This window comes from Terribacillus halophilus (genome assembly GCF_900162685.1).
Classification (GTDB): domain Bacteria; phylum Bacillota; class Bacilli; order Bacillales; family Amphibacillaceae; genus Terribacillus; species Terribacillus halophilus_A.
The window spans coordinates 1,512,732-1,568,109 of record NZ_LT727828.1 but is presented as its reverse complement, the minus strand read 5'-3'; the positions used below and the strand labels follow the sequence as shown (position 1 = coordinate 1,568,109).

General features: G+C 41.7%; 64 protein-coding genes, 7 tRNA genes and 1 riboswitch (1 of these 72 running past the window's edge). Of the genes, 25 read left to right on the top strand and 46 right to left on the bottom strand.

Annotated elements, in window-relative coordinates; genetic code table 11:
• The 5 genes from spoIIIAA to B1K52_RS12520 form a co-directional block, all read right to left on the bottom strand.
• Positions 1-91 carry the 5' portion of a stage III sporulation protein AA gene (gene spoIIIAA, locus B1K52_RS12540; protein WP_077308735.1) on the bottom strand. It extends 806 nt beyond the left edge of the window, so 91 of the gene's 897 nt are visible here — the first part of the coding sequence; the start codon lies at positions 89-91; its stop codon lies off the left edge, out of view.
• A 116-nt stretch (positions 92-207) separates the two neighbouring features.
• A complete protein-coding gene (gene efp, locus B1K52_RS12535; protein WP_077308733.1) occupies positions 208-765 on the bottom strand; it encodes an elongation factor P in 558 nt (185 codons plus the stop codon).
• A gap of 25 nt (positions 766-790) precedes the next feature.
• On the bottom strand, positions 791-1,852 hold the full coding sequence (locus B1K52_RS12530) for a M24 family metallopeptidase (RefSeq protein WP_077308731.1): 1,062 nt from the start codon (positions 1,850-1,852) through the stop codon (positions 791-793).
• An 18-nt stretch (positions 1,853-1,870) separates the two neighbouring features.
• Positions 1,871-2,299, bottom strand: coding sequence for a type II 3-dehydroquinate dehydratase (aroQ, locus tag B1K52_RS12525; protein ID WP_143588884.1), 429 nt, complete (start codon positions 2,297-2,299; stop codon positions 1,871-1,873).
• 84 nt (positions 2,300-2,383) lie between these two features.
• Positions 2,384-2,863 carry a YqhR family membrane protein gene (locus tag B1K52_RS12520; RefSeq protein ID WP_077308726.1) on the bottom strand — a complete coding sequence of 160 codons (480 nt, stop codon included), beginning with the start codon at positions 2,861-2,863 and terminating at the stop codon, positions 2,384-2,386.
• A gap of 116 nt (positions 2,864-2,979) precedes the next feature.
• On the opposite strand from B1K52_RS12520, the gene B1K52_RS12515 reads away from it, so the two are divergent.
• A complete protein-coding gene (locus B1K52_RS12515; RefSeq protein WP_077308724.1) occupies positions 2,980-3,924 on the top strand; it encodes a DUF1385 domain-containing protein in 945 nt (314 codons plus the stop codon).
• A 43-nt stretch (positions 3,925-3,967) separates the two neighbouring features.
• Entirely contained in the window at positions 3,968-4,381 is a 414-nt protein-coding gene (locus tag B1K52_RS12510; RefSeq protein ID WP_077308722.1) for an SA1362 family protein, read from the top strand.
• A 13-nt stretch (positions 4,382-4,394) separates the two neighbouring features.
• On the opposite strand, the gene B1K52_RS12505 is transcribed toward B1K52_RS12510, so the two are convergent.
• Both B1K52_RS12505 and mntR read right to left on the bottom strand, forming a co-directional pair.
• The gene (locus B1K52_RS12505; RefSeq protein WP_077308720.1) at positions 4,395-5,282 is read right to left on the bottom strand and encodes a patatin-like phospholipase family protein; all 888 of its coding nucleotides are present in this window, start codon (positions 5,280-5,282) and stop codon (positions 4,395-4,397) included.
• Between the two features lie 88 nt (positions 5,283-5,370).
• Positions 5,371-5,790: a transcriptional regulator MntR gene (gene mntR, locus B1K52_RS12500; RefSeq protein WP_077308718.1), complete on the bottom strand. Its 420-nt coding sequence runs from the start codon at positions 5,788-5,790 to the stop codon at positions 5,371-5,373.
• A gap of 193 nt (positions 5,791-5,983) precedes the next feature.
• Between mntR and B1K52_RS12495 the strand changes: the two genes are divergently transcribed.
• On the top strand, positions 5,984-6,370 hold the full coding sequence (locus tag B1K52_RS12495) for a rhodanese-like domain-containing protein (protein ID WP_077308716.1): 387 nt from the start codon (positions 5,984-5,986) through the stop codon (positions 6,368-6,370).
• 36 nt (positions 6,371-6,406) lie between these two features.
• Here the strand turns inward: B1K52_RS12495 and gcvPB are convergent, their stop codons facing one another.
• From gcvPB to gcvT, 3 genes are read right to left on the bottom strand one after another with little or no spacing between them, the layout of a single operon-like run.
• A complete protein-coding gene (gene gcvPB / locus B1K52_RS12490; protein WP_077308714.1) occupies positions 6,407-7,870 on the bottom strand; it encodes an aminomethyl-transferring glycine dehydrogenase subunit GcvPB in 1,464 nt (487 codons plus the stop codon).
• Positions 7,860-9,212 carry an aminomethyl-transferring glycine dehydrogenase subunit GcvPA gene (gene gcvPA, locus B1K52_RS12485; protein WP_077308712.1) on the bottom strand — a complete coding sequence of 451 codons (1,353 nt, stop codon included), beginning with the start codon at positions 9,210-9,212 and terminating at the stop codon, positions 7,860-7,862. Before gcvPA ends, gcvPB begins: the two co-directional genes overlap by 11 nt.
• A gap of 13 nt (positions 9,213-9,225) precedes the next feature.
• Positions 9,226-10,326 (bottom strand): glycine cleavage system aminomethyltransferase GcvT, encoded by a 1,101-nt coding sequence (gene gcvT / locus B1K52_RS12480; RefSeq protein ID WP_077308710.1) that lies wholly within the window; start codon positions 10,324-10,326, stop codon positions 9,226-9,228.
• 156 nt (positions 10,327-10,482) lie between these two features.
• A riboswitch (glycine riboswitch) is annotated at positions 10,483-10,571 on the bottom strand.
• Between the two features lie 198 nt (positions 10,572-10,769).
• Here gcvT and B1K52_RS12475 point away from each other — a divergent pair.
• Both B1K52_RS12475 and B1K52_RS12470 read left to right on the top strand, forming a co-directional pair.
• On the top strand, positions 10,770-12,425 hold the full coding sequence (locus B1K52_RS12475) for a DEAD/DEAH box helicase (protein WP_077308708.1): 1,656 nt from the start codon (positions 10,770-10,772) through the stop codon (positions 12,423-12,425).
• The gene (locus tag B1K52_RS12470; protein WP_077308706.1) at positions 12,418-13,257 is read left to right on the top strand and encodes a YqhG family protein; all 840 of its coding nucleotides are present in this window, start codon (positions 12,418-12,420) and stop codon (positions 13,255-13,257) included. Before B1K52_RS12475 ends, B1K52_RS12470 begins: the two co-directional genes overlap by 8 nt.
• Positions 13,258-13,275: 18 nt before the next feature.
• Here B1K52_RS12470 and B1K52_RS12465 read toward each other — a convergent pair whose 3' ends face one another.
• Positions 13,276-13,443, bottom strand: coding sequence for a YqzE family protein (locus B1K52_RS12465; RefSeq protein WP_077308704.1), 168 nt, complete (start codon positions 13,441-13,443; stop codon positions 13,276-13,278).
• Between the two features lie 192 nt (positions 13,444-13,635).
• Here B1K52_RS12465 and B1K52_RS12460 point away from each other — a divergent pair, with 192 nt between their 5' ends.
• The 4 genes from B1K52_RS12460 (at position 13,636) to B1K52_RS12445 (ending at position 16,843) form a co-directional block, all read left to right on the top strand.
• A complete protein-coding gene (locus B1K52_RS12460) occupies positions 13,636-14,109 on the top strand; it encodes an ATPase, T2SS/T4P/T4SS family (protein WP_179106545.1) in 474 nt (157 codons plus the stop codon).
• Between the two features lie 21 nt (positions 14,110-14,130).
• On the top strand, positions 14,131-15,609 hold the full coding sequence (locus tag B1K52_RS12455) for a recombinase family protein (protein WP_077308700.1): 1,479 nt from the start codon (positions 14,131-14,133) through the stop codon (positions 15,607-15,609).
• 612 nt (positions 15,610-16,221) lie between these two features.
• Positions 16,222-16,584, top strand: coding sequence for a hypothetical protein (locus B1K52_RS12450; protein WP_077308698.1), 363 nt, complete (start codon positions 16,222-16,224; stop codon positions 16,582-16,584).
• 4 nt (positions 16,585-16,588) lie between these two features.
• Entirely contained in the window at positions 16,589-16,843 is a 255-nt protein-coding gene (locus tag B1K52_RS12445) for a hypothetical protein (protein WP_077308696.1), read from the top strand.
• Between the two features lie 392 nt (positions 16,844-17,235).
• Here the strand turns inward: B1K52_RS12445 and B1K52_RS12440 are convergent, their stop codons facing one another.
• Complete coding sequence (locus B1K52_RS12440) at positions 17,236-17,796, bottom strand: recombinase family protein (RefSeq protein WP_077308694.1); 561 nt, start codon at positions 17,794-17,796, stop codon at positions 17,236-17,238.
• Positions 17,797-18,162: 366 nt separating this feature from the next.
• Complete coding sequence (locus B1K52_RS12435) at positions 18,163-18,345, bottom strand: hypothetical protein (RefSeq protein ID WP_077308692.1); 183 nt, start codon at positions 18,343-18,345, stop codon at positions 18,163-18,165.
• Positions 18,346-19,222: 877 nt separating this feature from the next.
• Here B1K52_RS12435 and B1K52_RS12430 point away from each other — a divergent pair.
• Complete coding sequence (locus B1K52_RS12430; protein ID WP_077308690.1) at positions 19,223-19,780, top strand: Ltp family lipoprotein; 558 nt, start codon at positions 19,223-19,225, stop codon at positions 19,778-19,780.
• Between the two features lie 141 nt (positions 19,781-19,921).
• Here the strand turns inward: B1K52_RS12430 and B1K52_RS12425 are convergent, their stop codons facing one another.
• Genes B1K52_RS12425 through B1K52_RS12415 form a run of 3 tightly spaced genes read right to left on the bottom strand, consistent with a single transcriptional unit; the run spans position 19,922 to position 21,115 of the window.
• On the bottom strand, positions 19,922-20,176 hold the full coding sequence (locus B1K52_RS12425; protein WP_256855906.1) for a hypothetical protein: 255 nt from the start codon (positions 20,174-20,176) through the stop codon (positions 19,922-19,924).
• A complete protein-coding gene (locus B1K52_RS12420) occupies positions 20,176-20,829 on the bottom strand; it encodes a hypothetical protein (protein WP_077308688.1) in 654 nt (217 codons plus the stop codon). Before B1K52_RS12420 ends, B1K52_RS12425 begins: the two co-directional genes overlap by 1 nt.
• 13 nt (positions 20,830-20,842) lie before the next feature.
• The gene (locus B1K52_RS12415; RefSeq protein ID WP_077308686.1) at positions 20,843-21,115 is read right to left on the bottom strand and encodes a helix-turn-helix domain-containing protein; all 273 of its coding nucleotides are present in this window, start codon (positions 21,113-21,115) and stop codon (positions 20,843-20,845) included.
• A 408-nt stretch (positions 21,116-21,523) separates the two neighbouring features.
• Here B1K52_RS12415 and B1K52_RS12410 point away from each other — a divergent pair, with 408 nt between their 5' ends.
• The 8 genes from B1K52_RS12410 to B1K52_RS12375 all read left to right on the top strand — a co-directional run bounded on the left by B1K52_RS12410 (position 21,524) and on the right by B1K52_RS12375 (position 24,980).
• Complete coding sequence (locus B1K52_RS12410; RefSeq protein ID WP_077308685.1) at positions 21,524-22,114, top strand: ATPase, T2SS/T4P/T4SS family; 591 nt, start codon at positions 21,524-21,526, stop codon at positions 22,112-22,114.
• Between the two features lie 22 nt (positions 22,115-22,136).
• Positions 22,137-23,078: a type II secretion system F family protein gene (locus B1K52_RS12405; protein ID WP_256855905.1), complete on the top strand. Its 942-nt coding sequence runs from the start codon at positions 22,137-22,139 to the stop codon at positions 23,076-23,078.
• A gap of 15 nt (positions 23,079-23,093) precedes the next feature.
• Complete coding sequence (gene comGC, locus B1K52_RS12400; RefSeq protein WP_256855904.1) at positions 23,094-23,405, top strand: competence type IV pilus major pilin ComGC; 312 nt, start codon at positions 23,094-23,096, stop codon at positions 23,403-23,405.
• Entirely contained in the window at positions 23,389-23,829 is a 441-nt protein-coding gene (locus tag B1K52_RS12395; protein WP_077308679.1) for a type II secretion system protein, read from the top strand. Before comGC ends, B1K52_RS12395 begins: the two co-directional genes overlap by 17 nt.
• 16 nt (positions 23,830-23,845) lie before the next feature.
• Entirely contained in the window at positions 23,846-24,139 is a 294-nt protein-coding gene (locus tag B1K52_RS12390; protein WP_143588882.1) for a hypothetical protein, read from the top strand.
• On the top strand, positions 24,120-24,530 hold the full coding sequence (gene comGF / locus B1K52_RS12385) for a competence type IV pilus minor pilin ComGF (RefSeq protein ID WP_179106544.1): 411 nt from the start codon (positions 24,120-24,122) through the stop codon (positions 24,528-24,530). Before B1K52_RS12390 ends, comGF begins: the two co-directional genes overlap by 20 nt.
• Positions 24,505-24,873: a hypothetical protein gene (locus tag B1K52_RS12380; protein WP_077308674.1), complete on the top strand. Its 369-nt coding sequence runs from the start codon at positions 24,505-24,507 to the stop codon at positions 24,871-24,873. The genes comGF and B1K52_RS12380 overlap by 26 nt, the downstream gene beginning before the upstream one ends.
• Positions 24,874-24,909: 36 nt before the next feature.
• A tRNA-Gln gene (locus tag B1K52_RS12375) sits at positions 24,910-24,980 on the top strand.
• Between the two features lie 38 nt (positions 24,981-25,018).
• Here the strand turns inward: B1K52_RS12375 and B1K52_RS12370 are convergent.
• The 5 genes from B1K52_RS12370 to B1K52_RS12350 form a co-directional block, all read right to left on the bottom strand.
• Positions 25,019-25,639, bottom strand: a complete 621-nt coding sequence (locus tag B1K52_RS12370; RefSeq protein WP_077310592.1) for an MBL fold metallo-hydrolase — start codon at positions 25,637-25,639, stop codon at positions 25,019-25,021.
• 321 nt (positions 25,640-25,960) lie between these two features.
• Positions 25,961-27,892, bottom strand: a complete 1,932-nt coding sequence (locus B1K52_RS12365) for an LTA synthase family protein (RefSeq protein WP_077308672.1) — start codon at positions 27,890-27,892, stop codon at positions 25,961-25,963.
• An 82-nt stretch (positions 27,893-27,974) separates the two neighbouring features.
• Positions 27,975-28,958, bottom strand: coding sequence for an ROK family glucokinase (locus B1K52_RS12360; RefSeq protein WP_077308670.1), 984 nt, complete (start codon positions 28,956-28,958; stop codon positions 27,975-27,977).
• On the bottom strand, positions 28,951-29,172 hold the full coding sequence (locus B1K52_RS12355; RefSeq protein WP_077308668.1) for a YqgQ family protein: 222 nt from the start codon (positions 29,170-29,172) through the stop codon (positions 28,951-28,953). Before B1K52_RS12355 ends, B1K52_RS12360 begins: the two co-directional genes overlap by 8 nt.
• A gap of 142 nt (positions 29,173-29,314) precedes the next feature.
• The gene (locus B1K52_RS12350; protein ID WP_077310591.1) at positions 29,315-30,349 is read right to left on the bottom strand and encodes a M42 family metallopeptidase; all 1,035 of its coding nucleotides are present in this window, start codon (positions 30,347-30,349) and stop codon (positions 29,315-29,317) included.
• Between the two features lie 80 nt (positions 30,350-30,429).
• On the opposite strand from B1K52_RS12350, the gene B1K52_RS12345 reads away from it, so the two are divergent.
• Positions 30,430-31,257 carry a hypothetical protein gene (locus B1K52_RS12345; protein ID WP_077308667.1) on the top strand — a complete coding sequence of 276 codons (828 nt, stop codon included), beginning with the start codon at positions 30,430-30,432 and terminating at the stop codon, positions 31,255-31,257.
• Here the strand turns inward: B1K52_RS12345 and B1K52_RS12340 are convergent.
• The 3 genes from B1K52_RS12340 to rpmG form a co-directional block, all read right to left on the bottom strand.
• A complete protein-coding gene (locus B1K52_RS12340) occupies positions 31,251-32,792 on the bottom strand; it encodes a rhomboid family intramembrane serine protease (protein WP_077308665.1) in 1,542 nt (513 codons plus the stop codon). The genes B1K52_RS12345 and B1K52_RS12340 overlap by 7 nt on opposite strands.
• 299 nt (positions 32,793-33,091) lie before the next feature.
• Positions 33,092-33,658 carry a 5-formyltetrahydrofolate cyclo-ligase gene (locus B1K52_RS12335; protein WP_077308663.1) on the bottom strand — a complete coding sequence of 189 codons (567 nt, stop codon included), beginning with the start codon at positions 33,656-33,658 and terminating at the stop codon, positions 33,092-33,094.
• A gap of 60 nt (positions 33,659-33,718) precedes the next feature.
• Entirely contained in the window at positions 33,719-33,868 is a 150-nt protein-coding gene (rpmG, locus tag B1K52_RS12330; RefSeq protein ID WP_038561326.1) for a 50S ribosomal protein L33, read from the bottom strand.
• Between the two features lie 205 nt (positions 33,869-34,073).
• Here rpmG and B1K52_RS12325 point away from each other — a divergent pair, with 205 nt between their 5' ends.
• Entirely contained in the window at positions 34,074-34,421 is a 348-nt protein-coding gene (locus B1K52_RS12325) for a helix-turn-helix domain-containing protein (RefSeq protein WP_077308661.1), read from the top strand.
• Positions 34,418-34,873: an endolytic transglycosylase MltG gene (locus B1K52_RS12320; protein WP_077308659.1), complete on the top strand. Its 456-nt coding sequence runs from the start codon at positions 34,418-34,420 to the stop codon at positions 34,871-34,873. Before B1K52_RS12325 ends, B1K52_RS12320 begins: the two co-directional genes overlap by 4 nt.
• Positions 34,874-34,902: 29 nt before the next feature.
• Here the strand turns inward: B1K52_RS12320 and phoU are convergent, their stop codons facing one another.
• The 17 genes from phoU to B1K52_RS12235 form a co-directional block, all read right to left on the bottom strand.
• The gene (gene phoU, locus B1K52_RS12315; protein ID WP_077308656.1) at positions 34,903-35,562 is read right to left on the bottom strand and encodes a phosphate signaling complex protein PhoU; all 660 of its coding nucleotides are present in this window, start codon (positions 35,560-35,562) and stop codon (positions 34,903-34,905) included.
• 22 nt (positions 35,563-35,584) lie between these two features.
• Positions 35,585-36,358 carry a phosphate ABC transporter ATP-binding protein PstB gene (gene pstB / locus B1K52_RS12310; RefSeq protein ID WP_077308654.1) on the bottom strand — a complete coding sequence of 258 codons (774 nt, stop codon included), beginning with the start codon at positions 36,356-36,358 and terminating at the stop codon, positions 35,585-35,587.
• A 12-nt stretch (positions 36,359-36,370) separates the two neighbouring features.
• Positions 36,371-37,198, bottom strand: coding sequence for a phosphate ABC transporter ATP-binding protein PstB (gene pstB / locus B1K52_RS12305; RefSeq protein ID WP_077308652.1), 828 nt, complete (start codon positions 37,196-37,198; stop codon positions 36,371-36,373).
• Between the two features lie 20 nt (positions 37,199-37,218).
• Complete coding sequence (pstA, locus tag B1K52_RS12300) at positions 37,219-38,106, bottom strand: phosphate ABC transporter permease PstA (protein ID WP_077308650.1); 888 nt, start codon at positions 38,104-38,106, stop codon at positions 37,219-37,221.
• Positions 38,106-39,035 carry a phosphate ABC transporter permease subunit PstC gene (gene pstC / locus B1K52_RS12295; protein ID WP_077308648.1) on the bottom strand — a complete coding sequence of 310 codons (930 nt, stop codon included), beginning with the start codon at positions 39,033-39,035 and terminating at the stop codon, positions 38,106-38,108. Before pstC ends, pstA begins: the two co-directional genes overlap by 1 nt.
• 132 nt (positions 39,036-39,167) lie before the next feature.
• Positions 39,168-40,091 (bottom strand): phosphate ABC transporter substrate-binding protein PstS family protein, encoded by a 924-nt coding sequence (locus B1K52_RS12290; protein WP_077308646.1) that lies wholly within the window; start codon positions 40,089-40,091, stop codon positions 39,168-39,170.
• 170 nt (positions 40,092-40,261) lie between these two features.
• Positions 40,262-42,337: a peptidoglycan D,D-transpeptidase FtsI family protein gene (locus B1K52_RS12285; protein ID WP_077308644.1), complete on the bottom strand. Its 2,076-nt coding sequence runs from the start codon at positions 42,335-42,337 to the stop codon at positions 40,262-40,264.
• Between the two features lie 69 nt (positions 42,338-42,406).
• The gene (locus B1K52_RS12280; protein ID WP_077308642.1) at positions 42,407-43,669 is read right to left on the bottom strand and encodes an MFS transporter; all 1,263 of its coding nucleotides are present in this window, start codon (positions 43,667-43,669) and stop codon (positions 42,407-42,409) included.
• A gap of 101 nt (positions 43,670-43,770) precedes the next feature.
• Complete coding sequence (locus B1K52_RS12275) at positions 43,771-44,382, bottom strand: superoxide dismutase (protein ID WP_077308640.1); 612 nt, start codon at positions 44,380-44,382, stop codon at positions 43,771-43,773.
• 170 nt (positions 44,383-44,552) lie between these two features.
• Positions 44,553-44,625 (bottom strand) — tRNA-Phe (locus tag B1K52_RS12270).
• Between the two features lie 4 nt (positions 44,626-44,629).
• Positions 44,630-44,722, bottom strand: a tRNA-Ser gene (locus B1K52_RS12265).
• A 28-nt stretch (positions 44,723-44,750) separates the two neighbouring features.
• Positions 44,751-44,827 (bottom strand) — tRNA-Ile (locus B1K52_RS12260).
• A 17-nt stretch (positions 44,828-44,844) separates the two neighbouring features.
• Positions 44,845-44,917, bottom strand: a tRNA-His gene (locus B1K52_RS12255).
• A 22-nt stretch (positions 44,918-44,939) separates the two neighbouring features.
• A tRNA-Met gene (locus tag B1K52_RS12250) sits at positions 44,940-45,016 on the bottom strand.
• 1 nt (position 45,017) lies between these two features.
• A tRNA-Asn gene (locus tag B1K52_RS12245) sits at positions 45,018-45,092 on the bottom strand.
• Positions 45,093-45,278: 186 nt separating this feature from the next.
• Positions 45,279-46,901 carry a Na/Pi cotransporter family protein gene (locus B1K52_RS12240; protein ID WP_077308638.1) on the bottom strand — a complete coding sequence of 541 codons (1,623 nt, stop codon included), beginning with the start codon at positions 46,899-46,901 and terminating at the stop codon, positions 45,279-45,281.
• A gap of 120 nt (positions 46,902-47,021) precedes the next feature.
• Positions 47,022-47,648, bottom strand: a complete 627-nt coding sequence (locus tag B1K52_RS12235) for an NfeD family protein (RefSeq protein WP_077308636.1) — start codon at positions 47,646-47,648, stop codon at positions 47,022-47,024.
• A gap of 127 nt (positions 47,649-47,775) precedes the next feature.
• Here B1K52_RS12235 and B1K52_RS12230 point away from each other — a divergent pair, with 127 nt between their 5' ends.
• Both B1K52_RS12230 and ispG read left to right on the top strand, forming a co-directional pair.
• Positions 47,776-48,123 (top strand): LysM domain-containing protein, encoded by a 348-nt coding sequence (locus B1K52_RS12230; RefSeq protein WP_077308634.1) that lies wholly within the window; start codon positions 47,776-47,778, stop codon positions 48,121-48,123.
• A gap of 117 nt (positions 48,124-48,240) precedes the next feature.
• Positions 48,241-49,350, top strand: coding sequence for a flavodoxin-dependent (E)-4-hydroxy-3-methylbut-2-enyl-diphosphate synthase (ispG, locus tag B1K52_RS12225; protein ID WP_077308632.1), 1,110 nt, complete (start codon positions 48,241-48,243; stop codon positions 49,348-49,350).
• A gap of 35 nt (positions 49,351-49,385) precedes the next feature.
• On the opposite strand, the gene B1K52_RS12220 is transcribed toward ispG, so the two are convergent.
• Positions 49,386-49,709: a hypothetical protein gene (locus B1K52_RS12220; RefSeq protein WP_077308630.1), complete on the bottom strand. Its 324-nt coding sequence runs from the start codon at positions 49,707-49,709 to the stop codon at positions 49,386-49,388.
• Positions 49,710-49,826: 117 nt separating this feature from the next.
• Here B1K52_RS12220 and B1K52_RS12215 point away from each other — a divergent pair, with 117 nt between their 5' ends.
• Entirely contained in the window at positions 49,827-50,102 is a 276-nt protein-coding gene (locus B1K52_RS12215; RefSeq protein WP_077308628.1) for a DUF2624 family protein, read from the top strand.
• A 45-nt stretch (positions 50,103-50,147) separates the two neighbouring features.
• Here the strand turns inward: B1K52_RS12215 and B1K52_RS12210 are convergent, their stop codons facing one another.
• Positions 50,148-51,038 carry a deoxyribonuclease IV gene (locus tag B1K52_RS12210; RefSeq protein WP_077308626.1) on the bottom strand — a complete coding sequence of 297 codons (891 nt, stop codon included), beginning with the start codon at positions 51,036-51,038 and terminating at the stop codon, positions 50,148-50,150.
• A gap of 10 nt (positions 51,039-51,048) precedes the next feature.
• The gene (locus B1K52_RS12205; protein WP_077308624.1) at positions 51,049-52,365 is read right to left on the bottom strand and encodes a DEAD/DEAH box helicase; all 1,317 of its coding nucleotides are present in this window, start codon (positions 52,363-52,365) and stop codon (positions 51,049-51,051) included.
• A 175-nt stretch (positions 52,366-52,540) separates the two neighbouring features.
• Here B1K52_RS12205 and B1K52_RS12200 point away from each other — a divergent pair, with 175 nt between their 5' ends.
• Complete coding sequence (locus B1K52_RS12200) at positions 52,541-53,488, top strand: 4-hydroxy-3-methylbut-2-enyl diphosphate reductase (protein ID WP_077308622.1); 948 nt, start codon at positions 52,541-52,543, stop codon at positions 53,486-53,488.
• A 28-nt stretch (positions 53,489-53,516) separates the two neighbouring features.
• Here B1K52_RS12200 and B1K52_RS12195 read toward each other — a convergent pair whose 3' ends face one another.
• Both B1K52_RS12195 and B1K52_RS12190 read right to left on the bottom strand, forming a co-directional pair.
• Positions 53,517-54,626 carry a Nif3-like dinuclear metal center hexameric protein gene (locus B1K52_RS12195; protein WP_179106543.1) on the bottom strand — a complete coding sequence of 370 codons (1,110 nt, stop codon included), beginning with the start codon at positions 54,624-54,626 and terminating at the stop codon, positions 53,517-53,519.
• Positions 54,619-55,329, bottom strand: a complete 711-nt coding sequence (locus B1K52_RS12190; protein ID WP_077308618.1) for a tRNA (adenine(22)-N(1))-methyltransferase — start codon at positions 55,327-55,329, stop codon at positions 54,619-54,621. Before B1K52_RS12190 ends, B1K52_RS12195 begins: the two co-directional genes overlap by 8 nt.
• Positions 55,330-55,378 lie beyond the last annotated feature (49 nt).

Genomic DNA, 55,378 nt, shown 5'->3' with positions numbered 1-55,378 from the left:
GTATCTCTTGCAGCGTATCCCAGCGACTTCCAATCCTTTCCGACAGTACGGATTGAATAGGCGGCCGAAACAGTTTTTGGATTTCTTTCATTGCTGCTCACCTCAGCTTTGATTGGACAAGTTGCCCATACTGTAATGTATGTGCTGCATATCTGTTTATGCACAAAAAAAGCCCCTTCCCTTAGATGGGAAGAGGCTTTCTCGCTATTATCCGCGAGATACATATTTACCGTCAGATGTGTTAATGATCAGCACATCCCCTTCGTTAACGAAGAATGGTACTTGTACACTTAGACCAGTTTCAACGATGGCTGGTTTCGTACCGCCGCTTGCTGTATCACCTTTGATACCCGGCTCTGTTTCTACTACTTTCAATTCAACGTTATTCGGAAGGTCAACACCAAGTGTTTCTCCGCCAAATGTCATCACGCTGATCTCCATGTTCTCTTTCAAGAACTTTAATTCATACTCGATTTGAGCTGTTTGAAGCTCCAGCTGATCGAATGTTTCTGTATCCATGAAGGTATGTGTATCTCCAGAAGAATAGAGATACTGCATATTCTTATGTTCGATATGAGCTCGAGATACTTTCTCTCCGGCACGGAAAGTTTTTTCTTGAATATTACCATTACGCAAGTTACGCAATTTGGAACGTACGAAAGCTGCACCTTTACCAGGTTTTACGTGCTGGAATTCGAGTACCTGCCAAAGGCCGTTATCTACTTCGATTGTAAGGCCCGTACGAAAATCGTTTACTGAAATCATTGTTTTCCTCCTTCAAAAACGGCAATTACAAAGTGATTAAATCTTTAGTGGAGAACGTCAGACGCTCGCTGCCATCTGCAGTCAGCACGAGATCATCCTCAATCCGGCAGCCGCCGACTTCCGGTATGTATATACCAGGTTCAACTGTAACGACCATACCCGGTTTTAATACAGTGTCAGAACGGAAGGACAATGCCGGCGATTCATGCACATCCATCCCAAGACCATGCCCAGTAGAATGCCCGAAGTATTGGCCATAGCCTTTCTCCGTAATATAATCTCGTGTCAGCGCATCAGCTTCTTTACCAGTAATACCCGGTTTCACGCCTGCTACTCCTCGAAGATTCGCCTCTAGTACTATATCATAAATCTCGCGTAATTTGTCACTTATCTCGCCTACAGCGAAAGTTCGCGTAATATCGGAGCAATAGCCATTATATAAAGCACCATAGTCCAGCGTTACCAATTCACCCTTTTGAATCTCTTTGCCGGACGCCACACCATGGGGCAGCGCAGAGCGGTAGCCAGACGCAACAATCGTATCAAAACTTGACTGTGTTGCACCTTGCTTACGCATAAAGAACTCAAGTTCGTTGGATACGTCAATTTCTTTCATTCCTGGTTTGACGAAAGTAAGAATGTGCGTAAAAGCAGCATCAGCAATTTCTGCTGCTGTCTTCATAATAGCAAGTTCTGGTTCTGACTTGATCAAGCGCAATTCTTCAATCATTCCGGACGCTGGTACAAGTTCAGCTTTTACTGCATTCTGGAACTGCTGATATAAAGCAAATGTAACGTCTTCGTGTTCGAAGCCCACTTGCTGTGCTCCAGCTTTCTGAAGCTGGTCAGCTGCCTCCAGTACAATCGATTGTTTGTGCTCAATAAGCTCAAAATCTGGTGCCTGTTCCGCTGCCTGCTCCATATAACGAAAATCTGTTATGAACAGCTGTTTTGCTTTCGTAATGACAAGCAGACCCGCGCTTCCGGTAAAGCCTGATATGTATCGGCGGTTCTGTCCACTTGTTACGATGAGTGCATCTAAGTTTTTCTTTTCCATTAAAGTGCGAAGTCTTCCCAATTTATCCATCTATTTCTTCCTCTCCCTTTATTTCTCCAGCAATGCCAAAGCTGCATATCGATAGCCTTTAATACCGAGACCGACGATTTGCGCTTTGCATACAGATGCCAGCATTGAATGGTGACGAAACTCCTCACGGGTATGAATATTGGATATATGCACTTCAATTACTGGTACTGGAATGCTTGCAATAGCATCTCGAATAGCAATACTTGTGTGTGTGTAAGCAGCTGCATTTAATATGATACCACTGCACGTACGGCCAGCTTCTTGAAGCTTATCAACCATTGCGCCTTCATGATTGGACTGGAAATCCTCCAGTTCATATCCGAAGTCGTCCGTCACGTGCTTTACTTCTGCTACTACATCCTGAAGTGTGTGACTTCCATAGATGCCAGGCTCCCTTGTACCGAGCAAGTTCAAATTTGGTCCATTAATCAACATTAAGCGGTTCACGTTCTTCATCCTTTGGTTACATTATTTTAACTTTCACATAGTGTAACACAAGAAGATAGCTTTGTGATTGAAAATTCGAAATGCTTAGGTGTTGTCCTGATAGGCTTGGCTTTGCTGGTATTCGTAGCTGATGCTATACCCGATAAACACAGCATAAAGCAAATACAAGCACATTGTCGTGATATTTGCATTTCGGTCTGCTTGAAATGCACTATCCACACCATAAATGATTGGAGCAAGTATGATTTGGACAAGAACCCAAAGTGCAACACCAAAAAGCAAACTAGGAATAATGCCTTGCGATTTTTTCAGGAAAACGTAATAAAGAAAAGCGACTAGTACAGAAAGAATTCCGACAAGCAATATGCTGACTAGTTCTCCTGCCCATGAGTCAGCCCAAGGCATCCACACCCACGAACGCAAAATAAAATCTGCGACCGATAAATCGGTAAAGTGAAAGAAATAAGCCAGCCATGCAACAGTTGCCCATAGCACACCGCCAATAAACCCTGTTATTATGTCACTTAAATTAAAACGTGATGCTGCTTTTCGATTTTGCTGCATAAAATCTCACCTCAATAGGTAGTTTGCCTAAGTCGAGCGTTTTTTATCAGGCCACCTAGTGTTATCTGTATTTTTTTAGTAAAATAGAAGGAAATCGAAACGAGGCTGGTGAAATTATGTCAGATGAACAAACCAATACGTATGGCGGGCAAGCCGTCATCGAAGGTGTCATGTTTGCGGGAAAAAACAGCTTCGTAACAGCCGTTCGCAGAAATGACGATAGTATTGATTATTTAACCGTCGAACGAAAAGAAAATTCGAAATGGATCAAATGGAAAAAGATACCAATTATACGCGGCATTGCAGCAATTATTCATGCCAGCGCTAATGGCACAAAGCACTTGAATTTCTCGTCTGAACGCTATGGTGTTGATCCAGCGGATGATGAAAAAATTGTACCTGAAGAGAAGAAATCCAAGCTCGCAATGGTTATCGGCATTGGAGCGGTAGGTGTGCTCTCCTTTATCTTTGGAAAGCTCATTTTCACGCTCACACCTGCACTTGTAGCAGACTTTTTTGACAAGTGGCTGCCTTCTCGGTTTGAACAGGTAGCATTAGAAGGGTTTTTAAAACTTATCCTGCTGCTTGCTTACGTGTATCTCGTATCGCTTACACCATTGATAAAACGTGTATTTCAATATCATGGTGCAGAGCATAAAGTAATTAACTGTTACGAAAACGGGCTTCCGCTAACAGTGGAGAATGTACAGAAACAGTCGCGTCTGCACTATCGATGCGGATCAAGTTTTATGCTGTTTACAGTAATTGTTGGTGTTATTGTGTACATGTTTGTTGCTACAGACCCATTATGGTGGCGCATGGTAAACCGTATCCTGCTCTTGCCGCTTGTAATCGGGCTCTCATTTGAAGTGCTGCAGCTGACAAACAAAGTACGTGGTATACCGGTATTACGGTTTCTTGGCTACCCAGGTCTTTGGCTCCAGATGGTTACAACAAAAGAACCAAAAGATGATCAAGTAGAAGTTGCATTAGCTTCTTTTAAAAAAGTGCTAGAAAATGATTCTGTACAGGTGAATAGTGGTATAAAGATAGTAAGATAACGAAACCGTGTCAGTAGTCAGACACGGAAAGGAGGAAAATGGGTTGCGTAAATCTGGGTCTTCCATTATTGTTTTTGTACTAGTCGGTTTTGCTGTCATCGGAATCGGCATGCAGCTCGTAACAAATCCAGCTGCATTCTTCCAAAATGTACTCGTTTGGGTTGGAGGTGCAGTACTTTTCGGTGCATTGCTCTATTTCATCCTTACACGCTTACGCGGCCGTTCTACAGGTGGCAGCAGCAGCGATATGCAAAAATATAAGCAAGCAGTGAAGCAATCGAAGCAGAAATACAAGCAGCCGAAAGCCACACCTGCCAAAAAAACAACCAAATCAGCTGCTTCTATTACGAAAGCATCTGCAGCCCGGAAGAAACGTTCCGTCAAAGATCGTTCTCGTGCACCGCAGCTGCGTGTTATTGAAGGCAATAAGCAGAAACGGAAAAAGTCGAGCATCTGATGCCCGACTTTTTTTATGGCCAGCGTTTCAGAAATTGTTCCGCTTTCTGCCGGCCCCCCGCTATCAATTTTTGTTTTTCTACTGAAGATATCGTAAAGTCAGCCATTCCGACACCTTCGACTGGAATGAAAATAATATCTTTTGCCGTGTCCTGATTGATATGACGCATATCATGTGCTACTTTCATCGTCTTGAATAGCGCATAAAACAGATCAAGTGATTGATGAACTTTCTGAATTGGGTACTTTTTAACTGATTCACTCAGTTTCATTCCAAGAATCGGCCGGCTGCGCATTCGTTCCTCTCCTTCTAACGTCCAGAGCGGGAAGTTACTGAGCAGACCTCCATCAAGCAACAGACTGCGCTTCTTATTTTTATACAGCAGCTTACTAGGCATAAAAATGTACGGAATACCAGCACTCATTCGTATCGCCCGCGCTACCGGAAAACTATCCCCATCAATTCCGTATGTTTCTGCCAAGTCATCAGGGAATACAATCAATCTGCCTAGCGTGACATCAGCTGCAATGACTTTTAGCGCTCTCGGCTTTACATCGTGAAACGTATAGACCTGTTTTTTAGCTAATGCTTCATAAAGCCATCGTTCCAAGGCATTCCCCTTGTATAATCCCATCTTGAAATAGAGCGTCAGCCAATTGGCAAAAGGAACGTACTTCGTCAGTTTAATCGGGTCAGTGAACTTACTAATATCGGTTTCTTGCAGCAGCTGCTCCATTTCCTTTCCGCTGTATCCTGCTGCAAGCAAACCGGCAACAATAGCACCAGCAGATGTGCCAGCAATGTTCTCAAATACATATTTCTCTTCTTCTACCGCTTGCACTGCCCCGATAAAAGCAAATGCTTTTACACCGCCGCCTGAGAAAACACCGTCTATTTTCATAAGCACACTCCAAGATGACTTTTTATTATACGTAATCAAGGAGCTGGTTATTTAGAACAAAAAAACCATCCATAATGGATGGCTTTGCTTAAGACTTTGTTTGTTGCTGAATTTTAATGAGTGCTTCTTTTCGATCCTGATCTTCTTGGAAATATTGAACCAAATTACCGATGCGATCGATAGAATTCCAGCTCATATGATGTTCGATACCCTCAACATCTTGATAGATATTTTTCTCTTCCACTCCAATAATACGCAGGAAATCCTCCAGCAGTTTATGACGGTAAACAAGCCGTTTACCTACTCGTTCTCCCTTATCGGTTAAAATCAATCCGCGGTATTTCTCATATTTTAAGTATTCATCCTTGTCCAGCTTCTGGACCATCTTCGTAACAGAAGATGGGTGAACTTGTAAATTCTCCGCTATATCGGAAACACGGGCATATCCCTTTTGTTCCATTAATATGTAAATTTGTTCGATATAATCTTCCATACTTGGGGTAGGCATAAAACTCCTCCATTCGAATCCACTGCCATTCTACATCTTTACATGATACACCTTTTCCATTGGACAAACAAGCCAACAATGTTGACCGCGAACAAAAAAGTTACTTCTCTATCGTCGTGATGAAAAAATCTTTGAAATTATGCGCCTGCTTGCTATAATGGAAGTTGGAGTATCAGCAGATGGGGGAAATGACATGGAAGCAGTACTAGTTATCGGCATTGCACTGGTCGTATTCATCGCGTTTAGTGTAATCCGCTACTTTATTCAAAAAAGACATTTGAAAACTCTTACAGAAGAAGAGTTCAGAGCAGGTTACCGGAAAGCGCAATTGATTGATGTTCGTGAGCCGAAAGAATTTGACGGCGGACACATACTCGGTGCCCGAAATATCCCGCTCACACAGCTTCGTCATCGCTTAGCGGAGATTCGCAAGGACAAGCCTGTTTACATGTATGACCAGAATGGTACCCGTACTGTTCGTACTGCAGCGCTTCTGCGAAAAAAAGGATATCAAGATCTTAATCAGCTAAAAGGCGGATTCAAAGCCTGGAGCGGTAAGATCAAACGAAAAGGCGACTAAAAAGAAGCTTTGCACGCTTGTGCAAAGCTTCTTTTTTCATTCTGGAATATACCGCAGAACAGGCTTTCTTGCCGCTGTTGTTTCATCCATTCTACTCACAATTGTCGTATATGGAGCTTCTTGGACAATTTCTGGATTCTCTTCTGCATCTTTTGCAATTTCCAGCATTGTGTCAATAAAGCTGTCTAGCGTTTCTTTTGCTTCTGTTTCTGTTGGTTCGATCATCAAAGCCTCTTCTACATTCAGCGGGAAGTAAATGGTCGGCGGATGATAGCCGAAATCAAGCAAGCGTTTGGCAATATCGAGTGTTCGCACACCCAGTTTTTTTTGTTTGCGTCCTGACAGCACGAATTCATGCTTACAATGCTGTGTGTAAGGCAATTCGAATACTTCACTAAGACGGCGCATCATATAATTCGCATTCAGAACCGCATATTCACTAACACGCTTCAGCCCCTCTGGCCCCATCGTCCGAATATACGTATATGCCCGTACATTAATACCGAAGTTTCCGTAATACGGCTTCACACGTCCGATAGATTCAGGACGATCTTCATCAAGTATGACGATTCCATCTTGTTTGCGGACAACAGGTTTTGGCAGGAAGGCAGCAAGTTCTTCGGAAACGCCAACTGGTCCGGAACCTGGTCCACCGCCTCCATGTGGACCAGTAAATGTTTTATGCAAATTCAAATGCACTACATCAAAGCCCATATCTCCAGGACGGGTATAACCCATGATGGCGTTCAAATTGGCACCATCATAGTAAAGTTTCCCGCCAGCTTCATGTACAATTTCAGCCATTTCCAAGATATCTTTTTCAAAAAGTCCGAGTGTATTTGGATTTGTCAGCATCAATGCAGCTGTATCTTCTCCAACAAGACGTCTTAAATCATCCAAGTCCACAAGTCCCTGTTCATTTGATTTCACTGTGACAGCTTCAAAACCTGCTACAGTAGCAGAAGCTGGATTCGTACCATGCGCGGTATCTGGCACAATTACCTTTGTCCGCTGGGTCTCCCCGTTCTTCTCATGAAGAGCTCGTATCATCATCAAACCAGCCCATTCGCCATGTGCACCAGCTGCTGGCTGCAAGGATACGTCATACATTCCGGTAATTTCCTTGAGCTGTTCCTGTAAATCAAACATAAGCTCCAACGCACCTTGTGCAGTTTTTGGATCTTGATACGGATGTACATGACTGAAACCGTCCATCCGAATGATATCTTCGTTGATTTTAGGGTTGTACTTCATCGTACAAGAACCAAGCGGGTAGAAACCAGAATCGACGCCGTAATTTCTTCGTGATAATGCTGTATAATGCCGGATGATTTGCAATTCGCTCAATTCAGGCAGTGCAGCAGGCTCTGTGCGTATATATGCCGAATCAAATGCTTCTGTCATATCTGTTTCCGGTACATCAAGCGGCGGCAAGCTATATCCTGTTCTGCCAGGTTGAGAAAGTTCAAACAACAACGGGAAATCAGTATTATTTTGCATGGAAAGCTGCCACCTCTCTTACGAATGTATCAATCTGTTCTTTTGTACGCTGCTCCGTCACAGCAATTAGCATATGATCTTTCATTCGATCATCTGTCCGTCCCAAGTGATACCCCCCGATGAACCCTTGTGCTACTAGATGATCTTGCAATGTGTGTATATCACCATTTACCTTGATGACAATTTCATTGAAAAAGCTATGCTGAAAAACAACTTCCAGCCCGTGTGCTTCGAGCTGTTTTTTCATATATTGTGCTTTCTGTACATTTAAGTAAGCCATATCAGCTAACCCTTGTTTCCCCAGTGCACTCATTGCCACGGAAGAAGCCAGAGCATTCAACGCCTGGTTGGAGCATATGTTCGATGTTGCCTTGTCTCGGCGGATATGCTGTTCTCGTGCTTGCAGCGTCAAGACGAATCCGCGCCTTCCTTCTTCATCCTTTGTTTGTCCGACCAGTCGTCCCGGCAGCTTTCGCATCAATTTGGATGAGCTAGCAAAATAACCGCAATGCGGGCCGCCAAATTGTGCTGGTATACCGAACACCTGTGTATCGCCCACAACGATATCAGCCCCGAAATTACCTGGTGGTGTCAAAAAGCCCAATGCCAGCGGATTGCTGGAAACAACCATCATTGCTTTTGACTGTGTATCAAGAATTGTACGAATGTCCGCTAGTGCTTCTACCTGGCCGAAAAAGTTCGGATACTGCACGATAACACTGGCAGTTTCCTCATCGATAGCTTCTTGCAGTGCTTCTAAATCTGTCACACCGTCTTTATGCGGAATCGTTACTACTTCCAAGTGTTGTCCTCTGCAGTAGGAATCAATGACCTGTCGCGATTCCGGGTGGACGGCTTCCGACACAATAATCTTTTTCTTTTTGGTATGGCCGGCGCTTAATGTTGCAGCTTCTGCAAGCGCTGTTCCGCCATCATACATCGAGCTGTTCGCCACATCCATTCCCGTCAGTTCAGCAATCATCGTTTGGAATTCAAAAATAGCTTGAAGTTCGCCTTGCGATATTTCCGGCTGGTACGGCGTATAAGCTGTATAGAACTCAGATCTGGAAATCACATGATCGACAATGGAAGGAATGTAATGGTCATACACACCTGCGCCTAAGAAGGATGCATGTGTTTTCATCGTCACATTCTGGTTTGCCAGCGCAGCAAGTTCTGCTTTCAATTCACCTTCACTTTTTGGTTCCTTTATCTGAAGTGGCTCCTTAAGCCGTACTGCATCTGGAATATCTGCAAAAAGCGCTTCGGTATCCTTTACACCTATCGTTTGCAGCATGTCTTTCTTGTCTTGCTCTGTCATCGGTAAGTATCTGAAATCCATGGCTAATATCCCCCTATGTCCGCTTATAGAATGGTAGTGTGACAACCTTGGCTTGCAGGCTTTTCTTTCTAATATGCACGTCAACGATGCTGCCTTCCTTAGCTGCATCTGTACGTAATAGCGCCAGTCCAATCGACTTATCCAGCGTTGGTGACTTGGTACCTGTTGTTACGGAACCAATTTGTTCCCCGTCATAAAAAATCGGATAGCCATGGCGCGGTATTCCTTTATCCAGCATCTCAATGCCAATAAGCTTTCTTGCTGTTCCGTTCTCTTTTTGCTCTTTTAAGATTGCTTTGCCAATAAAGTCAGCAGCTATGTTCGTTTTCACAGCAAACCCGATACCAGCTTCAACTGGCGAAATATCTTTAGTCAGTTCGTTTCCATACAAAGGTAAATTTGCTTCAAAGCGAAGTGTATCCCTCGCTCCCAACCCTACTGGACTTAAACCGAACACAGTTCCTGCATCCATCAAAGTTTCCCAGACAGCCTGGCCGCTCGATGCCGGTCCATAAATCTCAAAGCCATCTTCACCTGTGTAACCGGTACGGGAAATTAAAAATTCTCCCCCTACACCAGTTAGCTGGACTGGATAAGCAAATCTAAAAAATGAAATTTCCGATAATTTCTCATTCGTGAGCTGCTGCAGAATTTTCTCCGCATGCGGTCCTTGTAAAGCGACTTGCATATAAGCTTCTGACTGGTTTTCAATTTCTACGCCATCACGTTTATGAGAAAGCAGCCATTCAAAATCCTTTTCTGTGTTAGCAGCGTTCACGACTAACAAATACTTATTTTCTTCCAGCATATAAACAATCAAATCATCCACCGTACCGCCGTTTTCATAGCACATAATACTGTATTGTGCTTTATTTGGAACGAGCAGCTCGATATTATTCGTCAATACATACTGCAAGAAGTCCTTGCTTTTCGGTCCATGAACAAGAATTTCACCCATATGAGATACATCGAATAAGCCAGCTGTATTGCGCACTGCATGATGTTCTTCTTGGATGCCGCTAAACTGAACAGGCAGATCCCAACCGCCAAAATCAATTGTCTTGCTGTTTGCCTGATAGGCAGGATAAATTGGTGTTCTTTTCAACTCACTCATCATCCTTCTCCTCTCTTATGTACCTCGCAACATAAAAACAGAGCCCATCTCAAATACTGCTTGAGGGGCTCTGTCCATTTACCAGAAAGTTTCTTAGTCGTCTAAAGACGATAATTGCTTCTTGGGTGGCTTCCGCGGAAGCACTCTCCAGAGTTGCGTCGTGCTGGAGTTCTTTTGCCTGAGAGATTCACTCAATATTTGCTCCTTCGGCGCCGCATAAACGCGGTCTCTCCTCCAACATTCACTCGCGATTTATGAAATTAGGAAAACGCGGGCATACTAACAGACAATCAACTTATTAAAAAAGCAAAACCCAAACATTCTAATAAAATTATTCAATAATGTTTGGTTTCAGCCTCATTATAACACAATATTTTTGGAAAGTGTCGATCTTTTTATAGCTTTTTCTCTGAAACTCCGAAGAATAAGGAGATGAAATCATTATGCAGGCACATGTAAAAGATGATCATTCGTTCATCGAAAAGATGAATGATATTGTACAGCAAGAAGCAGAAACAGTGTCATGGGAACATTTCCAAATGGCTTACACAGCTGCTAAAGCAACAAATATTGATACGTTTACCGGTTTGGTGGCACCCGGGTATCTTCCGCATATGACCTTTCACCCTCATCAGCTGGAAGCAAGCCGGCGTGTTGTAGAAGACATGAATGGCCGCGCAATCCTGGCGGACGAAGTGGGTCTCGGAAAGACAATTGAAGCTGGACTGGTGTTAAAGGAATTGATGATTCGCGGTTTGGTAAAAAAGGTTCTCTTGCTCGTACCTGCTTCGCTTGTTAACCAGTGGGTAAATGAGCTGAACAGCAAATTCCATATTCCAGCCGCTTCACAGCGCAAGCAATATGTGTGGGAACATTATGATGTTATTGTCTCTTCCATTGATTTAGCAAAACGTACGCCGCACCGGGAAATCATTCTGAAACAAGAGTATGACTTTGTTTTGATTGATGAAGCACATAAATTGAAAAACAGCCGAACAAAGAATTATAGCTTTATTCAATCGCTAAAAAAGAAATACTGCCTGCTCTTGACCGCAACACCTGTGCAAAATAAGCTTAGTGATATTTATAACCTTGTATCTCTTTTGAAGCCTGGTTACTTAGGCAGCTACAAACATTTCAAAGATACATATGGTGACGACCGTAATAATTTAGAGCAGCATCATTATTTAAAAGAGCTGATTCGCAAAGTGATGGTCCGAAACCGCCGCGATGACACGGGTCTGCAATGGACGAAAAGAAAAGTAGAAACCGTTTGGATTGATTTTGAGGATGCAGAACGAGAAGTTTACGACACAATGCAAGACGCTACTAGTGCTGCAGCAACATTCGCTAGAATTACATTGCTCCGTGAACTATGCAGTTCCAGAGAAGCTGCCTATTTGTCGATGAAGAAAATGGTGGAGGAGAATCCGCCGTCCAGCGATGTTTATTTGCCGCTCATGCAAGCCATTGAAAAGCTGCCGCATCACAGCAAAGCATTGAAAGTGATTGAACTCATTAAAGCAGCACCAGCGGGTGAGAAGTTCATTATCTTCACCGAATATCGCGCATCGCAGTTTTATCTGCAGTGGATGCTAAAGCAGCATGACATATCTTCCGTTCCTTTCCGCGGCGGTTTTAAAGCGGGTAAAAAGGATTGGATGCGCGAATTGTTTGAGAAGCACGCACAAGTATTAATTGCTACCGAAGCTGGCGGTGAAGGAATCAACCTGCAATTTTGCAGCAATATGATTAACTATGATTTACCATGGAACCCGATGCGACTAGAACAGCGAATTGGCCGAATCCACCGTTTTGGCCAAGCAAACGACGTCCAAATCTATAATTTTGCCGTGCGAGATACTTTAGAGGCACATATTCTTGAATTACTATATAAAAAGATCAATCTATTTGAGCGGGTTATCGGCAATCTCGACCACATTCTTGCCGAACTGCAAGTGCCGGATATGGAAAAAGAAATCAAACGTATTTTCGCTGATTCCAGATCTGACGGCGAAATCAAAGTGAAGCTCGATAATCTGACTGCCGTAATCAGCGAAACTGGTGCGCAGCTCGAAAGGAGTAAAATGCATGGATAGGCACATACTGCATCAATTCCTGCGCAAATTCTTTCTCTCAAATGGCTGTCAGCTGCTAGAGGAAAACGACGGCTTGCTCCGCATCCAACTTACACCTGCGCTGGATGAAGAATTGATGAATCGCCCCTTTTATTGGCGTTATAAAAAAAAGCTCGGTCAAGAAGGCGAACCAATGGAGCTTAGCCTCCTAACGAATCCAGAACAGGCAGCAGAAAAAGCAGAGCATATTCATTTTGGCAGTCCACGTCTGCATCAAATATTTCGACTTATTCGTTCATCTGCTCAAGTGGCCCGACTTTATGAGAAACTTGATACCACTTCGAGGACAGCTTTATATCCGTGGCTTATCCGCAACATGAGTGTGCACTTCTCTGGTAAGCGTAAGCGAACAGAAACACACTCTGTCGGTCTGCAGCTCTTAAACGGCCAATTCATGACGAATGCAATGGAAAACTTTACGGATGTAGATTTCAAGCAGCAGATTAGTGACCATTGTTACTGCTTATCCCCTATTATCCGTTATCCTAGCGGCTATCAGCGGATCAGCAGCTACATGCAAGCGTATCTGGATACACTTGATACAGACTGGGTGACAGAAACGACTAGCATCCTCGAACAAGAAAAAAGCTTATTAGCTCATTTTTTTGATCCAAGCAGCCAAGAAGAACAGGATGAGGAGCTTCGGCAAGAACGAGCAGCTTTATACGACAACGAGCTAGCTGCCTTGAGCCACCGATTAACGCCTTCCATCCACATTGAAACGATTAATGCCGGCATCTTTTACTTATCAGAAGAAACGACTCGGCAGCTGCTCCAGAAAAAAGAGGCCTGAACATAACGTTCGGGCCTCTTACTTTTTGCGGCGAAATAATAGTTTGAAAGCGAACGGCAAGACACCGAACCACTTTCCGTGCAGCTGATGTTTTTCCTTTTCTTTCAGCTTCTTCTCAGGTTTTGGTGTGTCCATTTTTTTCACCAGCTCCTGGGTAACGAATCGGAAGTAATCATTAGAAGACATAAACAGTACCCCTTCTTACTTTTAGTTGTAGGGTAACCAATTTCGTTCTCTGCTATTCCAGTTTAGTAAAACTAGATGTATTGTTCATAAAATCATCGTTTCCTCACTGCCAGCACCATGAAAAATGTTCATTTCATAAAGTGACAAGCTATTTGTCTTTCGGGTATTGTATGCTCAAAGGAGGTGATGCAAGTGCAGGAGAGTCCTTCCGTTATTGCAGAGGGTCTGATGGAGAAAGCAATCGAGCAGCAAGCATCTGATATCCATTTTACTCCAGATACCAATGAAACAAATGTCTACATGCGGATACACGGAAAAAGAATCCTTGCAAACCGCATCTCTACACTAACATACCGAAAACTAATTGCTTATTACAAGTTTATAAGCGGCATGGATATTGGTGAAATGCAAAAACCCCAGGATGGAGCGATGCCATTTACGTATAAAGGACAACAGCACTATTCACTTCGGTTATCGACATTGCCGCTAAAACAGTCAGAAAGCCTAGCAATTCGCATTCTGCCACAAAGTGATGCACCAATGCTTGAAAAACTTTTCCTCTTTCCATTTCAATTGCAGTTACTGCGGCAGCTGTTAACGGAGCGGACAGGCATTATTTTGTTTACCGGTCCAACTTGTTGTGTACTTGGGGACAACGTAATATAATTACCTTAGGATGGTGATTATATGCCCTACAATAACGACAACATAAAGCACGTAGCTATATACTTAAGACTAAGTCGTGATGAAGAAAATTTAGGGATTCAAGAAGTTTTAGCAAATCACAGAGATACCCTAATTAAACTATGCAACGAAAACAACTGGTCATTTGAAAAATACGAAGAAGTCGCTTCAAGTAGCACAATTGTAGATCGAGAAAAGATGGTTTCGCTGTTGCATAGAGTTGAACAGAATCATTTCGACGCTGTCGTGGTAATGGATGTAGATAGACTTTCAAGAAATGAATTTGATGCCAGTGCCATAAAGAAGATACTGTTTGAAACAGGAACTTACATAGTAACTCCATCTCGTCTTTACGACCTATCAAGAGACGAGGACAGTTTACTATTAGGGATAACAAACTTAATCGCCAGTGGTGAATACAAACAGATCTTAAAACGTATGAGGAGAGGTAAGGAATACGCCCAAAAACAAGGACATTGGACAAACGGAATTGCCCCTCTAGGCTATACAAAGGATAATAAAAGTAATAAGCTTGTTCCAAATGAACGTGCTGATGATGTTAAGTTCATCTATGCGGAAATATTAAAAGGTGTTACTATACCCCACCTTACCAGACAATTAAATAAGCTGGGTTTAAAAACACGAGATGGTAATCCTTTTCACTATAACAGCATTATTAGAATAGTGAATAACGAAGCCTATAAAGGAACTATTATTAGTAATAGAACAACTGGCAGACATACTAATACAATAAGACCTAAAGAAGAATGGATAGTTGTTCATAATGCACACCCCGCTATTGTTGACGAAAGCACTTGGGAAAATGTAAACAAGATAGTCAACACATACTCATTCAAAGCACCACGTAGTAAAAACAGAACCTATCCTACAAGTAACCTTGTTTACTGTGCAAATTGCGGTAAATTGCAAGGATGTAACTATCACTCCCGTTTAGATAAGGTTTACGTGAAGCACTGTAAGTGCGGCAATCGAGGATTCTACTACAATCCTGCACTAACCTCCATTAAGGACGAGGTATTGAAACATAAAGACAGCCTTCTAACTGCCTTGGAATCATTAAAAGAAGATAAGCAAGAAGATGATACTGAGTACAAAATGAATAAGCTACTTTCTAGACTAAATAAATCAAAGAAAGCATTAGAAAACATTAATTTTCTTTTTGAAGAAGGTGAATATGACATTGTAGAATATCGAGAGAGAAAGGCTTCAAGGCAAGAAGAAATAAAACTAATTGAGGAAGATATACTTGCAGTTGAAAAGGAAGATAAAACTGTAAAGATCGATTCAATAAATGAACAGATCAATGCGTTGGATAACCTTATGGGTAAGTGGAACTTTCTTGACGGTGAGGGTCTATCTGACGAACAGGTAAATCGCTTATTACATGGTTTGATTAATGGTATCATCTGGTCGTATAACAAAGGTGCTATATCTCCGACAATAGATATAATTTACAAGTAGGATAATCATAATGGTTATCCTTTTATGTTCCAAAAAAAGAATTTCACTAATATGAAACTAGGGAGGATTAATAGAAATACAGCTGTTATATTATTTGCAACATCCACTTTATATGTTACTCATTTTTTCTTAAAGTTATATTGCTTACGCCTTGTCATGTCTTCGCCATGCCAAGCATCAACTACTTACTATCTTTCTTTATCACAGCTATTATAAGATATATGTTCTTTTATAGTTATTGTGCGAAGCACCCGAACGAAGTTCGGTATATCTTTACATCTCTTCTGTTTACAGTTATTTATCATTACTTCCTTAACTTATAGTGTGCAAACAGCTGTCGATTACAGGTTTTTTTTAGTCACAAATATAGGGACTTTGAGAAACGTTGATATACCGTGTTTTTTTTAAGTCACAAGAATAGGGATTAACCTGTTGAATATTTAACTAAATGCTTCCCCATTTTTATTAATCACACCATCTTGTGACTTTGCTTGTGATTAATACTTTTCACTAAGGTTGATTTTATAGGTTTTTTCTACATTACAAATCACAACGAAAAAGAGGATGATTAAATGTCTATGTCGAAGTATATCAAAAAAAGGAGGCAGAACCTTGACTAAACCAAAAAGTAGTTCAGTTACTTTCGAATCTCTAGGAAACATTTATAATAAGCCTGGCACAGGACTTGCTAATGTGTTAAAGAAACACGAAGAATCGTCAAAAAGAATTTCTAATGATACATTGCACATAAGTAAATTAGTATCTTTGCTAAAGCCGCACGAAAATCAAGATGAGGTATTCAGTTTTCTAGTTTGTAATATGGAGATTCTAAAAAGCAACAATAAAGAAGAGGCAGAACTAAAATACAAAGACATATTAGCAAAAATCAATACATCAAATATTGATAGTGATTCACTGAACTCAATGTCTGAATTGGCAGATAAGTTTTACAATGCTTTTAATAAAGCGAGGTAATCTAATGGAGAAGCGAATTTACGAAGTTCTTAATCACTTTTTAGTGGAAGTGGATGAGACAAAGCCTTTCGGAAGTCATGGTACACAGACACTAACTTACACATGGGAAGTTTTCATTGCAGTTAACGGTGAAGAATACAAAGGAAAAGCTGTAGAACCAAAGAATCAAAAGCGATATATTGACTGGATGACTATTCCTGGAGTTGAAAGACCTTTAGAATACATGATTCAAGCGATTGAAAGGCAGATAAAGAAATAACCAAGCTTCCGCAAGGAGGCTTTTTAAATGGATATAAAGATGGATTCAGCCGTTTAAAAGAGAAAGAATTATCATGAAAAAACTGTGCTACAACTTGTGTGATTTTGTGCGTTCAGAACGCTTCCTCGTCCTCATTACGCAGCCAGACCTGAAACTTTTTTTGCACAATCCTAATGCGAACAAGACTTTTGTCTTATGGTTTCGATTGAGTTTCCCAGCCTCGTTAGACATCTTGCACAATGATCCTGCCCAACCGATTTGAAAAAATGCTTCCCACAAAGGGAACTAAAAAGACTCCACTTCCAATTCTCTCTTCTCAAATTGGTTTAGTCAGATGCACTGCCTTCCTATGGCTGGCTAGATTAGAATGAATAAATATCGCTGGTGGAATGTCATTGTCTATCAGCCACCTTCTTCTTAGCCCTAATAAGCGTACTTTTTGAGATCCCAGTCATGTTCTCAACTTCTTTATACGAATGAGATTCCAGAAGCTGCAAAGCGTGTGCTACTTGTTTTTGACTGTACTTATTCGGTCTGCCTTCTCGGAAGTCCTCACGCTGTTTTGCGATTGCCTTTCCTTCCTGCGTCCTTTCGACGATCATATCACGTTCAAATTCAGCAAAGGAACTCATTATATTAAAGATCAGCCGCCCTGTCGGTGTGTTCTCTACCAGCCCCATATTTAGTACGTGAACCCTCACGCCTTTCTCAAATAGTCCTTTAACAGTTTCAATTGCGTCACCAGCCGAACGTGCAAAGCGGTCTAGCTTGGTAACTACTAATGTATCACCTGATTCGAGAACAGAAAGTAGTTCTTTGAACTGGGGGCGATCTGCCTTTGTTCCAGTGAACTTCTCCGAATAGATTTTCTCGCAACCTTCCTTCTCCAACGATTTAATTTGTCCTGCTAAGTCTTGGTTTACTGTAGATACCCTTGCGTAGCCGTATTTCATTATGTATTGCCTCTTTCTGTTGTTTATTTATGACACTAAGTTATGACGCCTTTTGATACCTTGATATTACAGCACCATCAAAATGGTGTCAATACTTTTAAGTTATGACACCGCACATTTAAAAGTATAGGACTGCCGCACTTAGCGACAGCCCTTCTATATGGAGGAATTATTTGTTGTCAGTTCAGGTTATCTTACACTTAAATCCTAATCTTTAAAAGTTATCTCATTTTTTAATTGATCTTATCCTAAGAAAATTGAAACAATCATTTTTTCTAGAACTGTTGGAGATAACCAAATGCATATATCATACCTCCTTTCCTAATTATTTTAAAATCTGAAAATAAATTATGAGGGTAGCACACCTTATGGTGCACTGCCCTTTTTAATCATGATACTAAATACCACACCACTTACCACGGTAGTGGCACTAAGACCGAAGGTCTTAAAGTTTGCCCAATCAAAATCAAATTCCATGAATCCGGAAAAGTAAGCGATTAGTCCAAACGACACAATAGACACGACAACCCATTTTAAAACATCCAACATAATAATTTCCTCCAGTATAGTTTTTTTACCGACGAATCGGATACTTTCTGGAGTAAGCTGTTAAGCACTTTTATATTTTATTGGTTGGCTGCTTTTACGCCCACATCCTCCAAGGCTTACTATTATAATTATACTAAATTTTAGTAGATAAGGAAGGGGATTTTTGTAATATTTTGTTCTTTTTTAAGCCGACATTAGCTAAGTATTCTACAGCTAGAACAAGGATAAGCCTGGGGTCAAAAGTGTCTATATAAGCAAGGACTGAATTAGAAGTCTCAGCATAACTACAAGACACGTATACAGCCGCACACAGCCACAAGAAATACGAGACTGAACAAGGTATAGGATAAGAAATAAGGCAAGGAAGGAAGGTACACAACGCACGTATGCAAGCATAGAGAAGTCACAGCAAGGCGACACAAGCAGGACAAGCACAGTGAAGGAATAACAGATAAAACAACAGCAGCAAACCAGCAAGGCAAGCTGCCGAATACATAGGTTGATTTAAGTAGATCAGGGTTGAAAAAGATGGAATGACATACCCCACCTACGGGGGACGGGGGTATGGAATAGGGCTGGTCAGGTACTTACTATGGACACACAAAAATTTCAAACCTTTTCTAGCACAATCGTTGTTGATAGAAGCCTCTCAGACGCAATAACTTTTGCTTAGCCTAGGTACGGGTAATTGCGTCACGCAGCATTACAGCGAAGGGTGTCCTTAACGAAAACGCCCACCTTACACTACCTCATTCTGCCTAAAGAATTGCACCATGTCATTTTGAAACTTTTCCTTGCTAAATGGTGAGTTACCCTGTAACCTACTATAGGTAAGGCGACTTACAACAAATTACCTAAGTTAGAGAGGTCTCATAATATGTCAGATAATGTACAGGGTAAGCCAAAGAAGAAATGGTACAAGAAGTGGTGGATATGGTTAATCGTTGTTATTGTACTTGTATCAGTTGCTAATATGGACGAGGAAGATACGGCTGATTCAGATTCTACAGGTACAACAGAAACGGCAAGTGCTACTGAGGAAACACCTGAGGCTACAGAAACAAAAGCTGAACCTAAAGAAGAAGCTAAAGAAGAACCTGAACCGAAACCTGAACCTAAGGAAAAAGAACCAGAAAAGCCCTCTATGACTGTATCACAGAAAAATGCTATTTCAAAGGCTAAAAGTTATATCAGTCTAACTGGATTCTCTGAAAGTGGACTTGTTGAACAGTTAGAATTTGAAGGGTTCAGTAACGAGGACGCAACCTTTGCTGTAGAGAACATTGACATTGACTGGAATGAACAAGCTGCTAAGAAAGCAGAATCGTACAATGACCTTACTGGATTTTCAAGAAGTGGCTTAATCGAACAACTTGAATTTGAAGGATTCACTTCTGAACAAGCTAATCATGGTGCTGACTCTGTTGGACTTTAAGGGACGCTGAAAAGCGTTCTTTTTTTTTGTCTCATTTTTGCAACAGTACGCAAGTACTTCCCTAAGAACAGAAAAATAGCCCCACCAGTATTACTACCAGTGAGGCTGTCGGAGGGAAATCCGATATTAGTTTTGGTTGTTCTAAGCTTCTTCCATCTGTTTAATGATTTGTTCCTTAATTCCAGTGTCTTTAAGACGTTCTAGCATAGCCGCATTCAATTCCTTGTCATTTATCGGTGATGGGTCTTTAAAGTCACCCACTTCATTTTGAATAGCTACGCCTAAACTTAAAGCGATAGCAGGGTCAAGTCCTTTTAAGACCTCAGTATTTCCGTTCTTTAGTTCGGACAGAATCTTACTTTTATTTAGCTGCATTGTAGTAAATAAATTCCCCATTATTCCACGTCCTTTCCAGTTGCTTTTTCAGATTCAATTACGCTTCTTGGTTTATCTGGACGGTAGCCACGACAAGCACCGAACACGTCGCCTTTAGATACCACAGCGTCACTATTCCAACCAAAAGACGGTTTAAATGTGTCCTCATTAAACACGTACTCTAGGCGAGGAAATTCTTCTCTGACTGCCTGATCTTCAAAGACCTCGTAAATGTCAGGTGCTATTTTTCGGTATTGATCATTCATTTGTTGACCAATCTCGCTAATCTCCTGCAGCATTAGGTATTTGTACTTCTCAACTATGTCAGTAGCACCGTAGCCAGTTTTATTACGCATATCAGACCTAATAGCTGTTCGGTAAAGTGGCGTAATTTCCAGCTTTAATGCTGTACGTTCCTCTGTCAGTTCTTCCAGCAGCACACTGATAATTTCTGATTTCTGATTGATTTCCTTAGCTGCGATTTTTAAGTAAACCATTTCTGATACACTTGCAGATTCTTGGTCTAAGATATTTGCTGTCATTTCATCTTGAAGGGCAGCTAGTTCATCATTTAATTCACTTTCCTGCTTATCAATCTTGCTAACTCTTTCCTTGTAATTAGCCAAGACTTTCTCTGTCTCTGTAAATAACTTACGTACCTTTACTTGTGCCATTATTCTTCCCCCTTTATTTATAGCCACGCTGTTCTTTCATATCCAATATCCTTCTAACACTTGCAATCTCCACGTTCGATACTCGCAGACGCTTAATTGCGTCCTTAAATTTAGATTGATACAATGGTGTAAATTCCAGATCGCCTCGTTCAAGCTTGCCGATAGTGCTACGATCTAAATTCATATACTGTTCAAAGTCCAGCTGCGTTTTGTTTCTCAAATGACGAACAGGCTTAATATAACGGTGATCAAATTCCTGATTGTACGGGATTCTGTTGTTTTCCATTCTTCACTCTCCCCCGAAATGGGAACTCTAATTAATAAAAAAAATGAGGCGTTAAGACTCATTTCATGACATTTTAAAAGACATACATTTTCTCAGTATTATGTTCATGGAACTCCCTGTCTTTACAGGTTGAAATAATACAAATTTGAATGTCCTATTTTACTTAAAAATCGCAAGTACTTCTGTGAAGAAACAAATCAAAGAGGTGCTAAAAGTGAAAAGGACAACAAAAGAGAAAAAGCAATACGATAAAAAAATTATAATAAGAATTGTTAATGAACCGTCTAGTGAAGCAATATTAAATACAGCGAAAATCTTAAAGACTCTTGGCAAACACGCTTAGAGTCTTTATTTTTTTAGTAGTTATCCCTAAAAACTGGTCCAACTGGCAGCGGCAAAACAACAACGATGTATGCAATTCTCCAAGATTTGCTTCGTAACAAAGCGTGCCAAGCAATTACGCTAGAAGACCCTATCGAGAAAAGAATGGACAATTTACTGCAAGTGCAAGTAAACGAAAAAGCTGGTCTTACGTACCAAGCAGGTTTGAAAGCAGCACTTCGCCATGATCCTGACGTGTTAATGATTGGAGAAATCAGGGACGAATCCACTGCCAGCTTTGCTTTTGAAACAGCACGTACCGGCCATCTCGTTATTAGCACGCTGCATGCGAGAAATGCAGCAGGTGCTATTCACCGTTTACAAGAAATGGGGATACCGCTGGCAGATCTTCAGCACACATTAATCGGTATTGCATCGCTGGAGTTACTTCCGATTCAGCAGCCATATCCATCTCGCGCCGCTATTATGGAATTAGCAAATGCCAATCAAATACATCGTCTGCTCCAGAATTCAACGTCATCTTTCCTGACTTTTGCTGAACTTAGGAGGAAAGCCTATGCATACGGTTTCGTTAAAGAAGAAATTGATTACAATCAGAAGGACAGCCAAGCTATTATCTACGGAGCAGCAAATACAGTTTCTCAAACAGCTCCATAGGCTGCGAGCGCGAGGATATGATATGGCCCGTTCATTGGAATTCCTTCACTGGCAGCCGCAATGGCAAGCTGTTACCAAAAAGCTTCAAGCTGGACTGCAGCAAGGGATGAGGCTTGATGAAGCTTTTACTTATGCACGCTTCTCCGAAGTTATTGTCATTCATCTCTATGTTGCACATCATGATGGCAATCTGGAAGAGGCCCTTGCCCGCAGCTATGGTACTTTAGAGAAACAAATGCAGCAGCTGACTAAGTTCAAGAAAGTCACCCGTTATCCGCTCTTTCTGCTGTTTAGTATTTTTATGCTGCTGCTATTTGTAAAGCTTTATGTTTACCCTTCTTTCTTAAATCTCTTTACCTATTCCGCTGAGTCAGCAAATCTTCTGCATTTCTTCTCAAGTCTTGTCAATATTTTTCTGATTGGAAGTGTGCTTCTCGCTGTTACGGCCGTTAGTTTCTTCATATTTCAAAGATACATCCGTAAGAACTGGACAGCTGCAAGAAAACGGCCATACTTGGAACGGCTTCCTTTAGTCAGCCGGATTTTTCGTACTCAGACAAGCTTTCAATTTGCTATCCAGCTTGGCAACCTTCTCACAGCAGGTCTTTCCTTTTATGAAAGCTTGCAGCTGCTTAGTAAACAGCATTATCATGACATTCTCCAATTATATTGCAGTTCCTTGCTTCACCAGCTTGCCTCTGGTCATACACTGACTGAATGCTTATCTGCATATCCGCTTCTCGATGCACAGCTTCAGAATATTTTACGTACGGAAGAAGATGTAGATTCCCAAGCAAAAGATTTGCTTATGTATGCTGAGATTATCACTACTAAAATGGAGGAAAAAATGAAAACAGTACTTCATCTCCTCCAACCTGCACTGCTTTGTATTATGGCACTATGTATTATTATTGTTTACTTATCACTGCTGCTACCAATGTTTCAAATGGTTCATACATTATAAAAGCGAGGGATAATATTGAAAAATGAAAAAGGATTTACTTTAATTGAAATGCTAATTGTCCTGCTTGTCATTTCTGTGCTTATGATCCTGATTGTTCCCAATTTAGCGGATAAAAATGAACATGTTCAGTCAGAAGGCTGTGAAGCGCTTGTAAAATTAGCGGAAAGCCAAGTTGAAACATATCGGATAGACCATGGCACAGCACCTACAGATATTTCACAACTAAAAGACGGTTATTTGACTGAAAGTACTTGTCAAGGCGGCAAGCGTCAGCTCACAATCAGCTCTTCCGGTGAGGTTTCTTTAATTGATGCACCAAGTTCATAAAGAACAAGGATTCAGTTTACTAGAGTTAACAATTGTTCTTGGACTTGCTTCTCTCTTGATCGCAATTGGTGCAGGTGTCCAGCAACATCTGCTAGCAGAGGCAGAAGCGAAGCAATTCATAAAACAGTTTGAACAAGATTTATTATTTCTCCAGCAATATAACCAGTTCGATCATTCAGCAAAACTTTACTTGGAAAAAGACAGATACGAAATCTACTCTGCTAGATACGAGAAGAATATTTTGGTACATCCTATACCTGATCATATAAGCATTCGTTCCTTCACCCACTCAGGTAGTTTTTCGTTCAGTAAGTTTGGTTCCATACGCTCAGCGGGCAGTTTTAAAATTTCTACGCCAACAGGAACAGAAATGCTTACTTTTCCGCTCGGGAAAGCACGTGGGTACTATGAAGAAGGAATCTAATCAAGCTGGGTTTCTTATGTTGGAAAGTTTAGTTGCTTTCGGCATGTTCCTCGTTTTATGTACCCTGCTGCTGCCTTTACTGTTAGATTATAAAAAAGAACTGCATATACAGGAAAAGCGTTCCTACTATTACAGCTTGCTCCAAAATGAATTAGCGAAAAAAAGTCCAAAAAATCAAGAAATTAAAGTGGATGACTTCACTATTATCTTCCGCTTTACCAACGAAGAAGGCTTAAAGAAAGGTTGTATGGATTTATCAGCTGAAGGACGTAATGAGAGGCGCTGCTTATATGGGTATCTGGAAAGATAAAGGCTTTACGTTGTTAGAAGCATTGATTGCTTTAGGGATTCTTATGTTAATTGTTTCCACAATTCCACTCTTGCTGACTCCTTTAAAAGAGGAACCCAAAGCAGAAGCTGTATCAATAAGGCAAGGTCTATATTTTATCTCCCTGGAAATTTATAAAGGAAGTAACATACATGCAGCAGAAGGCAAATTATTTATTCAAACCCAGCAAGGCCAAACAGCAGTATTCGAGAAGTATAAAAATATGATTCGCAGGCAGGTGGATGGCAAAGGACATGAAGTTTATCTGCATCGTATACAAGATTGGAAAGTCACACAGCACGGCGACACAATCGTCATAACCATTAAAGCAAATAAGGATGAGGTATATGAAAAACGACTTTCTATTCAATGAAAGAGGGTTTCTGCATCCATTTTTGTTATTTCTTACTGCATTCTTTCTCTTACTGCTCACTTCAGGCAGCTTACTGCTCCAAACAAATGTAAAATCTACCGACCTGCTATTCGAACAATATAGACTGGAGCAGGCCGTTTCTATCGCAGTACAAACAGTTGAAAAGCACTATCTCCCACAATTGGATGCTGATGAAGAAAGATTGACGATTGAAAATCAAGCCATGACGGCCTCTATTACAATTAACAGAAGTGAGGAGCACATAATCGTGATGTATGTCATTCAAGCAGATAAAAGTGCCGAACCTCTGGAATTCACAAAAAAGTATTCATCTGATGTATAAGTTGCCCGGCTTTGTACACAATAATGGATGTACCAATGGGCTATAGCCAAGTGGTAAGGCAGCGGGTTTTGGTCTCGTTATCGTTGGTTCGAATCCAGCTAGCCCAGTAAAAAGATCCTGCACGAGTTATGTGCAGGATCTTTTCTTATGTTAAAAATGGGTTTTTCGCTTTTTCTTCGCCTATTGTTGTTGCCGGACCATGACCTGGATAGACGACAGTATCTTCCGGCAGCGTCAAGAGCTGTTCTGTAATGCTGCTCAGTAGCGTAGGTAAATCACCGCGATACAAATCTGTACGGCCAATTCCGCGTTGGAACAAAGCATCTCCCACAATTGCGTAGCCTTCCTTATGAAAAACCAACGAAACACTTCCAGGTGAATGCCCTGGTGTATGTCGAACTTCAAAGAAGAAATGCTCTAGCTGCATGTCACCAAGCTTCAAAGTTTCATCACAATCTCTTGCCGTAATTTGCTTGACCGGAAACATTTTTGATCCATTTTTTCCGGGATCCCCAAGCCAATCTGCTTCTTCCTCATGCAGGTATACTGGGATATGATAGACATCTCGGACATCATCCACTGCACCAATATGATCAAAATGAGCATGTGTCAGCAAGATTGCCTGCGGGCGCAATTCCTTCTGCTTAATCCACTCGATTAATTTCACGCTGTCTCCGCCAGGATCGATGATGAGACAGTCATTCTTTGCTTCTACTATGTAACAATTCGTTCCCATTGGTCCGAGACTTAATGTATGTATTTGCATTTTCTTCACAAGCTCCTTTCCCAATTAATTCCTTCTGAAAAGGCTCGACAAGCTATGATGTGTGTACACTTGCAGATGGCAGTTGCCAAGCTTTTCCCTCTCAGTATAGCAGGAATCAAACGAGTTTGCCCATAGAGAAGCAAGTAAGTACTATTAACCATCATTTTGTTCTTGGTTGCAGTTTCGTGTGGCTGTATCTTAGTTGAGGAACGCAAAAGAACAAATATTTCTTCTTTGTCTCAACGGCCGCTTTTAATGGTAATTGCACTTTCTTTAGGCTTCCATCATACAAAAAGATCGCTGCACGAAGCAGCGATCTTTTTAGCTAGTTTTCTCTTTTCCTTTTTCAAAGTCATAAAATCGCAGTAGGTCTCCATAGATGATCCGATCAGAGTAATTAAGCTCCTTTGTCACCTGTTCCTGAATTGGTTCACAGACGCTTTCTATTTGTTCGCCTGTTTCTCCAGAAAGCTCAGCTTCCTCACCCTCTAATTCATCTGCTGGTTCACCAGTTTGTCTGTCGTAGCACATATCATTGGTGTACACGTAGTCTTCACTAATAAAGTCGCCATTCCGCAGCGCCGTGTATTCTTTCCGATTTTCTGCAAACAAATCATTTCCGAATTGGATATCATGTTCTGTTTCAATTCCTAACAAACTGAGGATTGTTGGCTTCACATCAATTTGCCCGGATACTTGTTCCATTACCTGGCCATGATTATCACCAGGGATATGGATAAAGAACGGCACCCGCTGATTTTGCACCTGCTGATAAGGCGTAATATCTTTACCCAAGTACTGACTCATTGCTTTATTGTGGTATTCACTAATTCCATAATGATCACCCATCATTACAATAATGGAATCTTCATATTCCCCAGATTCTTTCAGCTGATTGAAAAATTGTTCCACAGCCTCGTCTGTATAGCGGGCAGTTTGGAAATACTTGTTTAATGTCTGAGAATTGGAATCAAATTGATCAATAGTCGCTTCTTCTTCCGGCAAATCAAATGGGTGGTGATTTGTTAAGGTAATAAATTTTGTGTAATAAGGCTTTTCCATTTCATGTAAGTATGGAATGGACTGTTCAAAGAAAGGCTTATCCAAGAGTCCCCAGCCTACTGTATTTTTGTCATCACCTTCTGAAATGACGTCATAGCTGTTTTCATCATAAAATTTATCGTATCCTAAGCTATCGTACATAACATCACGGTTCCAGAAACTGGAATTGTTTGAGTGAAATACAGCGGTTTTATATCCTTCTTGGCCTAGAATCTCAGGTGTGCCGTTATATTCGTTCTGACCGTGGGTGAAAAATACAGCACCCCGAGGCAGCGGATAGATAGAATTCTCCACCAAAAACTCCGAGTCAGACGTTTTCCCTTGTTCTGTCTGGTGATAGAAATTCTCGAAATAATACGTATCTTTATCTTTTGTCAAACTGTTTAGGAAAGGTGTTACTTCTTCGCCGTTGAGTGTGTTATGAATCAAAAAGCTTTGCATGGATTCTAAGGAAATGAATATTACATTTTTCCCTTCTGCTTGCCCGAACTTCGCCGACTTTTCAATTTCGACTTCTTCATTTACATACGAAAGTATTTCTGGAAGTTCATTACCATCGGCAAAAACACGCTGGGCTTCTGTTTTGGATTGCATGACAGCATCATAAGCATGGAAATTGAATACGCCAATGTTTTTAACAAGGTATTCTCTGTCAAAGCCGCGTGTAAACAGCTGCGGCCGTTCTGCTTCGGCAAGTCCTACATTCACGACGATAAGTGCAGCAATTGCTGCCATGGTGGATATTTTCTTTCTGCGAAGGTATTCAACCGTCATATTTTCTTTATAACGGAAGCTTAGGAACCAGATGATGGCAACATCCAGTATCAGCAACATATCTTGTGGATAAATAAGATTTAGTATACTGCCGCCAAGATCTGCGGCATTGCTTCCCTGCATGAGGACCGGCACTGTCAAGAAATCACTAAAGTGACGGTAAAAAATTAAGTTGATGTACAATATGATGGAGCCTGCCAAACTAATGAATCGGATGTAATGCATCTGCCACTTCCGAGAAATCAAGACGCTAAGTCCAAAAGCAAAAAACGCACTGACAAACGGATTTAGGAACAAGATAAATTCCTGCATAGCATTATCTATACTGATGTTAAATAAGAAACGATAAACAATGTACGTTTTTAAACCAAACAAAGCTGTTGCCAAAATATATAATGGTGCAGCAGATCGTTTCAAGAATTAAAAGCCTCCTCATAGTAGAACAGAGCGTAAAGCAAATGGCAGCAGCTTGCGCTGCTGCCATGCACGCATCTCTTTTTTATTGACCTATTTCATCCAAATGTTGTTTAACAAGATAAGCAGCACCGTAAACACCTGCATCGTTACCTAGCTGTGCCGGTACAATTTCACATTCATACGTTGTTCTAGGTAAAGCAGCTTGTTTAAACGCCGCTTTAATAGGATCTAGTAAAGCATCGCCCGCTTTCGAAACGCCACCCCCGATGATGATGCGGGCTGGGTTTGTAAGTATGGCGGCACTTGCTAAAACTTTTGCCAGGACAGTTGTTGCTTTATTCACAACCGCTTTTGCACTTTCATCCTCTGCTGCTGCCAGCTCAAAAACGTCTTTTGCAGATACATTTCCGTTCGATGCCAACCGTTTTCCTAGTTCGCTTTCGGGATGTTCCAGCGCAGCCTCTGAAGCCAAGCGGCTGATTCCAGTTGCAGAAGATACCGTCTCCAAACAGCCATTTCGCCCGCAATTGCATGGTGCTCCATCTTCTTCTACTGTAAAATGCCCTATTTCACCAGCCGTGCCATTTATGCCATTCACAATATGTCCATTAGAGATAATACCAGCTCCTACTCCCGTACCGAGCGTAATAGCGATAATATCTTCTTTCATGTTACCAGCACCTTTCCACACTTCACCAAGTGCAGCAAGGTTTGCATCATTATCAATGTAAACTGGCAACCCGGACAAAACACCCAGCTCCGCAGAAAGAGGAAAATCTCGCCAGCCAACATTGACTGCTTCCGCAATGACGCCATTACGAGGGACAATAAATCCTGGAGCTCCTACTCCAATCCCCCGTACGCTTTCCTTTTCGATTCCAAGTTCAGCAAGCTTAGTCTGGATTGTCGCCCAAATCTGCTTCGGAATGTGCAAGCCTTGTTCATGCTTATCTGTTTTAATTTCCCACTTTTCTACGATATCGCTTGCTTCATTAATGAGAGCAAGTTTAATTGTTGTTCCGCCGATATCTACACCGACTAAAATACGCTCTGCTTCCTTACTCATTGTTTCCCGCTCCTTCATGACTATCCGATAAACCACTTATCTCTTTTGTTAAAATCATATTCGCTTGTCCATATTCTTCTAAGGACAATAGATTATTATTATACAGCTCTCGCAATTCGGATTGCATCATTGTCAAATCCAGCTTACGATCTCCTATATATACAAAAATTCCAAATGTCTTTAAAAGCTGCATAACATCATAAACCGTTTTCATTTATATCACCTAACATATTATAACAACCTTCACTTAAAATTGAAAATGTTTTAAGACTGCGTTTACACCTTTTTAACATTATGCTTTTATCTTAAAGATATGACCTGAAGTTAAGGAACTTCAGGTCATATCTTTAAGATGTTTACATGTTGGTCTTGAGATAGGCGTTCAATAGTGTATACGTAGCTGTTAAAGCTTGCTCATGTGTACGTTCATAAGCATGAGAAGCAGCAATGCCAGGTCCTACAAGTCCATGTCGGATATCGTAACCAGCTCGAATTGCTGCAGAAGCGTCTGACCCGTAGTATGGATAAATATCCAGTTTGTATGGAAGGCTGTTTGTTTCAGCCAGTTCAGCAAGATTTTCTCTTAAAGCAAAATGATACGGTCCGCTAGAGTCTTTGACACAAATGGAGACATCATATTCCGTTGTCGCTTGGCCATCTCCAATCGCTCCCATATCAACTGCAAGGTACTCCACTACTTCAGCTGGAATACTGGAATTCCCGCCATACCCAATTTCCTCATTATTAGAAATAAGAATATGCGTCGTATGCGGCAGCTGACTATCCGTTTCCTTTAATTCACGAAGCAATTCCAGCAAAATAGCTACACTCGCTTTATCATCTAGGTGCCGAGACTTAATGAAACCGGAAGATGTGCGTGTAAAGCGTGGATCGAAGGACACAAAATCACCGACTCGGATTCCCAGCGCTTCTGTCTCTTCCCCAGAAACGGTCTGTTCGTCAATGCGAACTTCCATATTATTTTCATCCCGTTTGGCTTCACCCGCATCGCGATACACATGCACCGATGTCTGGTGCATGAGAATGGTTCCTGAATAAGTTTTGTTTTTGCTGTGTATCGTGCAGTATTCACCTTCTACACTATTCCAGCGGAAACCGCCAATCATCGCTAACGAAAGTGTTCCATCTGCGTTAATTTCTTTAACCATTGCTCCCAATGTATCCACATGCGCAGTCAACAGGCGGTGCTGTTCCTGATCTGCGCCTGGGACCGTAATGAGCAAACTGCCTTTATTTGTAACATGGGAGGTAAGACTTAGTGAATCGGCAAAATCTTTACAAAAAGCAATTGCCTGGTCTGTATAGCCGGATGGGCTAGGTATATGTACTAATTCCTCTAACGTGCTTGTAATGCGATTAATACGTTGCATCAAATCCCCTACTTTCATAAAATATCGCTCTCTTACATAGTATCAATAAGCTACAGTTTGTCCACTTAGGAGGAGAGCAAATGCGTAAATGGCTTATTAGTAGTTGTATTTTCTGTTCGTTTGTCCTCTGCTCACTTTATCTCATACGCCTCCAGCACCCGCAGCCGGTAATTCAGCACTTTCCGCTGAATACGTCAGCAGCATTTACTAGCACAGCAACTTCTATGAAAAAAATTGACTTTCGGCGTATCCGTTGGCATATACAAAGTGCACTCAACCAAGAAGCGTATTTACGTCAGGATATCGGTCTTTTGTATGAAAATGGCGAATTAGTCGGCGTGTTGAATAAATGGCAGCAGCCAGCGCGTGTACTGCAGCAGCAGACAACCCACATGCTGCATCCAAACAAACAATTGGACGCAATCTCTTATCATTTTGCGGAACTCCATAACAACAATATTACTAGTACATCAAAGATGACTGGTATTCGCACGTACACATCGGACAATTTTGAATTGTTTTCTTTCCCCAAAAATGAGCAAGAAACGAATGCACAGCATCTCGCAGAGTCACAAACAAATAGCACACTTCAGCACGTATGGACAGAGGCAAAACAGCAACTATCCATCCCAGCTGCTAACTATATTGAGGTGCCTCTCACAGCGCTCCCGACCGCTGACTTAGCAGCCATAAACGGTCTTTCGGACGATAAAAAAAGGCAGGAGATTATCAGCAGACTTTGGGAAGGACTCTATCGAAACTATCTCCTGCCAATCGGTCCTGCAGTAGAAAAAGGAACAGTGAAGACTTATATTCCACTGCTCCTTTTTGATAAAAATGGTAAGCACTTACGCGTCATTTACCAAGACGAAAACGGTAAACACGCAGAGCTATTGCAATATTACTGAGAAAGTTCTTGTACGAGCTGCTGGTACTGTTTGTCGTTTGGCTCAAGTTCTGCCGCGCGATTAGCATGAATCAAACCCTCATCCTCTTGCCCATTTAGTTGAAGAAAGCGGGCAAGATTATAATGTACAGCGGGCTCATCTGGCGTTAAACGGGCGAGCCTTTCATAATCCTGGACTGCTTCATCTAATTCTCCAGTTTGAGAATAAGCCAGACCTCGATAAAATAAGAGCAGTTGGGCAGCATCACTGCCTTCATTATTTAAAGCTTTTGTTGCGTGCTGTATGACTGCTTGATAATCACCTTGATTGTACGCAGCTTCTGCTTTCAATTCTTCATGCAGTGCTGTATTGACCGGTCCCAGTAAACCATAAATAATCAAACCGACTACTAATAGAAGGCTTAATGCAGCGCCGCCGACACGAGCTGATAATCTCTTTTTACCTGGCAGACCAACAAGCAACGCACTTGCAAAGCCGCCGACTAACCCGCCTAAATGAGCATAAACATCAATAACATGACTAGCGGCAAAGCTAATCACTAAGTTAATCAGCAGGATAACAATTAATCCGTTTCCAATCGTTCGCCAAAACAACTTTGGATAAACGGTCCCAAAATAGAGCAAGGCTCCAAACAATCCGAAAATAGCTCCCGATGCACCTGCACTTAAGTTCGGCGAAAAAGCAAAACTTGCTAAACCGCCAATAATACCGGCTAGCAAATAGACGATAAAAAATCGGCGACGGCCGAATACTTGCTCTGTTAATGTTCCCAGATAATACAAAGAAAGCATATTTGTCATCAAATGCAAAGCTCCGATATGCAAGAACATCGAGGTGATAATCCGCCACCATTGGTTCTCCACTAGTATGAAAGGATTATATTTGGCTCCAAGATCAATGAGTACTGCTGAATCAGTCGAGCCTCCAAGCAGCATCTCCAATAAAAACATGAGTACACTAATGCCGATAAACACGTAAACAAGTAATGGCTTTTTGCGGTGAAATACAGCTTGGTCTGCTTGCTGCTGTTGTACAAGCAAACGCCGCAGCCGGCTTTTCTCCATTTCCAGCTTCTGGTCACTTTCTTCCTCATCCGATATGAGCGACACGGAATCGCTCAACTTCAAATGGCGAAACAGTTTCTCCATTTCTGATTGATAAGAATCTCGATCCAAGTAATACGTTTGCATCGGAATTGGTCTTCTGCTCTTAATGATCATTGGCTTCTTTAACTTTGACCATTCATCCGCAGGTCCTTGGTCACCGAAATAGACGTTATGTATCTGAACCTTCTTGGCGAAGATGCCTTTTGTCATTTGTTGTATATCGCTTGCCGCCTTCAAAATGTCCCGTTTCAAATGATTGGCCCAAGCGAAGGTGCGTGACGTTAATCTCACCATCTGGACTATTCCATCCCGCTTTCTTTCCAGCCAGCTAACACGTAAGTCTTCATTTGCTCTTACAAAAGTAAAACCATGCTCTGCTATTAAATGATTAATCATTCGATAGTAAGCCGTTTCTTCGTTGTAGGTCATACCTCTCCCCCTCTTGCCTACAGTGTATCAAAAAAGTCATGGAAAAACGCTCAGTTTACACTGAGCGTTTAAATATCATTGGCAACATTCGGGAGCGCAAGGGTCCGAATCCCATCGATAGCCGAATAAGTCCTTTCCTAAGAACCGTAACGGCCAAAATTGCATTCAGCACACGATAGCGCTCTCGTATTAAGAATATGACACTGGCTGCGAGTGACACTGCAGTAATAATCGATTTCCACATCAGCACCCATCCTTTCCTCCGGGATAACCTTAGTGTGTCCCGAACCAGAAGGCTGCTATTCGGCTAAGACAATAAAACCATCATCTGTCAGAAGATACTCGACACACCGATCAAAAGGATCAACAGGCAACGATTGTCTCAGCTGCTGACTGCTGGCAAGCGCAATTGTTGTATGGGGATAATCTGCAATATACCGATCATAATAACCTCCGCCATACCCAATTCTATACCCAGATTTATCAAATAAAAGTCCAGGAACAAGGAGAAAATCGATGTCGTTTTTGAAAGCAGGTGTGCACAGGTCAGGCACAGGCTCCTTAATCTGAAAGGCACCGTCCGTCAGCTGATTATAACTTTCTACATAGTAAAACTGCATCTCTCTATTTTCCAGTGTAAGCGGCACGCACACGTTTTTCTTTTCCAGCCAAGCTTGCTGAATAATTTTCGTTGTATCCCATTCATGTGGCAGTGCCATTGTGAGACCAATGGTGTTCGCACATTTCCAAACAGCGGACGAAAAAAGAAACGAAGCCAATTGATGTTCTACACGAAGCTTTTCAGTTGGCGATATTTCTCTCAGCAGCTGAAGTCCCTCTTGACGAAGCCGTTGCTTCTCTTCCATCACGAACCCCCCCTGTATGCAAAAAAACTCCCGCCAATAGGGGGAGTCTTTTATACGAACTTATTTTGTTTCGCGGTGCAGCGTATACTTTTTCAAGCGTGGGCTATATTTTCTAAGCTCCATGCGTTCTGGATGTTTACGCTTGTTTTTTGTTGTAATGTAGTTACGATCTCCTGTTTCTGTGCAGGCGAGAGTAATGTTTACACGCATGTATAATCCCTCCCAACAATCTTAAATAATTGTATGAAAACATAACGATCTTCAGACCACCTAATAATAGCAGAATTATGGTGCTATATCAACCTTTATCCTCAACAATTTAATAAGAAGCTAGTATTTTGTCGAAATCTCTATATCACTGTCAGCATCAATATGATATAAATAGGATAGCAATAATTAGGAGGTAACACACATCATGTTAATCGCTGCCATCACCTTTCTTGCAGCAGGCATCATTCTTTGGATTTTTTCTTTCTTTATGCAGGACAAATTTAAGAATATGAATCAGCAAATCGAACAATTGACTTTATCAACGATGCAAGAAACCTATACGATGAATAAAAAAATTAAAGTACTGGAAGAAGAACTGCTGCCGACCACACAGCGCGAGTCAAAACAAAGTCGCTCACAAAAACCAGCCATCTTCCAGAAGGTCCAAAAACTGCATCAACAAGGCTATAGCATCAAAGAAATCGCTAACGAGACAGGCTTAGCAGAGGACGATGTATACCGCGTTGCCAGACAAACAGGAGGACAAAGATGAAGCAAGTACTACAAGGCTTCGCAACTGCTCTACTGCTCGCAGGTGCATGTATGCTGGTTCTCCATTTCACTGCTGATAATCGCACTACAAATACAACCTCGGCAGCTCCGATAAAAAAGGAACAACTCAGCACAGAAGAAATGAAAACACATCTAGAAAAGGACGATTATTATATTCTAAATAGCCAAGAATATGAAGAGCTCCAGAAAAAACCACAAGCGAAGGAAGAAACAGAACCAGAACAAACGAAAAAGTTTCAACTGAAGCTAGAGCGTGGTATGACGAGTGATGAAGTAGCTCGTCTACTAGAGAAAAAGCACATTCTTGAAGATGGAGATGCTTTTCTTACTTATCTGAACGTTACAGAAGCAAGTAAAGCATTACAAGTAGGAACTTATGATATCAATTCTGATATGTCCTATGAAGAAATTGCAGATTTACTAACAAAATAAAAGCAGCGGCATCCAGCAGCCGCTGCTTTTTATTTGTTTAGATCAATGGACGTACCTTTAACCAAATACAAAATACCTTCACCGATATTTGTAATGTGGTCCCCGATTCGTTCAACGAAACGTCCTACGAAAACAAGCTGCATCATCTGCTGATGCTTGCCCGCTTCTGCCTTTCGCTCATCCAGCATATCCCGGAACAATTCGCCGTACATACTGTCTACGACGTTATCTAGATCAGCTAACTTTTTCGCTTTACTGATATCTTCTTCTTCAAAGGCTTGTACAGCGCTATGAATCATTTTGCTGACAACTTCCTGCATATCACGAATTGCAAGAGGAATTTCATATGGACTGAGTACATTTAATCGATTTACACTTTTAGCGATATTTTTTGCATGATCAGCCATGCGTTCCAAATCAGTGGATACACGAAGAAATGCCACCAATCGGCGCAAGTCAGTCGCTACTGGCTGCTGCATCGCAATAAGCTGAATCGTTGCCTCATTGATATCTTGGTCGCGCTTGTTCAAAATCTCATCATTCTCAATAACCTTATATGCCAGGTCACTGTTCCGTTCATACAATGCATCAATCGCTTGTTTTAGTGCAGAATCTACTTCAAATGCAAAAGAAATAATTGATTTTTGAATTGCTTCTAAATCTGCTGAAAACTGTTCTCTAGCTACCATATGTTCTCCTCCAGTGCGTCATTTAACCGAAACGACCGCTAATGTAGTCTTCTGTCCGTTTATCTTCCGGATTCGAGAATAATTTGCTTGTTTCTGTTGCTTCCACTACATGACCATGCAGGAAGAAGGCAGTTTTATCAGAGATGCGAGAAGCCTGCTGCATGTTATGTGTTACGATAACAATGCAATATTTCTTCTTCAGCTCTGTCATAAGCTCTTCAATTTTCAATGTTGAAATTGGATCCAGCGCAGATGTTGGTTCATCCATTAATACAACATCTGGTTTTGTCGCAAGCGCACGTGCGATACACAAACGCTGCTGCTGTCCCCCAGATAGCCCCATCGCAGAAGATTTTAGGCGATCTTTTACTTCATCCCATAATGCTACATCTTTCAGCGTCGTTTCGACAATTTCATCTAACTCACTCTTTTTCTTTATACCATGAATCTTTGGCCCGTAAACAATATTATCGTAAATTGACTGCGGGAAAGGATTACCCTTTTGGAAAATCATTCCGACATTTCGGCGTAAATCAACTAAGTCAACTCTGGAATCAAGCAGATTCTTTTCTTTATAGTTGATTTCCCCTGTCATTCGGACACCTGGTACCGTATTAATCATTAAATTAAGTGTTTTAATGAAAGTGGATTTACCACAGCCAGATGGTCCGATAATTGCATATATTTCGTTATTCAATGCTTCTAGGTTAACATCCTTCAGAGCATGATAATCGTCATACCATAAATTCAAATCATTAACTTGGAATATTGATTCCTTCGTTGCTGCCGCTTGCATAGCTGTTGCCTCCTACCCGAATCTGCCGGAAATATATTCTTCTGTTTTCGTTTCAGAAGGATTAGTGAAGATTTTCTTTGTATCATCATATTCAACAATGTCTCCATTGAAGAAAAATGCTGTCTTATCAGACACACGTGATGCCTGAGACATATTGTGTGTGACGATGACAATGGAATAATCTTCTTTGAGCTGAAGAATCAATTCCTCTATCTTAGCGTTAGATACCGGGTCGAGCGCAGAAGCCGGTTCATCTAACAGAAGAATTTGCGGCTCCATTGCTAATGTACGTGCGATACAAAGCCGCTGCTGCTGACCGCCAGATAAAGATAATGCAGATTGATGCAATCGATCTTTCACTTCATCCCATAACGCAGCCTTACGCAAACTCTCTTCTACTATTTGATCAAGTGCTTGCTTATCCTTCTGCCCGTTATATTTCAACGCGTGCGTAATATTATTGTAGATTGATTTAGGAAATGGGTTCGGCTTTTGGAACACCATACCTATTTCTGCTCTTAACGCTACAACGTTGATATCTTTTCGAAGAATATTCAAACCATCGTAAATGATCTCACCTTCCGCGCGACTGGAAGGAATTAAATCGTTCATCCGATTTATGGAACGTATGAATGTAGATTTACCACACCCTGATGGACCGATCAATGCAGTTACCGCATTTTTCTCAATCCCCATATTAGCCCGTTTCACTGCTTCCTTGCTGCCATAGAAAATACTTAAATCCTTAACATCAAGTACAATTTCCTTATGGGAAGCTGCTTTTTTTAATATAGTCTCTTCAGTTTCTGTTTCAGTTGGTCTATCTGCTGTATAGTTCATGTCACGAACTCCTCTCTTCATTATTTACTTGCTGTAAGTTTCTTATGGATGACACTGCCCAACCAGCGAGCGAGGATATTGAACACTAAAACAGCAATAACTAGAACCGCTGCAGCACCGTTGGCTACTTCACGAATGTCCGGAATCAAACCTTGTGTGTTAACTGCCCAGATATGAACTGCTAACGTTTCCGCGGGACGGAAGATATTTAAGGGAGAATTCTCAGCAAGTGGGTTCCAGTTTCCGTAATCTAATGTCGGAGTAGAAAGACCCGCAGTATAAAGCAAAGCTGCTGCTTCTCCAAATACACGCCCAGATGCCAGAATTGCACCGGTCAAAATACCAGGGAAAGCATATGGAAGTAACACTGTTTTGATTGTATGCCATCTTGTAATACCTAACGCAAGACTCGCTTCTTTTAGTTCTTTTGGTACACTGTTGATTGCATCCTCAGTAACTCGGACCATAACAGGAATGTTGAAGATTGTTAAAGCTAAAGCACCGCCAATAATTGTATATCCCCAGCCTGTGATATTAACGAAGATTAATAGACCGAACAAACCAACAACGATAGAAGGCAAAGATGCCAGCATCTCAATACATGTACGAATAAAGTTTGTGATTTTTCCAGGCTTTGCGTATTCAGCCATGTATACCCCGCCGCATACACCAAGCGGGACAGTAATAATCATTGTAATAAATAGGATATAAAATGAGTTGAATAATTGGTCACGAATACCACCGCCGGCTTGATAAGCACTGGATGGAGACGTCAAGAAGTCCCATGAAATTTGCGGAACTCCGTTAGATAAGATGAAATAGAAAAGATAAAGCAGTAAAGCAACCATGATTGCCGCGATAGTGTAAAAAATACCTGTTGCAATGCGATCTGTAATTCTGCTGTTCATTAGACTTTCCTCCTGCCTGACAAGTAACGGACAATAAAGATGAATAGGAATGAGATGACGAGTAAGATAAGACCCATCGACCATAGTGTATTATTCTCAATACTTCCATATGTTGTATGTCCAATGTTAAGCGTTACGATAGTTGTTAATGTTGCGGAAGTGTCAAAGATGGTTTCCGGAATATCACGCGAGTTACCGATTACCATCTGTACAGCTAATGCTTCACCGAAAGCACGCGCCATACCAAGCACAATAGCAGTCAGCAGTGATGGCAATGCTGCTGGAATTAATACTTTGCGAATTGTCTGCCAGCGTGTTGCACCTAATGCCATAGAACCTTGTCGAAGGCTGTCCGGCAATGAACGCATCGCGTCAGTTGCTATAGTTGTAACCGTAGGGAGAATCATCACAGTCAAAACAACAACACCCGCAAACAAGCTAAATCCAATACCAGGTAAGTTATCCCTTACTAATGGCACTAACACGACAAGTCCAATAAAACCATATACAACAGATGGTATCCCTACAAGTAGTTCAATTACCGGCTGTAAGACCTTCTTTCCAAACCTCGGTGAGATTTCAGACATAAAGATTGCAGCACCAATTCCAAGCGGTGCTGCTACCAATGCAGAAAGGAAGGTTACAGCTAGCGACCCGAAGATGAAGGGAAAGATTCCATAAGAAGCTTCTCCACTGCCTACAGGATTCCAGTTTGTACTGGTTAGGTATGCAATAGGATTAATATTATTAACAGTAAATGATTGCAAACCCTTTTGGGCTAAGAAAACAGTAACTGAAATTGTCGCAGCAATCATTATAATTGCACAGATAGTTACTAGAGAACGACCGCGCACTTCATCCCAGCGTCTGTTTTTATTGGTAAGGATCAGCCTATCTTCAGCTGATGTGTTAACTGTTGCTTTTGCCAACTTCTACAACTCCTCTTAAAAAACAACGAAAAGGAACACTTACATTGTGCCTTCCGATGCCTGTGATAGCTATTTTATAACCACAGTAAGGTAAATGCAGTGAAACACCGCATCTACCTTATGCTTTACACATTATTTATCAGTTTGGTTTCCTTCTGCATCGCGTTCAACTTCCATCGCTGTCATTGGTACATAACCTTGTTCAGGCACGATAGTAGTTTGAACTTCTTCGCTAAGCATGTAATCAAGGAATTCTTTAGCAAGACCTTCAGCATCTCCATTTGTGTAAGAATGCTGGTAAGCCCAGATTGGGAATTCGCCAGAACCAATTGTTTCATCAGTAGGTTCAACGCCATCAATGCTTGCTTTTGTTACAGAATCATCATCAAAGTAAGAAAGAGCTAGGTAGCCAATCGCACCTGGTGTATCAGCAACGATTTGCTTAACAGTGTTGGAAGAATCCTCCGTAACACCTTCTGCTGGAGTTTCACCATCAAGACCAAACTTTACGAAAGTAGCACGAGTACCAGAGGAATCTGGACGGTTTACAAGCGTGATTTCTTCATCCGCTCCGCCAACTTCAGACCAGTTTGTAATCTTGCCAGTGAAGATATCTTTCAGCTGCTGTTTTGTAAGATTATCAACGCCTACTTCTGGGTTGATTGCTGCCGTCATACCTACAACTGCAACTTTGTGATCAACTATAGCGTCTGCGTCAATACCCTCTTTTTCTTCAGCAAATACATCAGAGTTACCGATAGCAACAGAACCTTCCTGAACCTGACTCAGGCCAGCTCCGGAACCACCTGCGTTTACTTGGATGTCTGCATCTGGGTTTTCTTCCTTGTACTTTTCAGCTGCTGCTGCTACTAAAGGCTGCATTGCACTGGAACCAGATACAACGATTGAGCTTTCGGAAGTTTCTCCGCCGCTGTTGCTGTTCCCGCTGTTGTCTTCTTCAGATTGTTCGCCGCCAGCGTTACCGCCACATGCTGCAAGTACACCAATTACGAGTGCAAACATTGCAAGCAAAACAGATAGTTTCATTTTCTTCATGTTTGATTTTCCCCCTACGAAATTCGATTAGTTCCTTTGCCTTACAACTACATAATAGCTTGTCATCGTTAAGGAATAATAAACTCAATGTAAAGGTTATGTAAATAACATCAGTTTTTGTAGAAAAAAGAAGAACCACCCGTTTGTTTGGGTGGTTCTTCGGTAATACTTTATTCAGCTTCTTCTTTATCTTTGTCGTCAGGTGCAGTGTGCTCGTAGTAATATTTTAGTGCACGGTTGACGATATTGTAGGTAATTGGGTACTGACCTGTACCACCGCTTACAATACCTAAATTAGGTACCATAACAGCAAAAGCGATATCTGGGGTTTCAGAATCTGCATAGCCGATTAGTGTCCAGTTTTCTAGATCAGTACCATTAACACTTGTCTGTGCAGTTCCTGTTTTACCTGATATATCATACGTCTTTGCTTCTTTACTTAGGCGATTATAAGCTGTTCCTTGCTGTGTCTGAAACACCATCTTAAAACCTTTTTTAATCCGTTCTATTTGGTCTTCAGTTGCTGTAATCTTATTCAATACCTCTGGATTTTTCGTCTCTGCTAATGGTCCTAACTTGTCTTTTTCATTTGAAGGATCATGTATTTCGCTAACAAAATGTGGTTTAATTCGATAACCGCCATTAGCTATTGTAGAGACATACTGGGCCAACTGCATTGTAGTATAAGTGTCAAACTGCCCGATAGAGAAGTCAAGTAGGTTACCGGCTTGACCTGTTGTTCCGACATAGCCTACTGACTCAGAAGGCAAATCAATACCTGTCTCTACTCCAAGACCGACTTGGTTGTAATAATTGCGCAAAATACGGAATGCATCTTGGTCGAATGAAACAGACTGACCTCTCTGATAATTGAATTCTCCTCCAATTCGTAATGCCACATTAAACATATATACGTTGGAAGACATTTGCAAAGCTTGCAAGTCAGTAATAACACCCATTCTTTTCCAAGATGACTTCGTAGGTGTGTCTTTAATTTCCATCGGTTCATCTAATATTGGTTCATTAAAATTAACCACACCTTCCTGATACCCAGCAAGCAATGTTGCTCCCTTAACTGTGGATCCAACAGCTCCAGCTGTAAAGACAGTGTTCATATCAGCAGACTCATATTTATTATCTTCTCGATTGTAATGCTGTCCACTAGCTGCATATATTTCACCAGTATTAGGGTTAAGCATAACGGCCATTGCATTTTCTAAGTAGCGATTGGCACCGGGATATTTGTTAATAGCGCCTTTCAACTCTTCCCGCACTATCTTATCCAATTCTTTCTGAAAGTCCATATTAATGGAAAGCTGCAGATCTTGACCGCGCTGTCCTTCTGAAATAACTTCCTGAGACACAATATTGTTATCATTGTCTGTTATATAACGAACACGTTTTTTGTCGCCTTTGAGCAGGCTTTCGTATTCCATTTCCAGACCGCTTGTACCAATTCGGTCATTCAGCTGGTAGTTCCGGGATTTATAATAATCCTCTTCTCCTTGCGGTATTCCTGTTTTAATACTGCCAAGAGCACCTTGGAGAGAACCTTCATTTGGATAGTAGCGTTTCCAGTCGGTGGCAACATTGATGCCTGCCATCTGCTCCATATTTTCTGCAATTGTTGCGTATTCTTTTTCCGTAACATTTTCATTTTTTATAACGTGAGGAACAAGCTCCTGCGCACTGTCCAGTTCACGCTTTATTGCAATGATTTGCTTAGCCTGATCATCTGTCATGAGATCTTTATAATCCGCTTCCGTAATTCGCTCAAGCGTCAGATTATAAATTTCACTATCATCAAGCGACTCTTTTTCAGCGGCAGTGATTCTGCCGTTCGCTTCTTCTGCATTCAGAAGGTACCAATATTCCTTATATTCTCTCTCAGTAATCTTCTCAATTGCTTTTTCATCCATCTTGATAATATCTGCTAGCTGTTTTGCAAGTTCCAATCGTTCATCAGCAGAGTCACCATTTTTCGGCGGTGTATAGGTAATGGAATAAACGGGTTCATTGCCGACAATTACCTTCCCCTCGCTATCATAAATCATACCGCGCGGAACAGATATTTCTGCTATATCGTTTGTTGTTTTTTCTAGGACTGCCTGGTGTTCTTCTCCGTTGATGATCTGCACTACGCCAAGCTGCAGGATCAAAGCAGAGAACAGCAGGAAAACGACCGCAAACAAAACATTGAGACGGAAAGGAAGCAGTGCACGCTTTTTCTTCCTTTTTTTAGACATAATGTTCCCCCATTCTTACATACTGCTCCCATTATATCATCAACTTCCATCTCCTTCTACTAAAGACTGTCAGCGTTTGTCATCCCCTGCAATTTCATTTTTAGGCAGCTTTTTAATCGAGGGTTCTGCTGCAAAGTTCGTGATACGTCGAGTAAAGTAGTAAATGAAAAATGGTCCGGCTCCTAATATAAGCATCAAGTATGGAATAGAAGCATCTTTCCAAATACCAATACCAACAAGCAGCGCCAGAACAGACAAGATCCTTCCTATATTTGTGGCTGCATCACTTATTACGATGTATTCAACTCGCAAACTTCTTGCATCCTTCGCTTTGCCAATAACGTCGTAAGATAGCGATAAATATGGTACATAAAGAATCGGGTAAAATGCGCCAATTAATGCTGCATATATCAGTAAAGTAGTAAAGTTAAGCTTGATCAGTAACAACACGATACTTAACGACAAGGCGACCCCGCTTAAGAAAATTGCCATCTTCCGCTGACGGCTTTTTATATACCGAGTTGCTATAAAATAGAAAACTAAAGAAAAAGCGGAATAAACAAGATTGAATGTACCGAGTGACAGCTCGCTATTCGTGACAATAAAAATCCATACCGAGATGATAAAAGTATAGATACCTTCCCTTATCCCTTGAAAAACATGCGCAACAACAATATTCCGCCACGCTGCATCACGTCCAATTTCTCTCCATGCAAATCTAAGGCCGAATTTCCCTTCAGCTCTTCTTCTGCCAAGACCAGCTGTGCATAAAACAGCCAAAAGAAAAAGTACAAAACTCACAGCAAATATTAATGTATAGCCATGGCTATTGTTCATCCTGGTTATGATATACCCAGCTACAAATGGTCCGATCATACCTGTAAATGATTGCAGCAAACCTGACACACCATTAAAGAAGTCACGCGTTTCCGGTTCTGTTACTTCAAAGGTTAAAACGGAGTAAGCAAGCCAATACATTCCATAACCAATGCCTAGTACTGTACCAAGCAATACATTATATGTGGCAGCTTTCTCTCCGGTAAACAAAACAAGAAGGAAAAAGATGCTGAGGAAGACTACGCCAATACGAAGTATGATGATGCGGTCAATCCGCTTGGCCCAACGCCCGGATAAGGTGAATAGTATTGCTTGCGCCACATAAATCGCCAAGTTGTACATGGCAATGTTGACCAAATCATTTGTTTGCTTCCATAAATAAATATTAACGAACGTGTTCGATAGGAAAATCCCTAGAGAATAAAGTGCTCCGATAATAAGAAGCATATTCAGTTCTTTTCTGCTCGAATCCATGGTAAATAAGTTCGGCTTCATAATGCCATCTCCTTTTACTTCTAGTTAGTATTTTCTAATGAAAAGGAGATATGCACAAAAAAAAGACATCAGCTTTTTAGCTGATGTCTTCTTTTTAGTACTTATTTAGCTTCGCGATACAAGCGCTCTACTTCATCCCAGTTTACAACGTTCCAGAAAGCACTAATGTAATCCGGGCGTTTGTTTTGGTATTTCAAGTAGTAAGCGTGCTCCCAAACATCAAGTCCAAGAATAGGCGTTTTACCATCCATTACTGGGTTATCTTGATTTGGAGTTGATACGATATCAACTTCGCCGTTTTCTACAATAAGCCATGCCCAGCCAGAACCGAAACGGCCAGCTGCTGCTGCTGCGAATTCTTCTTTGAATTTATCTAGTGTACCGTATTTGTTAGCAATTGCAGTAGCTACTTCGCCAGTAGGCTCTCCGCCGCCATTCGGGGAAAGAAGCTTCCAGAATAGGCTGTGGTTGTAGTGACCGCCGCCGTTGTTGCGTACTGCTGTTTGTACGTCAGAAGGAAGGTCATTCACACCTGCAACAAGTTCTTCTAGGGATTTGCTTTCTAAGTCAGCTTTTCCTTCGATTGCACCGTTTAACTTTGTCACATATGTGTTGTGATGTTTCGTGTGATGGATGTTCATTGTTTCCTTATCGATATGAGGCTCAAGTGCGTCGTATGCGTAAGGCAGTTCTGGTAGTTCAAATTTAGCCATGATTATTCCTCCTTAAGTGATATGTAATCAAAGGTTATCACCTTTTCGTAAAGCGTACCAAAGCTTGTCTGAAACGGCAAGTATTTTGCACGCAGTCCTTTATTAAATCACTCGCTGCTTTCGTTCTGAAACAAAAAAACAGCTGTTCCTTTGAACAGCTGTTACTGGAGTGGCTCGGGACGGAATCGAACCGCCGACACACGGATTTTCAGTCCGTTGCTCTACCGACTGAGCTACCGAGCCAAGATGGCGGAGGAAGAGGGATTCGAACCCCCGCGAGCCGTTAAGCCCCTGTCGGTTTTCAAGACCGATCCCTTCAGCCAAACTTGGGTATTCCTCCGCGTTGCAATATAAAGTTGATAATCGTATGGTGGACCCTGCAGGACTCGAACCTGCGACCGATCGGTTATGAGCCGATAGCTCTAACCAACTGAGCTAAGGGTCCAATACATTTTTTAAAAGGGCGATTGATGGGGATTGAACCCACGAATGCCGGAGCCACAATCCGGTGCGTTAACCACTTCGCCACAACCGCCATGGTACAATTATTAATAATATGGTAGCGGCGGAGGGGATCGAACCCCCGACCTCACGGGTATGAACCGTACGCTCTAGCCAGCTGAGCTACACCGCAATGGCTCCACAGGCAGGATTCGAACCTGCGACCGATCGGTTAACAGCCGATAGCTCTACCACTGAGCTACTGTGGAATAATTGAATATGTTATGTATTAGCGACGATATATAATTTATCATGCATTCAATAACTTGTCAATTGTTTTTCTATAAGTTTTTGTTATATTTTTTGTGTCCTTTTAACTGACAGGAATACTATAGCATGTCCTCACCTTCATTACAAGAGAAAAATATAAAAAAGACAGAGAGTTGGCCCTCTGTCTACTCGTTCAGAATCAATTGCGCGATGTTTACCGCATGATCACCAATACGTTCCAAGTTACTAATAATATCTACGAAAACGATTCCAGCAGAACCGGTGCACTTTCCTTCATTTAATCGAATTAGATGCGTTTTCCGAAGGCTGCGTTCCATTCTGTCAATTTGATCTTCCTTCTGCAGTACTGCAATGGCTACTTCCCGATCTTGCTTGTCCAGCGCCACCATTGCCTGTTTCACTGTGATAATCGTCAAATCAAACATGCTGTTAAGTTCTTGCTGCGCTTCTCTGGTCAATTTAATATTACTCGATATTTGAAAGTCGACAAATTCAACAATATTTTCAAAATGGTCCCCGATACGTTCAATATCCCGAATAGCATCCAGCAAAGCTGCATGTCTTGTGCTTTCCTCATCGGAAAGCGTATTTGTAGAAATCTTTGAAAGATAATCTGTGATTTCCCGATCCTTACGATTTACTTCCTTCTCCAACTGCATAGCTAGGTCTGCAAATTGTCTTTCATGGTTATTAGCATATGTACTGGCCTGTTCTAACCCATCGACTGCCAATCTTCCCATATGCAAGACCTCTAATTTTGCTTGTTCCAATGCCAGCACAGGAGACTGCTGAATAAATAACGGGTCCAGATGGTTGGTCAGTGCCATCGGCCGCTCCTCTTCACCTGGGATAACTTTTGTAATAAGCCAGACAAAAAAACCAAGGAACGGAAGCAGTATAAGTGTATTTGCAACATTATATAGTCCATGGGCTCCAGCAATTGTCAGTTTGTCATTCAAATTGAATATAACTTGCATCCAAGTAATAACGTCTACAAATAATGGCAGAATCAACAAGAAAATTACTGCACCAATTGCATTGAACAAAACATGGCTTAATGCCGCTCGTTTTGCCTGGACGGTAGCTCCAATTGCCGCTAGCATGGCTGTGAGCGTTGTGCCAAGATTATCTCCTAGCAATACCGGAAGAGCTCCCTCTAAATCAATACCATTTTGTGCATACAATTCCTGAAGAATAGCTATAGTAGCGCCGCTGCTTTGTACGACGATTGTCATAAAGGTACCAATTGCCGCTCCTGCGATTGGATTGCTGTGCATACTGGCTGCTAGAGATTGAAAAGCATCTAAATGCAGTATTGGGTGCAGTCCGTCTCCAATTAGCGTCAGACCAAAGAATATACCGCCCGCTCCGAACAGCACTTTACCGATTTGCTGTGTTCGCTGATTTGTAAAGAAATAAATTAAAAACGCACCGACCGCCATGATCGGAAGACCAAATTTAATTAAGTTAATCCCAATAAAAAAGGCAGTCAATGTTGTACCTATATTTGCGCCCATAATAACAGAAATAGCCTGTCTTAATGTTAGATAGCCCGCATTCACTAACCCTACAACCAAAATGCTGGTCGCCGTGCTGCTCTGAACGAGTACTGTTACAATAAGCCCGGAAAGAACCCCAATTAGCGGATGTACCGTAAATCTGTGCATTGCCAGTTGCAGCTGCTTGCCATATGCTCGCTGTAATCCATCGCCCAAATAACGGATGGAAAAGAGAAACAAGCCTAAGCCGCCAATAAATTCAAAGATGATATATTCCCAATTAGACAATACAAGCCTTCCTTCCCTTCTCAAATATTCCCTCTTCAATTATTAAATTAGTTTAAAGGGTTGTAAAGGTCTTGTTAGGAAATTTACGATTAAAATTACTTTATTTGGTTAAATCCATGCCTACGATTCTATTTTTTCTACTAGTATTCTTGCCCCGCTAACATGCTTCACCTTAATTCGAGTACCGCTATCCAGCCATTTCCCATCTGTTATTGCACTCAATTCCCGGCCGCCCACTCGAATGGTACCTGAAGGACGCATATCGGTAATTGTTTCTCCCTCTTGCTCCAAAAGCGCTGCATATGTTTCATTTACGCTATTGTAGCCTTTATCGGAGCTTAGCGAGTCCAAAAGTGTAATCTTGCCCCACATGTCTCTTTTCGGGAACGCCTTCAAGAAAAGGAAAGAAGCGAATGCGCCAACAATGACTCCTATGATTGCATATATTCCGGCTGTCCAGTTTGGCGCAGTGAATCCAACTGTTAACAGCATGGTTAACAATCCAATGACACTAAGTGTGCCATCATTCAGTAATTTTCCATCAATAATGATGAGCAGCATCCCAACAAAGTAAAGCGGCAGCATATACCAGATTGCAGACGGGTCAAGATAGCTAATAAAGAAAGTGCCAATAAAACCCGCACCTAATAAGAAAAGAATTCCTCTAGCCTTTACAAGAATCTCACCAATGAGAAACATCGTTCCAAGACCAGTCATAAATATTGAAACCCAATTATAGTCCAGCATTCTTCATGCTCCTTTCTCCTACTATTTATATACGAAGACAGCGCTTTTTTGTTTCATGTTAAAGGTTTTTTCTATCCGATATCTAATACTTTATAGAATGAATAGTGCCAGGATCGGAGGAACTTCCATGTGGAAACGGATTGGTGTGTTTCTATTTTGTTGTGCTTTAGCTCTTAGTATTTGGAAGGATCTTACGATAGGAAGTCCCATCCCCACCGCTTCTACTGCTGAGAATGCACCGATAGAACCAGACGCGGACACACAAAAGAATCATACAAAAAAGACGTTTCAGCCAGTCCTTCTGCAGGTAAAGCAAGGTGACACACTTATTTCCATTACAAATGAGTTGAACAATCACGAGCTGCGCGTTACGATGGAACAAGTGATCCAGGATTTCGAGGAATTGAATCCAGAGAAGGATCCATATGCACTAAATGCAGGGTCAGCTTATTATTTTCCCCATTACCCAAGATGAAGATTTTATTAAACTTAAGCCTAGTTACTTCTAATTTAGCAGTATTAGCATTATAATGGGAAAATATAAGGATATTTCTCTGTTTTTCCTCGCGATAATCAAAGGAGCGATATATAAATGGCATTAATACACAGACAAGACACCCGTCCGGTTAAAGTAGGCGACATTACAATCGGCGGTAAAAACGAAGTTGTTATCCAGTCGATGACAACAACAAAAACACATGATGTGGAAGCTACTGTTGCGGAAATCAACAGATTGGAAGAAGCAGGCTGCCAAGTTGTACGAGTTGCTTGCCCAGATCAGCGTGCCGCTGATGCAATTCCTGAAATAAAAAAACGCATCAACATTCCACTTGTAGTGGATATCCATTTCAACTATAAACTAGCCTTAAAAGCAATTGAAGGCGGAGCAGATAAAATCCGGATCAACCCTGGTAATATCGGAAAACGAGAAAAAGTTGAAGCTGTCGTAAATGCAGCCAAAGAAAAAGGTATACCCATTCGTATCGGTGTTAACGCCGGTTCCTTGGAGCGCCATATCTTAGAGAAATACGGCTATCCGACTGCTGACGGTATGGTGGAAAGTGCATTGCACCACATTAAGATTCTTGAAGATCTTGATTTCCATGATATCATCGTTTCGTTAAAAGCATCCGATGTTTCGTTAGCAATAGAAGCGTATGAAAAAGCAGCTGAGGTAATTCCTTATCCGCTGCATCTTGGTATTACAGAGTCCGGTACGTTGTTTGCCGGAACAGTAAAGAGCTCAGCCGGACTTGGTGCTATCTTAAGTAAAGGCATCGGAAGCACGATGCGTATTTCCTTGAGTGCCGACCCAGTTGAAGAAGTAAAAGTTGCGCGCGAACTGCTCAAGATTTTTAACTTGTCTTCAAATGCAGCAACGCTTATCTCCTGCCCTACTTGCGGCCGAATTGAGATTGACTTAATCAGCATCGCCAATGAGGTTGAGGAGTACATTAGCACGATTAAAGCTCCAATTAAGGTTGCAGTACTAGGGTGCGCAGTAAACGGTCCTGGCGAGGCTCGTGAGGCTGATATCGGCATTGCCGGCGCTCGCGGTGAAGGCTTACTGTTCCGTCATGGTGAAATTATTCGTAAAGTACCGGAAGAAACAATGGTTGATGAGTTGAAAATCGAAATTGACAAGCTTGCAGAAGAATACTTCGCGAAGCAAGCTGAAGAAAAAGAAACTGCAGAGGCATAAAAAAAATCTGACTCCAGAATTGGAGTCAGATTTTTTTATACATATGGCGCTGTAAATAAAGAAAGAACAATTGCTATTATGCTTACGATTAAAGCTATATTACCAAGTGCATTGGCACCTTTGCGCTTCGCTAAGACACCAAAAACGATACCTGCCGCCCCGACAAGAATCGGTGCAATAAAGAAAGAAGCGATAGATAAAATTAAGGCAATATAGCCAAACATCTTTCCAGAACCCGTTGTTTGGTCTCCTTGAGCTTTCTCAGAACGCTGGTAACTATTTTCAGCTGGAGATAGTTCAGCTGCTGTTTCAACATCATCTTTGGAATGAATATCTTGCTCGAATTTTTCCTTGTCCATGTGAAATCCTCCTTATCTGGGGTGAGGTTAGTTCTAGTTTGTGTACGCAGGACATAAACTAACCAGGTAGATAAAGGAATCCAATGGCCCATTTTCATCTAAGAGCGGAGGTTTCACATGAATTTTATCGTTCACAAGCTTGTTCTGAATAAGCTGCGCAACTTGTCCGTTGAAGAAATCATGGAACAAAGCCAAGCTTATCAAGTACAGCTTACCCAGCTGCAGGCGTCTCAAATTGTACAATTTTTACGCCAGAACAAACTGGATCCATTCAAGGAAGCAGACCGTATGCAAATGCTCAAAGCACTAGCACAAATTACGGATAGAGAAACTGCAAAAAAGACTCATCAAATTTTTCTGCAGCTGGCAAAGGAACATGGTATTAAATTATAAAATAAATACCCAGCTGTGAGGAAAAAACCTCAAGCTGGGTATTACTTACGCCATGATATGATCTTTTAAGTTTGGGTTAAAACTGTTGTTCATAAGCATATCAATTTCATGCGCATATGGCGCTTTCTTATTTTTCTTGTCTTCTCCAACAAATGGTGTTTCTAATATCTTCGGCACGGTCATCAGCTGCTCATGATGCACGACGTATCGAAGCGCATCGTAACCGATGTAACCAAAGCCGATGTTTTCATGTCTATCTTTACGTGCTCCGCATTCATTTTTACTATCATTAATATGGAGAACCTTTAATCGATCAAGACCAATTACTTTGTCGAATTGATTTAGAACACCGTCAAAATCGTTCACGATATCGTAACCTGCATCATGTGTATGGCAAGTATCAAAGCAAATGGAAAGCTTGTCATTATGTTTGACACCATCAATGATGCGCGCTATTTCTTCAAAGTTGGAGCCAACTTCAGATCCTTTACCAGCCATTGTTTCCAATGCAATCTGAACTTGTTGATCCTTCTCTAACACTTCATTCAAACCTTCAATTATTTTCTGGATGCCGGCTGCTGTACCTTCCCCTACGTGAGCACCAGGATGAAGCACAATCTGTTTAGCTCCAATTGCTTCTGTCCGCTCAATTTCACTGCGAAGGAAGTTGACACCCAATTCAAATGTCTCCGGTTTAATGGAGTTGCCAATATTGATAATGTACGGGGCGTGGACCACAATATCGGTGATTCCGTGCTCTTGCATGTGTGCACGACCTGCTTCAATACTCAGCTCTTCAATAGCTTTTCTTCTCGTGTTCTGAGGCGCACCAGTATAAATCATCATGGCATTAGCGCCATAGGAATGCGCTTCTTCACTTGATCCTAATAGCATTTTTTTGCCGCTCATACTTACATGTGATCCGATAATCATAATTTCTTTCTCCTTACTTCCGCTTAAAACGATCTTTTCGGTCTAGCTTTTTCTTGATTTTATCTTTTTCATACTTCATTTTTCGTTTATAGCCCGGTTTTACTTTTTTCGGTTTCCGAACTTGTTTCCACGCTTGGTTTTCGTTGTCGGATTCCGTTTTCTTACGCGTAACCCGCTCATTCCATGGTTTCAGTTCTTTCCATTCGCCATTGCTGATATCGTAGTTTGTGAATTCAAGACCCTTTTTATCAAGCTTCTGGATTAATTCCAAGTCATAGTCATGATAAAGGTTGATCGCTGTTCCTTCCAAACCAGCTCGTGCCGTTCTGCCGACACGGTGTACATAGAATGGCTCCTCTTTTGGAAGCTGCGCGTTGATAACATGGCTGACACCTTTAATATCTATACCGCGTGCAGCTAAGTCTGTCGCAACAAGGTATTGGAAACGAAGTTCCTGAATATCACGAAGCACTCGTTTTCGTTCACGCGGCGTCAAGCCGCCATGCAGAAGACCGACTTCCAGTCCTTTGTCCGTCAATTCAGCAGCCAATCGGTTGGCTGCATCCTTTCCATTTACAAAGATAATCGCCATATAGGGCTGAATGACACCTGCGATTTTCATAATCAATTCTGCTTCATCGCGGTGACGCATTGGAATTAAGCGGTGTTCCATTGTTTCAGGTGAAAGATGACCGCCAATTTCAAAATGCTTCGGATTTTCCAGATATTTTTTCAAAAATGGCTGCAGACGCTCTGGAATTGTCGCTGAGAAAACAAGCAGCTGAACATCTTGATTCATCCGCGCCAAGATCTGATCCACTTCCTTGATGAAACCAAGATCCAGCATTAAGTCTGCTTCATCTACAACAAAACTGGTAGCAGGATACAAGTCAAGCGCCTGCTCTTCCATTAGATCTAAAATACGTCCTGGTGTACCAATAATAATCTGAGGCTGTGTTTTCAGCTTCTCAATTGATCGCTTCTTATCTGTACCGCCGATAAATAACTTTGTATGCCAATCGTTTTCTTTCCCAGCAAGTTTGATAAGATGACGAGCTTCTTCATAAATCTGAATAGCTAACTCACGTGTTGGTGCTGTCACAACAAATTGAGCGTTCTGCTCCTCTTCTTTCAGTTTACTGAACAGAGGAATCAAATAAGAATGTGTTTTACCTGATCCAGTATGTGACTGACCGATAACACTTTCTCCACGCAGAACTGCAGGAATGACTTTCTCCTGAATTGCAGTCGGTTTGGTAAAGCCTAGTTTATCAATCGCTTCATTGATGATCGGCTGAAGCGCATATTGTTTAAAATGATGATTTTTCATGTGTAACTCCTTTTGGACATTCTCTTACTTCTTTCATTATAGAGGACTTTGTCATATTTTGCACGATTCCATGCGGATAATAAACAATCTTTGTCATATTCTTTAATTGCCTTTATAATAGAGTAGACCCAGAAATAGATGAACCGTGCAAACGGAGAAGGGGGAAACACAGCGAATGAACATAATAAAAATAGCGCCGCGAGGTTACTGCTACGGTGTGGTGGATGCCATGGTAATTGCGCAGAATGCCGTGCGGGATGAGAATTTGCCCCGTCCAATCTACATTCTTGGTATGATTGTGCACAATGCGCATGTGACCAATGCATTTGAAACAGAAGGTGTCATCACACTCGATGGGCAGAACCGCATGGAGCTTTTAGAACAAATAGAAAGCGGTACGGTTGTATTTACCGCTCATGGTGTTTCACCAGAAGTAAAACAACGCGCGCATGAAAAAGGTTTGACTGTCCTGGATGCTACTTGCCCGGACGTAACACGCACGCATGACCTTATTCGCGAAAGAGTTGCTGAAGGATATGAAGTTGTCTATATCGGTAAAAAAGGTCACCCGGAGCCAGAAGGCGCTGTAGGCGTTGCACCCGGCAAGGTTCACCTCGTGCAAACCGAAGAAGACGTACAAGCACTGGAACTCAATGCAGACAAGCTAATTGTTACGAATCAGACAACGATGAGTCAATGGGACGTATACGATGTCATGCAGCTCGTAAAAGAGCGATTCCCGCAAACAGAGATGATACAAGAGATCTGTATGGCAACGCAGGTGCGCCAAGAAGCTGTCGCTGAGCAAGCGAAAGAAGCAGACCTTACTTTGGTGGTCGGCGATCCGCGAAGCAATAACTCCAACCGCCTTGCCCAAGTTTCAGAGGAAGTTGCTGGTACAAAGGCCTATCGTATTGAAGACCTTTCCCAATTGAAACTGGAATGGTTAGAAGGCGTTGAAACAGTTGCCATCACTGCAGGAGCCTCTACTCCTACTCCGGTAACGAAAGAAGTTATTAACTTTATTGAGAAATTTGATCCAGCTAGCTTGGAAGATGTAAAATTGGAGTTCAATGTTGACCCGAAAAAGATACTTCCAAAAGTAAAAGTGAAAAAAGCATAAAAAAACGAGTCCAGCTGGACTCGTTTTTTTATATGCTCTGAAATGGGTTCGTATCTGTTTCCGAGACATGTACTGCTACATCTCCAAACGCAGTCTGGACATAATCAGCTACCTTTTTCTTCATAATCTGTTCCGCATAGTGCCCTGGATCGATGAGCTGTAAGCCCGCTTCCACAGCATCCTGTGTCTCATGGAAGGTTAAATCCCCTGTGATATAGACATCAGCCTGCTGCAGCGCCTGATCAACGTAATCTCTGCCACTGCCGCCAAGGATAGCAACAGTCTCAACAGTGGCCGATGCGTCTCCTGCAAAGCGTACATGCGGGACGTCATACCGCTGTTTTACAAGTTCCGCCAAATCCTTCAGTGTTGTGGGTGCAGGCAGTTCGCCGACACGCCCTAACCCGTATGGTTTGCCTTTTTTCTCGTCTGCAAATATATCATACGCCACTTCCTCATATGGATGTGCAGCAATCATTGCTTTCATAGCTTGGTTCACACGCTCACTTGGCACGAGCACTTCAATGCGTACTTCTTCCACCTTTTCCAACTTGCCAGCTTCTCCGATAAAAGGCTGGGCGGCTGCATTGGGCTGGAAGTAACTATTCCCTTGTGATACGAAGCTTACCTTCTCATAATTTCCAATGTTCCCTGCACCGTTCGCATGCAGGGCATCTTTTACAACTTGTTCATGTGTAGCAGGAACAAAAACGACGACCTTTTTGTACGTGTCATATCCTTCAGGAAGAAAAACACGTACATTTTTCAAATCTAATGCCTCTGCCATTAAATCATTGACGCCGCCTTTTACGATATCCAAATTCGTGTGCGCAGCATATACAGTGATGTTATGCTGCATCAGTTTCTTCACCACGCGCCCTTTTGGCGTAGTAGTGTCTAATTTCTTTGGCGCTGCAAATAAGAGCGGATGATGCGCAATAATAAAATTTGCGCCTAGTTGGATTGATTCATCCACTACTGCTTCGGTCACATCAAGTGTCGTTAATACACCCGTCACCTCTTGATTTAGCTCTCCAACTTGTAAACCAACGTTATCCCATTTATAAGCCATCGATGGCTGACACCAAGTTTCAAAATGCGTCACCACATCCGCTATACGTAATCGCTTATCAGTCATCCAATTCCTCCTCAAGCCATAGAAGTTCTGTTTTGAAAGATGCCAGCTTCTCTTCATCGACTTGCTGGGCGCGCTGCATATTTGCAACATTTCGCTCTAGTTTTCGTTTGTATTCCTGCCATTTAGCTCGGAAAGCTGCATTTTTCTCTTGCAGCAGCTGCGGACCAAATAAGAGCTGCTTGTCACGGATAGCTGCATTTTCATCATACAGTTCCTTACCCTCACGTACCGCCACTAACACTTCGTAAATATGTCCAGCTTCTTCTAGAATCTGTTCTGTTTGCAAGACGAACCCATTCGCTAAGAACCACTTGCGTAAAACTCTGGCATCTATATTAGGCTGTACAATAAGCTGTTCGACTTGACCAAGCTTATTCTTACCTTGCTCCAATATAGAAGCAATAAGCGGTCCGCCCATGCCGGCAATCACAACTTGCTTCACTTCATTCGGCTGCACGACTGCAAGTCCGTCTCCTTTGCGCACCTCAATCCGATCCGTTAATCCCTGGAGCTTTACTTGCTTTTCAGCGCTTTTGTAAGGTCCATCGTTAATTTCACCAGCAATTGCATGGCTGGATGGATCCTGCAAACACACATAGCAAGGCAAGTAAGCATGATCAGAGCCAACATCGACAAAATGCGCCGATTTCGGCAAATGCGCCGCCACCGCTGTAAGCCGCTCTGACAACGATAAAACGTTCATTATGTCCAACTCCTTTGTCAAATATACGTATTTTTTGTAATATATCCTC

Excerpts from the sequence above, each read along its gene's own strand:
- efp (WP_077308733.1), bottom strand. The coding sequence starts at position 765 with ATGATTTCAGTAAACGATTTTCGTACGGGCCTTACAATCGAAGTAGAT.
- B1K52_RS12530 (WP_077308731.1), bottom strand. The coding sequence starts at position 1,852 with ATGGATAAATTGGGAAGACTTCGCACTTTAATGGAAAAGAAAAACTTA.
- B1K52_RS12520 (WP_077308726.1), bottom strand. The coding sequence starts at position 2,863 with ATGCAGCAAAATCGAAAAGCAGCATCACGTTTTAATTTAAGTGACATA.
- B1K52_RS12515 (WP_077308724.1), top strand. The coding sequence starts at position 2,980 with ATGTCAGATGAACAAACCAATACGTATGGCGGGCAAGCCGTCATCGAA.
- B1K52_RS12505 (WP_077308720.1), bottom strand. The coding sequence starts at position 5,282 with ATGAAAATAGACGGTGTTTTCTCAGGCGGCGGTGTAAAAGCATTTGCT.
- mntR (WP_077308718.1), bottom strand. The coding sequence starts at position 5,790 with ATGCCTACCCCAAGTATGGAAGATTATATCGAACAAATTTACATATTA.
- B1K52_RS12495 (WP_077308716.1), top strand. The coding sequence starts at position 5,984 with ATGGAAGCAGTACTAGTTATCGGCATTGCACTGGTCGTATTCATCGCG.
- gcvPB (WP_077308714.1), bottom strand. The coding sequence starts at position 7,870 with ATGCAAAATAATACTGATTTCCCGTTGTTGTTTGAACTTTCTCAACCT.
- gcvPA (WP_077308712.1), bottom strand. The coding sequence starts at position 9,212 with ATGGATTTCAGATACTTACCGATGACAGAGCAAGACAAGAAAGACATG.
- gcvT (WP_077308710.1), bottom strand. The coding sequence starts at position 10,326 with ATGAGTGAGTTGAAAAGAACACCAATTTATCCTGCCTATCAGGCAAAC.
- B1K52_RS12475 (WP_077308708.1), top strand. The coding sequence starts at position 10,770 with ATGCAGGCACATGTAAAAGATGATCATTCGTTCATCGAAAAGATGAAT.
- B1K52_RS12470 (WP_077308706.1), top strand. The coding sequence starts at position 12,418 with ATGGATAGGCACATACTGCATCAATTCCTGCGCAAATTCTTTCTCTCA.
- B1K52_RS12465 (WP_077308704.1), bottom strand. The coding sequence starts at position 13,443 with ATGTCTTCTAATGATTACTTCCGATTCGTTACCCAGGAGCTGGTGAAA.
- B1K52_RS12455 (WP_077308700.1), top strand. The coding sequence starts at position 14,131 with ATGCCCTACAATAACGACAACATAAAGCACGTAGCTATATACTTAAGA.
- B1K52_RS12445 (WP_077308696.1), top strand. The coding sequence starts at position 16,589 with ATGGAGAAGCGAATTTACGAAGTTCTTAATCACTTTTTAGTGGAAGTG.
- B1K52_RS12440 (WP_077308694.1), bottom strand. The coding sequence starts at position 17,796 with ATGAAATACGGCTACGCAAGGGTATCTACAGTAAACCAAGACTTAGCA.
- B1K52_RS12435 (WP_077308692.1), bottom strand. The coding sequence starts at position 18,345 with ATGTTGGATGTTTTAAAATGGGTTGTCGTGTCTATTGTGTCGTTTGGA.
- B1K52_RS12430 (WP_077308690.1), top strand. The coding sequence starts at position 19,223 with ATGTCAGATAATGTACAGGGTAAGCCAAAGAAGAAATGGTACAAGAAG.
- B1K52_RS12425 (WP_256855906.1), bottom strand. The coding sequence starts at position 20,176 with ATGGGGAATTTATTTACTACAATGCAGCTAAATAAAAGTAAGATTCTG.
- B1K52_RS12420 (WP_077308688.1), bottom strand. The coding sequence starts at position 20,829 with ATGGCACAAGTAAAGGTACGTAAGTTATTTACAGAGACAGAGAAAGTC.
- B1K52_RS12415 (WP_077308686.1), bottom strand. The coding sequence starts at position 21,115 with ATGGAAAACAACAGAATCCCGTACAATCAGGAATTTGATCACCGTTAT.
- B1K52_RS12410 (WP_077308685.1), top strand. The coding sequence starts at position 21,524 with ATGTATGCAATTCTCCAAGATTTGCTTCGTAACAAAGCGTGCCAAGCA.
- B1K52_RS12405 (WP_256855905.1), top strand. The coding sequence starts at position 22,137 with ATGGCCCGTTCATTGGAATTCCTTCACTGGCAGCCGCAATGGCAAGCT.
- B1K52_RS12395 (WP_077308679.1), top strand. The coding sequence starts at position 23,389 with ATGCACCAAGTTCATAAAGAACAAGGATTCAGTTTACTAGAGTTAACA.
- B1K52_RS12390 (WP_143588882.1), top strand. The coding sequence starts at position 23,846 with ATGTTGGAAAGTTTAGTTGCTTTCGGCATGTTCCTCGTTTTATGTACC.
- comGF (WP_179106544.1), top strand. The coding sequence starts at position 24,120 with ATGGGTATCTGGAAAGATAAAGGCTTTACGTTGTTAGAAGCATTGATT.
- B1K52_RS12380 (WP_077308674.1), top strand. The coding sequence starts at position 24,505 with ATGAAAAACGACTTTCTATTCAATGAAAGAGGGTTTCTGCATCCATTT.
- B1K52_RS12370 (WP_077310592.1), bottom strand. The coding sequence starts at position 25,639 with ATGCAAATACATACATTAAGTCTCGGACCAATGGGAACGAATTGTTAC.
- B1K52_RS12360 (WP_077308670.1), bottom strand. The coding sequence starts at position 28,958 with ATGAGTAAGGAAGCAGAGCGTATTTTAGTCGGTGTAGATATCGGCGGA.
- B1K52_RS12355 (WP_077308668.1), bottom strand. The coding sequence starts at position 29,172 with ATGAAAACGGTTTATGATGTTATGCAGCTTTTAAAGACATTTGGAATT.
- B1K52_RS12350 (WP_077310591.1), bottom strand. The coding sequence starts at position 30,349 with ATGCAACGTATTAATCGCATTACAAGCACGTTAGAGGAATTAGTACAT.
- B1K52_RS12345 (WP_077308667.1), top strand. The coding sequence starts at position 30,430 with ATGCGTAAATGGCTTATTAGTAGTTGTATTTTCTGTTCGTTTGTCCTC.
- B1K52_RS12340 (WP_077308665.1), bottom strand. The coding sequence starts at position 32,792 with ATGACCTACAACGAAGAAACGGCTTACTATCGAATGATTAATCATTTA.
- B1K52_RS12335 (WP_077308663.1), bottom strand. The coding sequence starts at position 33,658 with ATGGAAGAGAAGCAACGGCTTCGTCAAGAGGGACTTCAGCTGCTGAGA.
- rpmG (WP_038561326.1), bottom strand. The coding sequence starts at position 33,868 with ATGCGTGTAAACATTACTCTCGCCTGCACAGAAACAGGAGATCGTAAC.
- B1K52_RS12325 (WP_077308661.1), top strand. The coding sequence starts at position 34,074 with ATGTTAATCGCTGCCATCACCTTTCTTGCAGCAGGCATCATTCTTTGG.
- B1K52_RS12320 (WP_077308659.1), top strand. The coding sequence starts at position 34,418 with ATGAAGCAAGTACTACAAGGCTTCGCAACTGCTCTACTGCTCGCAGGT.
- phoU (WP_077308656.1), bottom strand. The coding sequence starts at position 35,562 with ATGGTAGCTAGAGAACAGTTTTCAGCAGATTTAGAAGCAATTCAAAAA.
- pstB (WP_077308654.1), bottom strand. The coding sequence starts at position 36,358 with ATGCAAGCGGCAGCAACGAAGGAATCAATATTCCAAGTTAATGATTTG.
- pstB (WP_077308652.1), bottom strand. The coding sequence starts at position 37,198 with ATGAACTATACAGCAGATAGACCAACTGAAACAGAAACTGAAGAGACT.
- pstA (WP_077308650.1), bottom strand. The coding sequence starts at position 38,106 with ATGAACAGCAGAATTACAGATCGCATTGCAACAGGTATTTTTTACACT.
- B1K52_RS12290 (WP_077308646.1), bottom strand. The coding sequence starts at position 40,091 with ATGAAGAAAATGAAACTATCTGTTTTGCTTGCAATGTTTGCACTCGTA.
- B1K52_RS12285 (WP_077308644.1), bottom strand. The coding sequence starts at position 42,337 with ATGTCTAAAAAAAGGAAGAAAAAGCGTGCACTGCTTCCTTTCCGTCTC.
- B1K52_RS12280 (WP_077308642.1), bottom strand. The coding sequence starts at position 43,669 with ATGAAGCCGAACTTATTTACCATGGATTCGAGCAGAAAAGAACTGAAT.
- B1K52_RS12275 (WP_077308640.1), bottom strand. The coding sequence starts at position 44,382 with ATGGCTAAATTTGAACTACCAGAACTGCCTTACGCATACGACGCACTT.
- B1K52_RS12235 (WP_077308636.1), bottom strand. The coding sequence starts at position 47,648 with ATGCTGGACTATAATTGGGTTTCAATATTTATGACTGGTCTTGGAACG.
- B1K52_RS12230 (WP_077308634.1), top strand. The coding sequence starts at position 47,776 with ATGTGGAAACGGATTGGTGTGTTTCTATTTTGTTGTGCTTTAGCTCTT.
- ispG (WP_077308632.1), top strand. The coding sequence starts at position 48,241 with ATGGCATTAATACACAGACAAGACACCCGTCCGGTTAAAGTAGGCGAC.
- B1K52_RS12220 (WP_077308630.1), bottom strand. The coding sequence starts at position 49,709 with ATGGACAAGGAAAAATTCGAGCAAGATATTCATTCCAAAGATGATGTT.
- B1K52_RS12215 (WP_077308628.1), top strand. The coding sequence starts at position 49,827 with ATGAATTTTATCGTTCACAAGCTTGTTCTGAATAAGCTGCGCAACTTG.
- B1K52_RS12205 (WP_077308624.1), bottom strand. The coding sequence starts at position 52,365 with ATGAAAAATCATCATTTTAAACAATATGCGCTTCAGCCGATCATCAAT.
- B1K52_RS12200 (WP_077308622.1), top strand. The coding sequence starts at position 52,541 with ATGAACATAATAAAAATAGCGCCGCGAGGTTACTGCTACGGTGTGGTG.
- B1K52_RS12195 (WP_179106543.1), bottom strand. The coding sequence starts at position 54,626 with ATGACTGATAAGCGATTACGTATAGCGGATGTGGTGACGCATTTTGAA.
- B1K52_RS12190 (WP_077308618.1), bottom strand. The coding sequence starts at position 55,329 with ATGAACGTTTTATCGTTGTCAGAGCGGCTTACAGCGGTGGCGGCGCAT.